The organism is [Empedobacter] haloabium (assembly GCA_008011715.2).
Taxonomy (GTDB): domain Bacteria; phylum Pseudomonadota; class Gammaproteobacteria; order Burkholderiales; family Burkholderiaceae_D; genus Rugamonas; species Rugamonas haloabia.
Genome location: CP136508.1, coordinates 4,365,143 through 4,422,813 on the forward strand (window position 1 = coordinate 4,365,143; position 57,671 = coordinate 4,422,813).

46 protein-coding genes and 1 tRNA gene (1 of these 47 cut by a window edge) are annotated in these 57,671 nt (G+C 66.9%); 19 read left to right on the forward strand and 28 right to left on the reverse strand.

Annotated features, from left to right (window positions below):
- The 7 genes from gltA to E7V67_019105 form a co-directional block, all read right to left on the reverse strand.
- On the reverse strand, window positions 1-1,099 hold the 5' portion of the coding sequence (gene gltA / locus E7V67_019075; GenBank protein ID WUR11790.1) for a citrate synthase. 206 nt of this gene lie to the left of the window's left edge; the window shows 1,099 of its 1,305 coding nt (coding positions 1-1,099); its start codon is at window positions 1,097-1,099; its stop codon lies off the left edge, out of view.
- A 40-nt stretch (window positions 1,100-1,139) separates the two neighbouring features.
- The gene (locus E7V67_019080) at window positions 1,140-1,421 is read right to left on the reverse strand and encodes a succinate dehydrogenase assembly factor 2 (GenBank protein WUR11791.1); all 282 of its coding nucleotides are present in this window, start codon (window positions 1,419-1,421) and stop codon (window positions 1,140-1,142) included.
- A 13-nt stretch (window positions 1,422-1,434) separates the two neighbouring features.
- The gene (locus tag E7V67_019085) at window positions 1,435-2,145 is read right to left on the reverse strand and encodes a succinate dehydrogenase iron-sulfur subunit (GenBank protein WUR11792.1); all 711 of its coding nucleotides are present in this window, start codon (window positions 2,143-2,145) and stop codon (window positions 1,435-1,437) included.
- Between the two features lie 18 nt (window positions 2,146-2,163).
- Window positions 2,164-3,942, reverse strand: coding sequence for a succinate dehydrogenase flavoprotein subunit (sdhA, locus tag E7V67_019090; GenBank protein WUR11793.1), 1,779 nt, complete (start codon window positions 3,940-3,942; stop codon window positions 2,164-2,166).
- A 3-nt stretch (window positions 3,943-3,945) separates the two neighbouring features.
- Window positions 3,946-4,308: a succinate dehydrogenase, hydrophobic membrane anchor protein gene (sdhD, locus tag E7V67_019095; protein ID WUR11794.1), complete on the reverse strand. Its 363-nt coding sequence runs from the start codon at window positions 4,306-4,308 to the stop codon at window positions 3,946-3,948.
- Window positions 4,309-4,311: 3 nt separating this feature from the next.
- Window positions 4,312-4,734, reverse strand: coding sequence for a succinate dehydrogenase, cytochrome b556 subunit (gene sdhC / locus E7V67_019100; protein ID WUR11795.1), 423 nt, complete (start codon window positions 4,732-4,734; stop codon window positions 4,312-4,314).
- 199 nt (window positions 4,735-4,933) lie between these two features.
- Window positions 4,934-5,815 (reverse strand): GntR family transcriptional regulator, encoded by an 882-nt coding sequence (locus E7V67_019105; protein WUR11796.1) that lies wholly within the window; start codon window positions 5,813-5,815, stop codon window positions 4,934-4,936.
- Window positions 5,816-6,163: 348 nt separating this feature from the next.
- Here E7V67_019105 and E7V67_019110 point away from each other — a divergent pair, with 348 nt between their 5' ends.
- The 5 genes from E7V67_019110 (at window position 6,164) to E7V67_019130 (ending at window position 13,149) form a co-directional block, all read left to right on the forward strand.
- Entirely contained in the window at window positions 6,164-7,153 is a 990-nt protein-coding gene (locus tag E7V67_019110; protein WUR11797.1) for a malate dehydrogenase, read from the forward strand.
- Window positions 7,154-7,251: 98 nt separating this feature from the next.
- The gene (locus E7V67_019115; GenBank protein ID WUR11798.1) at window positions 7,252-8,253 is read left to right on the forward strand and encodes a CoA ester lyase; all 1,002 of its coding nucleotides are present in this window, start codon (window positions 7,252-7,254) and stop codon (window positions 8,251-8,253) included.
- On the forward strand, window positions 8,253-8,828 hold the full coding sequence (locus E7V67_019120; GenBank protein WUR11799.1) for a hypothetical protein: 576 nt from the start codon (window positions 8,253-8,255) through the stop codon (window positions 8,826-8,828). Before E7V67_019115 ends, E7V67_019120 begins: the two co-directional genes overlap by 1 nt.
- Before the next feature lie 124 nt (window positions 8,829-8,952).
- Entirely contained in the window at window positions 8,953-11,661 is a 2,709-nt protein-coding gene (gene acnA, locus E7V67_019125; GenBank protein ID WUR11800.1) for an aconitate hydratase AcnA, read from the forward strand.
- 222 nt (window positions 11,662-11,883) lie between these two features.
- The gene (locus E7V67_019130) at window positions 11,884-13,149 is read left to right on the forward strand and encodes a DUF2863 family protein (protein WUR11801.1); all 1,266 of its coding nucleotides are present in this window, start codon (window positions 11,884-11,886) and stop codon (window positions 13,147-13,149) included.
- A 136-nt stretch (window positions 13,150-13,285) separates the two neighbouring features.
- On the opposite strand, the gene E7V67_019135 is transcribed toward E7V67_019130, so the two are convergent.
- Window positions 13,286-13,717 carry a hypothetical protein gene (locus E7V67_019135; protein WUR11802.1) on the reverse strand — a complete coding sequence of 144 codons (432 nt, stop codon included), beginning with the start codon at window positions 13,715-13,717 and terminating at the stop codon, window positions 13,286-13,288.
- 295 nt (window positions 13,718-14,012) lie between these two features.
- Here E7V67_019135 and E7V67_019140 point away from each other — a divergent pair, with 295 nt between their 5' ends.
- The gene (locus E7V67_019140; GenBank protein ID WUR11803.1) at window positions 14,013-14,474 is read left to right on the forward strand and encodes a hypothetical protein; all 462 of its coding nucleotides are present in this window, start codon (window positions 14,013-14,015) and stop codon (window positions 14,472-14,474) included.
- 58 nt (window positions 14,475-14,532) lie between these two features.
- Here E7V67_019140 and E7V67_019145 read toward each other — a convergent pair whose 3' ends face one another.
- From E7V67_019145 to E7V67_019165, 5 genes are all read right to left on the reverse strand, one after another.
- Window positions 14,533-14,997: a CYTH domain-containing protein gene (locus E7V67_019145; GenBank protein WUR11804.1), complete on the reverse strand. Its 465-nt coding sequence runs from the start codon at window positions 14,995-14,997 to the stop codon at window positions 14,533-14,535.
- A gap of 1 nt (window position 14,998) precedes the next feature.
- Window positions 14,999-16,123 carry a M14-type cytosolic carboxypeptidase gene (locus E7V67_019150; protein WUR11805.1) on the reverse strand — a complete coding sequence of 375 codons (1,125 nt, stop codon included), beginning with the start codon at window positions 16,121-16,123 and terminating at the stop codon, window positions 14,999-15,001.
- Window positions 16,124-16,242: 119 nt separating this feature from the next.
- Window positions 16,243-17,703: a catalase gene (locus E7V67_019155; GenBank protein ID WUR11806.1), complete on the reverse strand. Its 1,461-nt coding sequence runs from the start codon at window positions 17,701-17,703 to the stop codon at window positions 16,243-16,245.
- 114 nt (window positions 17,704-17,817) lie between these two features.
- A complete protein-coding gene (locus E7V67_019160; GenBank protein WUR11807.1) occupies window positions 17,818-23,061 on the reverse strand; it encodes a DUF4214 domain-containing protein in 5,244 nt (1,747 codons plus the stop codon).
- 145 nt (window positions 23,062-23,206) lie between these two features.
- Window positions 23,207-24,697 (reverse strand): succinate CoA transferase, encoded by a 1,491-nt coding sequence (locus E7V67_019165; protein ID WUR16314.1) that lies wholly within the window; start codon window positions 24,695-24,697, stop codon window positions 23,207-23,209.
- A gap of 109 nt (window positions 24,698-24,806) precedes the next feature.
- Here E7V67_019165 and E7V67_019170 point away from each other — a divergent pair, with 109 nt between their 5' ends.
- A complete protein-coding gene (locus E7V67_019170) occupies window positions 24,807-25,697 on the forward strand; it encodes a LysR substrate-binding domain-containing protein (GenBank protein ID WUR11808.1) in 891 nt (296 codons plus the stop codon).
- Between the two features lie 170 nt (window positions 25,698-25,867).
- Here the strand turns inward: E7V67_019170 and E7V67_019175 are convergent, their stop codons facing one another.
- From E7V67_019175 to E7V67_019185, 3 genes are read right to left on the reverse strand one after another with little or no spacing between them, the layout of a single operon-like run.
- Complete coding sequence (locus tag E7V67_019175) at window positions 25,868-26,608, reverse strand: metallophosphoesterase family protein (GenBank protein ID WUR11809.1); 741 nt, start codon at window positions 26,606-26,608, stop codon at window positions 25,868-25,870.
- Window positions 26,609-26,628: 20 nt separating this feature from the next.
- Window positions 26,629-27,105: a DUF6644 family protein gene (locus E7V67_019180; protein WUR11810.1), complete on the reverse strand. Its 477-nt coding sequence runs from the start codon at window positions 27,103-27,105 to the stop codon at window positions 26,629-26,631.
- On the reverse strand, window positions 27,105-27,461 hold the full coding sequence (locus E7V67_019185; GenBank protein ID WUR11811.1) for a DUF6152 family protein: 357 nt from the start codon (window positions 27,459-27,461) through the stop codon (window positions 27,105-27,107). Before E7V67_019185 ends, E7V67_019180 begins: the two co-directional genes overlap by 1 nt.
- Before the next feature lie 609 nt (window positions 27,462-28,070).
- On the opposite strand from E7V67_019185, the gene E7V67_019190 reads away from it, so the two are divergent.
- Window positions 28,071-29,735, forward strand: a complete 1,665-nt coding sequence (locus E7V67_019190; protein ID WUR11812.1) for a hybrid sensor histidine kinase/response regulator — start codon at window positions 28,071-28,073, stop codon at window positions 29,733-29,735.
- Window positions 29,725-35,406: an alkaline phosphatase D family protein gene (locus E7V67_019195; GenBank protein ID WUR11813.1), complete on the forward strand. Its 5,682-nt coding sequence runs from the start codon at window positions 29,725-29,727 to the stop codon at window positions 35,404-35,406. Before E7V67_019190 ends, E7V67_019195 begins: the two co-directional genes overlap by 11 nt.
- On the opposite strand, the gene E7V67_019200 is transcribed toward E7V67_019195, so the two are convergent.
- Window positions 35,403-36,113, reverse strand: a complete 711-nt coding sequence (locus tag E7V67_019200) for a response regulator transcription factor (GenBank protein ID WUR11814.1) — start codon at window positions 36,111-36,113, stop codon at window positions 35,403-35,405. The genes E7V67_019195 and E7V67_019200 overlap by 4 nt on opposite strands.
- A 205-nt stretch (window positions 36,114-36,318) precedes the next feature.
- On the opposite strand from E7V67_019200, the gene E7V67_019205 reads away from it, so the two are divergent.
- The 7 genes from E7V67_019205 (at window position 36,319) to E7V67_019235 (ending at window position 41,890) form a co-directional block, all read left to right on the forward strand.
- Entirely contained in the window at window positions 36,319-36,732 is a 414-nt protein-coding gene (locus E7V67_019205; GenBank protein WUR11815.1) for a hypothetical protein, read from the forward strand.
- A gap of 58 nt (window positions 36,733-36,790) precedes the next feature.
- Window positions 36,791-37,870 (forward strand): hypothetical protein, encoded by a 1,080-nt coding sequence (locus E7V67_019210; GenBank protein WUR11816.1) that lies wholly within the window; start codon window positions 36,791-36,793, stop codon window positions 37,868-37,870.
- Between the two features lie 29 nt (window positions 37,871-37,899).
- Window positions 37,900-38,898: a serine protease gene (locus E7V67_019215; GenBank protein WUR11817.1), complete on the forward strand. Its 999-nt coding sequence runs from the start codon at window positions 37,900-37,902 to the stop codon at window positions 38,896-38,898.
- A 38-nt stretch (window positions 38,899-38,936) separates the two neighbouring features.
- A complete protein-coding gene (locus tag E7V67_019220; GenBank protein WUR11818.1) occupies window positions 38,937-39,812 on the forward strand; it encodes a trypsin-like peptidase domain-containing protein in 876 nt (291 codons plus the stop codon).
- 227 nt (window positions 39,813-40,039) lie between these two features.
- Window positions 40,040-40,258: a hypothetical protein gene (locus E7V67_019225; protein ID WUR11819.1), complete on the forward strand. Its 219-nt coding sequence runs from the start codon at window positions 40,040-40,042 to the stop codon at window positions 40,256-40,258.
- 18 nt (window positions 40,259-40,276) lie between these two features.
- On the forward strand, window positions 40,277-40,738 hold the full coding sequence (locus E7V67_019230) for a hypothetical protein (protein WUR11820.1): 462 nt from the start codon (window positions 40,277-40,279) through the stop codon (window positions 40,736-40,738).
- Between the two features lie 177 nt (window positions 40,739-40,915).
- Window positions 40,916-41,890: an IS1595 family transposase gene (locus E7V67_019235; GenBank protein ID WUR11821.1), complete on the forward strand. Its 975-nt coding sequence runs from the start codon at window positions 40,916-40,918 to the stop codon at window positions 41,888-41,890.
- A gap of 107 nt (window positions 41,891-41,997) precedes the next feature.
- Here E7V67_019235 and E7V67_019240 read toward each other — a convergent pair.
- Window positions 41,998-42,074: transfer RNA gene (locus E7V67_019240), tRNA-Pro, on the reverse strand.
- 101 nt (window positions 42,075-42,175) lie between these two features.
- Between E7V67_019240 and E7V67_019245 the strand changes: the two genes are divergently transcribed.
- Window positions 42,176-43,027: a Sir2 family NAD-dependent protein deacetylase gene (locus E7V67_019245; GenBank protein WUR11822.1), complete on the forward strand. Its 852-nt coding sequence runs from the start codon at window positions 42,176-42,178 to the stop codon at window positions 43,025-43,027.
- Here the strand turns inward: E7V67_019245 and E7V67_019250 are convergent.
- Complete coding sequence (locus tag E7V67_019250; protein ID WUR11823.1) at window positions 43,018-43,725, reverse strand: fumarylacetoacetate hydrolase family protein; 708 nt, start codon at window positions 43,723-43,725, stop codon at window positions 43,018-43,020. The two genes, E7V67_019245 and E7V67_019250, sit on opposite strands and share 10 nt — an antisense overlap.
- Window positions 43,726-43,745: 20 nt before the next feature.
- Complete coding sequence (locus E7V67_019255; GenBank protein ID WUR11824.1) at window positions 43,746-44,357, reverse strand: TetR/AcrR family transcriptional regulator; 612 nt, start codon at window positions 44,355-44,357, stop codon at window positions 43,746-43,748.
- 142 nt (window positions 44,358-44,499) lie between these two features.
- Here E7V67_019255 and E7V67_019260 point away from each other — a divergent pair, with 142 nt between their 5' ends.
- Window positions 44,500-45,000, forward strand: coding sequence for a GNAT family N-acetyltransferase (locus E7V67_019260; GenBank protein ID WUR11825.1), 501 nt, complete (start codon window positions 44,500-44,502; stop codon window positions 44,998-45,000).
- Between the two features lie 77 nt (window positions 45,001-45,077).
- On the opposite strand, the gene E7V67_019265 is transcribed toward E7V67_019260, so the two are convergent.
- The 7 genes from E7V67_019265 to E7V67_019295 all read right to left on the reverse strand — a co-directional run bounded on the left by E7V67_019265 (window position 45,078) and on the right by E7V67_019295 (window position 55,949).
- The gene (locus E7V67_019265) at window positions 45,078-46,487 is read right to left on the reverse strand and encodes an efflux transporter outer membrane subunit (GenBank protein WUR11826.1); all 1,410 of its coding nucleotides are present in this window, start codon (window positions 46,485-46,487) and stop codon (window positions 45,078-45,080) included.
- 1 nt (window position 46,488) lies between these two features.
- Window positions 46,489-49,635: an efflux RND transporter permease subunit gene (locus tag E7V67_019270; GenBank protein ID WUR11827.1), complete on the reverse strand. Its 3,147-nt coding sequence runs from the start codon at window positions 49,633-49,635 to the stop codon at window positions 46,489-46,491.
- 15 nt (window positions 49,636-49,650) lie between these two features.
- The gene (locus E7V67_019275; GenBank protein WUR11828.1) at window positions 49,651-50,865 is read right to left on the reverse strand and encodes an efflux RND transporter periplasmic adaptor subunit; all 1,215 of its coding nucleotides are present in this window, start codon (window positions 50,863-50,865) and stop codon (window positions 49,651-49,653) included.
- Between the two features lie 255 nt (window positions 50,866-51,120).
- Window positions 51,121-51,879 carry a hypothetical protein gene (locus E7V67_019280; protein WUR11829.1) on the reverse strand — a complete coding sequence of 253 codons (759 nt, stop codon included), beginning with the start codon at window positions 51,877-51,879 and terminating at the stop codon, window positions 51,121-51,123.
- Between the two features lie 131 nt (window positions 51,880-52,010).
- Window positions 52,011-53,897 (reverse strand): MFS transporter, encoded by a 1,887-nt coding sequence (locus E7V67_019285; GenBank protein WUR11830.1) that lies wholly within the window; start codon window positions 53,895-53,897, stop codon window positions 52,011-52,013.
- 113 nt (window positions 53,898-54,010) lie between these two features.
- Entirely contained in the window at window positions 54,011-55,300 is a 1,290-nt protein-coding gene (locus tag E7V67_019290) for a histidine kinase (GenBank protein ID WUR11831.1), read from the reverse strand.
- 1 nt (window position 55,301) lies between these two features.
- Complete coding sequence (locus tag E7V67_019295; GenBank protein WUR11832.1) at window positions 55,302-55,949, reverse strand: response regulator transcription factor; 648 nt, start codon at window positions 55,947-55,949, stop codon at window positions 55,302-55,304.
- Window positions 55,950-56,094: 145 nt separating this feature from the next.
- On the opposite strand from E7V67_019295, the gene E7V67_019300 reads away from it, so the two are divergent.
- A complete protein-coding gene (locus E7V67_019300) occupies window positions 56,095-56,745 on the forward strand; it encodes an energy transducer TonB (GenBank protein ID WUR11833.1) in 651 nt (216 codons plus the stop codon).
- A 26-nt stretch (window positions 56,746-56,771) separates the two neighbouring features.
- On the opposite strand, the gene E7V67_019305 is transcribed toward E7V67_019300, so the two are convergent.
- Window positions 56,772-57,464: a hypothetical protein gene (locus E7V67_019305; protein WUR11834.1), complete on the reverse strand. Its 693-nt coding sequence runs from the start codon at window positions 57,462-57,464 to the stop codon at window positions 56,772-56,774.
- Window positions 57,465-57,671 lie beyond the last annotated feature (207 nt).

Consider the following 57,671-nt stretch of genomic DNA (forward strand, 5'->3'; position numbering starts at 1 on the left):
CGTTCGGGTACAGCTTGCGCGAGACGAAGTACTCGTCGTTCAGCGCGATCTTTTCCAGTTCCATCGCCAGCTTGAACAGCGGGTCGTCCTGCAGGCCCAGCTCTTCCAGCACCTCGTGGCAGGTTTCGCGCATCAGCTTCGCACGTGGGTCGAAGTTCTTGTACACGCGGTGACCGAAGCCCATCAGCTTCACGCCGGAGTTCTTGTCCTTGACCTTCTCGATGAAGGCCGGGATGTTGTCGACCGAGCCGATTTCCTTGAGCATCGTCAGTGCCGCTTCGTTGGCGCCGCCGTGGGCAGGGCCCCACAGGCAGGCGATACCGGCAGCGATACAGGCGAACGGGTTGGCGCCCGACGAACCGGCCAGGCGCACCGTCGACGTCGACGCGTTCTGCTCGTGGTCGGCGTGCAGGATCAGGATGCGGTCCAGCGCGCGCACCAGCACGTCGTTGACCTTGTACTCTTCGCATGGGTTACCGAACATCATGCGCATGAAGTTGGCGCTGTACGACAGGTCGTTGCGCGGGTACATGAACGGCTGGCCGATCGAGTACTTGTATGCCATCGCGACCAGGGTCGGCATCTTGGCGATCAGGCGGATCGCCGAGATCTCGCGCTGCTTGGCATCGTTGATGTCCAGCGAGTCGTGGTAGAACGACGCCAGCGCGCCGACGGTACCGACCAGCACCGACATCGGGTGCGCGTCGCGGCGGAAGCCACGGAAGAAGAACTGCATCTGCTCGTGCACCATCGTGTGCTTGGTGACGGTGTCGACGAAGGCGGACTTCTGCGCTTCGGTCGGCAGTTCGCCGTTCAGCAGCAGGTAGCAGGTTTCCATGAAGTCGGCGTTCACGGCCAGCTGCTCGATCGGGTAGCCGCGGTATTGCAGCTCGCCCTTGTCGCCGTCGATGTAGGTGATCGACGAATTGCACGACGCGGTGGACATGAAGCCCGGGTCGTACGTGAACTTGCCGGTGCCGCCGTACAGCTTGCGGATGTCGATGACGTCCGGGCCGACGGTACCCTTGTAGATCGGGAATTCGACCGACGGGCTGCCGTCGGAGAACGACAGAGTGGCTTTGTTTTCAGAGATATTCATGGGCTCTTCCTTCCTGGAGAGGTGCGGCATTTAAAAAAAATCAGGCGCGGCGCAGGCGGGCCAGCAGTGCATGCACGTGCGGCAGGTCGATCTCGCCTTGTGGCTCGCTGCGCGCCAGGACCAGATCCATCAGCGCATTGTCCGACAAGTCGAGGAGCCGCGTGAACGCGTCCACTTCCTCGTCAGTCAATTCCGTTTCGTGCGCATCCAGAAAACGGGTCAGTATCAGGTCGTTTTCCAGCAGGCCGCGCCGTGCCCGCCAACGCAGGCGGGCACGGTTGGCGGGGTCCGCCTGATGTTCACGGTTGGTTTCTGGTGACATCGCGGCGCTCATATCAGATGGCGCGACGGACCATCAGTTCCTTGATCTTGCCGATGGCCTTGTTCGGGTTCAGGCCTTTCGGGCAGACGTCCACGCAGTTCATGATGGAGTGGCAGCGGAACAGGCGGTACGGGTCTTCCAGGTTGTCCAGGCGCTGGTTGGTCGCTTCGTCGCGCGAGTCGGCGATGAAGCGGTACGCCTGCAACAGGCCTGCGGGACCGACGAACTTGTCCGGGTTCCACCAGAACGACGGGCACGACGTGGAGCAGCACGCGCACAGGATGCACTCGTACAGGCCGTCCAGTTCTTCGCGCTCGGCGGGGCTCTGCAGGCGCTCTTTCTCCGGCGGGATCGAGTCGTTGATCAGGAACGGCTTGATCGAGTCGTACTGCTTGAAGAACTGCGTCATGTCGACGATCAGGTCGCGAATCACCGGCAGGCCAGGCAGCGGACGCAGCACGATCGGCTCGGTCAGCTCGTTCAGGTTGGTGGTGCAGGCCAGGCCGTTCTTGCCGTTGATGTTCATCGCGTCCGAACCGCACACGCCTTCGCGGCACGAGCGGCGCAGGGCCAGCGAGTCGTCCACGTCGGACTTGATGCGCTGCAGGGCGTCCAGCAGCATCTTGTCGGTGTCCTTCAGCTCGACGGTCAGGTCCTGCATGTACGGCTTGGTATCCTTGTCCGGATCGTAGCGGTAAATCTTGAATTTGAGAGTGCGTGCCATTTTCTGTGAGGCCCTTGCTTAGAAAGTACGTGCTTTTGGCTTGAAGGTTTCGACCGTCAGCGGTTTGGTGACGACAGGCTTGTACTCCAGGCGGTTGCCTTCGGAGAACCACAGCGTGTGCTTCATCCAGTTGTCGTCGTCGCGGTTCGGGAAATCGCTGTGCGCGTGGGCGCCGCGCGATTCCTTGCGCGCCACGGCGGACGTGATCGTGGCCTTGGCCGTCTCGATCAGGTTGTCCAGCTCCAGCGCTTCCACGCGGGCGGTGTTGAAGACCTTCGACTTGTCCTTGAACGACACGTGCTTGCGGCGCTCGTCCAGCTTCATGATCTCCTGGAAGCCTTGCTTCAGCAGGTCGTCGGTACGGAACACGCCGCAGTATTTCTGCATCGTGGCGCGGATGTCGTTGGCCACGCCCTGCACCTTCTCGGAACCGGTCGAGGTTTCCAGGCGGTTCAGGCGGTCCAGCGCGAAGTCGGCGGCGTCGGCCGGCAGGTTCTTGTGCTCCTTCGGTGCCAGCTTCTGCGCGACGACGTGGTTGCCGGCCGCGCGGCCGAACACCACCAGGTCCAGCAGCGAGTTGGTGCCCAGGCGGTTGGCGCCGTGCACCGAGACGCAGGCGCACTCGCCGATCGCGTACAGGCCATTGACGATCTTCTGAGTGCCGTCGCCCGCAGGGGTCACGACCTGGCCGTGGATATTGGTCGGGATACCGCCCATCTGGTAGTGAATCGTCGGCACGACCGGGATCGGTTCCTTGGTCGCATCGACGTTGGCGAACTTGTGGCCGATCTCCAGGATCGACGGCAGGCGCTTCTCGATGGTGTCCTTGCCGATGTGGCGCAGGTCCAGCAGTACGTGGTCCTTGTTCGGACCGCAGCCGCGGCCTTCCTTGATCTCCTGGTCCATCGAACGGGACACGAAGTCGCGCGGCGCCAGGTCCTTCAGCGTCGGCGCGTAGCGCTCCATGAAGCGCTCGCCTTGCGAGTTGATCAGGATACCGCCCTCGCCGCGCACGCCTTCCGTGATCAGGACGCCCGCGCCGGACACGCCGGTCGGGTGGAACTGCCAGAATTCCATGTCCTGCAGCGGCAGGCCGGCGCGTGCCGCCATGCCCATGCCGTCGCCGGTGTTGATGAACGCGTTGGTGGAGGCGGCGAAGATGCGGCCGGCACCGCCGGTGGCGAAGATCGTCGTCTTCGCCTGCAGCATCATGACTTCGCCCGTTTCCATTTCCAGGGCGACCACGCCCAGCACGTCGCCGTCGGCGTCGCGGATCAGGTCCAGCGCCATCCACTCGACGAAGAAGTGGGTGCGGGCGCGGACATTACGCTGATACAGGGTGTGCAGCAGCGCGTGGCCGGTACGGTCGGCCGCGGCGCAGGCGCGCTGCACGGCTTTCTCGCCGAAGTTGGCGGTATGGCCGCCGAACGGACGCTGGTAGATGGTGCCGTCCGGGTTACGGTCGAACGGCATGCCGAAGTGTTCCAGCTCGTACACGACCTTCGGTGCTTCGCGGCACATGAATTCGATCGCATCCTGGTCGCCCAGGTAGTCGCCGCCCTTGACGGTGTCGAACATGTGCCAGAACCAGTTGTCTTCCGCCATATTGCCCAGCGAGGCGCCGATGCCGCCCTGCGCCGCCACGGTGTGGGAGCGGGTCGGGAACACCTTGGACAGCACGGCCACGTTCAGGCCGGCTTCCGCCAGTTGCAGGGAAGCGCGCATGCCGGAACCGCCGGCGCCAACGATCACCGCGTCGAAGCGGCGGACAGGGATTGCAGATTTGATAGCTGCCACGATTTAAACACTCCAGAGTATCTGCACCGACCAGACGGCGCAAGCCACCAGCCACATGGCGGAGGCGGTATGCAGGATGAAACGAACGGCGATGTTCTTGATGTAATCCTGGTAGATGCTGACGACGCCGATCCAGGCGTGGTAGAACAGGCCGATCAGGGTGGCCAGCGTGAACAGCTTGAACCAGGTCTGGGCGAACAGGCCGGCCCAGCCTTCATAGGTGAAGTTACTGCCGGTCAGGAAGGAGACCAGCAGCACGACGGTGTACACCACCATCACGACGGCGGTGGCGCGCTGCGCCAGGAATTCGCCCAGGCCGTAGCCGGCGCCCACCACGAGGCGCTTCGATCCGATATTGTTTTTCATTTCTTAGAATACTCCGAACAGTTTCAGGGCAACCAGGATGACGACCGCCCAGGTGATGACCAGCACGATGATCGCGCTCTTGCGGGCCGAACCCTTGTCCAGGCCGATGTGGGTGTCCATGACCAGGTGGCGGATGCCGGCGCAGAAGTGGTGCATGTAGCCCCAGACCAGGGCCAGGATGACCAGTTTCGAGAACGGGTGCGAGGCGATGCCCTGGAAGTGGGCGAAGGAGATTTCGGAACGGATGCTTTCCTGCAGCAGATACAGGATGAACGGCAGCAGCGCGAACATCAGGAAGCCGCTGACGCGGTGCATGATGGACACAATGGCGGAGAACGGCTGGCGATAGTTGACCAGCTCCGTAATATGGATGTTACGGATTTCTCGCCGTTGCTTGCGCGGTGCTTCCCTGACGGCTTCAGACATGACAAACCTCCCTTTTACTTTTGCTATTTAATGAACCGCGGTGTCGGTGTGCGGCGATGTTGCAGTGCTCTGCAATTGCCAAGACAGCGATTTTCGCCTATTTCGCAGCATCGACCAATATCTATTGTTACATATAACCAAATTTATGTTGCGCCGCCCAATTCCTGGACGCGGGTCACCGTCTTTCTACACGCTTTCGCTAGTTCAGGTCGTTCTGGTAATGGTGACGGGTGGTCAGGTACAGGCCGCGGCGCAGCTCGACCGGCTTGTCGCCGTAGGTGAACGAGACCCGCTCGGCCGACAGCAGCGGCGTGCCGGCATCGACGCCCAGCAGCGCGGCATCCTCCGCCCCGGCCACCACGGCGCGCACCTTCTCGTCGGCGCGGATCATGCGGGTGCCGAACTCGGATTCGAACAGGCCGTACATCGGCCCCTTGTACTCGGACAGGCGCTCAGCCGTCAGGCCCTTGAACAGCTGGCCCGGCAGCCATTGTTCCTCGATGATCGTGGGGATGCCGTCGAACGACTGCACCCGCTTGATATAGATGATGGCGTCGCCGGACTTCAGTTCCAGCAGCCGGGCCACGTCCGCCGGGGCGCGCAGGCGCTTGACTTCCAGGAAGCGGCTCTCGGGATAATGGGGCACGCCCTCGTCCGGGCGCAGGCGCAGGAAACGGATGTGGGCGCGCGCCTCGTGGTGGGTGGACACGAACGTGCCCTTGCCCTGGCGGCGCATGACCAGGTTGTCGGCCGCCAGCTCGTCGATCGCCTTGCGCACGGTGCCCTGGCTGACTTTATAGCGGTTGGCCAGCTCGACCTCGCTGGGGATCATCTCGCCCGGCTTCCACTCGCCGGACTGCAGGCTCTGCGTGATCAGCGCCTTGATCTGCTGGTACAGCGGCGAGAACGTGGGCGAAGCGACGGCCTGGGCGGCGCTGCCTGAGGAAGATGCCGGCGCGGGCGCGGCGGTGCCGGCAGGGGCGGCGGCCGTCGCGCCCGTGGCCGGCGCAGCCGGCGCATTTGCTGTGCTGCCTGGACTGGTCTGGTTGGGCGTGACGGGATTCATAGACCACGATTTCACCACAAAAGCCCCTCTCCGTCCAGTAATAACCCAGCAAGTTATATGTCTTATATAAGACATAAGATATGATTGACAGAAGGCAGCACGAAGCCTACACTCGCCCCCGGTGCCGGCCCTGGCGCGCCCTTTTACGGTCATTCGCACAGGACAGGCATGGCAGATGGGCATTGCGGATCGATGCTCACGCGGCAGTGGCAGTGCCGCAATTACCCCGCGAAAGCGAAGCCTCGCACAGGGCTAATTTGGTATCATTGCTGTTTTATGTATCGGGACACCGGGCCTGGCGGATGAGCGGGCACGGCGTCGGCGCAGTCAGCTTCGTTTTTTATTCCACTTTGGAGATTCACCATGGCTAAAACCCCAATGCGTGTTGCCGTCACCGGCGCCGCCGGCCAGATCGGCTATTCCCTGCTGTTCCGCATCGCCAACGGCGACATGCTGGGCAAAGACCAGCCGGTCATCCTGCAACTGCTTGAAATCCCTGACGAAAAAGCGCAAAAGGCGCTGAAGGGCGTCATGATGGAGATCGACGACTGCGCCTTCCCGCTGCTGGCCGGCATGACCGCGCACAGCGACCCGATGACCGCCTTCAAGGATGCCGACGTCGCCCTGCTGGTCGGCGCCCGTCCACGTGGCCCGGGCATGGAACGCAAGGACCTGCTGGAAGCGAACGCGCAGATCTTCACGGTGCAGGGCAAGGCGCTGGACGCCGTCGCTTCGCGCAACGTGAAAGTGCTGGTGGTCGGCAACCCGGCCAACACCAACGCCTACATCGCCATGAAATCGGCACCTTCGCTGCCGGCCAAGAACTTCACCGCGATGCTGCGCCTGGACCACAACCGCGCCCTGTCGCAGATCGCCGCCAAGACCGGCAAGGCCGTCAAGGACATCGAGAAGCTGACCGTGTGGGGCAACCACTCGCCGACGATGTACGCCGACTACCGCTTCGCCACGATCGACGGCCAGTCGGTCAAGGACATGATCAACGACCAGGAATGGAACGCCAACACCTTCCTGCCGACCGTCGGCAAGCGCGGCGCCGCCATCATCGAGGCGCGCGGCCTGTCGTCGGCCGCTTCGGCCGCCAACGCCGCCATCGACCACGTGCGCGACTGGGTGCTGGGCACCAACGGCAAGTGGACCACGATGGGCGTACCGTCCGACGGTTCCTACGGCATCCCTGAAGGCATCATGTTCGGCTTCCCGGTCACCACCGAAAACGGCGAATACAAGATCGTCCAGGGCCTGGAAGTCGACGCGTTCTCGCAAGAGCGCATCAACCTGACGCTGAAGGAACTGACCGAAGAGCGCGAAGGCGTCAAGCACCTGCTGCCGTAATCCTCTTCGTCATGGAACCCTAGCGGTTCCATCGCGTTCGCCGCGCTGCCTTGAGGGCCGCGCGGCGTTATCGTCTCCAGACCACGTATCCGACTACGATGCACCCATCCGAGGTTTTATTCCAGGGCGAACGCCAGCCGCTGCTCTTGCCAGCCTGCGACCATTACGCAGGTTCGGAAAAGCTGATGCGCAAATCGATGGCCCTGCAACAAGAGCTTGGTCCCGTGTTCGACATCACGTTCGACTGCGAGGACGGCGCCGCGGCCGGCAACGAGGAAGCGCATGCGCGCCTCGTGGCCGGGCTGCTGAACGACGCCGGCAATACCCACAAGCGCATCGGCGCGCGCGTGCACGACGTGGCCAGCCCGCATTTCGCGCGCGACGTCGAGATCATCGTCGGCCAGGCGGCCGACAACGTCGCCTACATCGTGCTGCCCAAGGCGGACAGCGTGCAGGACGTGATGCGCGCCATCGAGACCGTCAACGTGCATGCCCACAAGGCCGGCCGCCAGAACCTGCCCGTGCACGTGCTGATCGAGACGCACGGCGCGCTGCGCAGCGTGTTCGCCATCGCCGCCCTGCCCCAGGTCGAGTGCCTGTCGTTCGGCATCATGGACTTCGTCTCCAGCCACTACGGCGCCATCCCGGCCAATGCGATGCGCACGCCGAACCAGTTCGTGCACCCGCTGGTGGTGCGCGCCAAGCTGGAGATCGCGGCGGCCTGCCATGCCTACGGCAAGGTACCGTCGCACAACGTGACGACCGAGATCAAGGACTCGGCCGTGGTGGCGACGGACGCCCAGCGCGCCGCCGCCGAATTCGGCTACACCCGCATGTGGAGCATCCACCCCAGCCAGATCAAGCCGATCGTCAAGGCGTTCACGCCGCGCCTGTCCGAGGTCAACGAGGCGGCGGCGATCCTGGCCGAAGCTCAGAAGGTGCAGTGGGGCCCGATCAACCAGCACGGCCGCTTGCACGACCGCGCCAGCTACCGATACTATTGGACGGTTCTGCAGCGTGCCCGCCTCGCGGGCCTGACGCTGCCGGAACCGGCCGCGGCACTGCTGGACCCGAAACCAACCGCAACGGAAACCAAGTAATGTCCATCTCCAAACTGATCGCCGCCACGCTCGCGCTGGCCCTGGCGTCCGCCGTTCCCGCCATGTCCGCCGCCGCCGAACCCGCGAAGCCGAAGGCGGAAGCCAAGAAGAAATCGTCGAAGTCGAAGGAATCCAAGGCCAAGGCCGCCAAGGCCGCCGCGCCGAAGGAAGCCGATCCGGAAGCCGACGAACCCGATATCGCCGGCACCGCCGTCACCGACTTCCACTGTGAACTCGGCAACAAGGTCACGGTCTACCAGAACGCCACCGACGACGGCCATATCGCGCTGCGCTGGAAGAAGCGCCTGCACCGCCTGACCCGCGTGGCCACGACGACGGGCGCGCAGCGCTTCGAGAACAAGGCGTTCGGCCTGATCTGGATCGGCATCCCGGCCAAGGCGATGCTGCTCGATTCGAAGCAGAACCGCCAGCTGGCCAACGAATGCAAGAACGATGAGCAGAACATGCCGGCGCCGCTGCCGGCCCCGGCCGCCGAGGCGCCGGCCGTGCCCACGGCGACGCCAGCGACGGCGCCCGCCGCAGGCCATGGCGCGGCAGCCACGCCGCAGGGCTGACGTCCGCCGCGATATTGGCACAGATTATTAGCACTACCGTAGTTTCGCGTTTTACCCAATGACGGCAAGCGGCCACCGTGGCGACGGGCCGGCTTGCCGAAGATACCCACCTGAAGGAGAGGTCATGCCGCACAACACATTCAACACGCTCAAGGATTTCCCGATTTCGGGCAAGACAAAGGGCAAGCTGTACTCGCTGCCCGCGCTGGAACAGGCCCTGGGCGCCAAAATCTCCCGCCTGCCGGTGTCGATCCGCGTGGTGCTGGAGTCCGTGCTGCGTAACTGCGACGGCAAGAAAGTCACCGAAGAGCATGTGAAGCAGGTGGCCAACTGGGGCGCCACCGCCGAGCGTACCGACGAGATCCCGTTCGTCGTCGCCCGCGTCGTGCTGCAGGACTTCACCGGCGTGCCGCTGCTGGCCGACCTGGCCGCGATGCGCAACGTCGCCTACAAGATGGGCGCCAACCCGAAGAAGATCGAGCCACTGGTGCCGGTCGACCTGGTCGTCGACCACTCCGTGACGATCGACCACTTCCGCGAGCCGAAGGCGCTGGAACTGAACATGAAGCTGGAATTCTCGCGCAACAACGAGCGCTACCAGTTCATGAAGTGGGGCATGCAGGCCTTCGACACGTTCGGCGTCGTGCCACCGGGCTTCGGCATCGTCCACCAGGTCAACCTGGAATACCTGGCACGCGGCGTGCACAACAACGGCGGCGTGTACTACCCTGACTCGCTGGTCGGCACCGACTCGCACACCACCATGATCAACGGCATCGGCGTGGTCGGCTGGGGCGTGGGCGGTATCGAGGCGGAAGCCGGCATGCTGGGCCAGCCCGTGTACTTCCTGACCCCGGACGTGATCGGCGTCAACCTGACCGGCAAGCTGCGCGAAGGCTGCACCGCGACCGACCTGGTGCTGACCATCACCGAGATGCTGCGTAAAGAGAAGGTCGTCGGCAAGTTCGTCGAGTTCTTCGGCGAAGGCACCGAATCGCTGACCGTGACCGACCGCGCCACCATCGCCAACATGGCACCGGAATACGGCGCCACGATGGGCTTCTTCCCGGTCGACGACAAGACCATCGAGTACTTCGAAGGCACCGGCCGCACCAAGGAAGAAATCGCCGCGTTCCAGGCCTACTTCAAGGCCCAGGGCATGTACGGCATTCCGAAGGAAGGCGAGATCGACTTCACGCGCGAACTGCACCTGGACCTGGCTACCGTAACCCCGTCGCTGGCCGGCCCGAAGCGTCCGCAGGACCGTATCGAGATCGGCAACGTCAAGTCGACGTTCACCGACCTGTTCTCGAAGCCGACCACGCAGAACGGCTTCAACAAGAACCCGCTGGACCTGAACACCACCTACGAAACCAGCAACGGCGTGCAGGTGAAGAACGGCGACGTGCTGATCGCCGCCATCACCTCGTGCACCAACACGTCCAACCCGAGCGTGCTGCTGGCCGCCGGCCTGCTGGCCAAGAAGGCCGTCGAAGCCGGCCTGACCGTGGCACCGCACATCAAGACCTCGCTGGCCCCTGGCTCGCGCGTCGTGACGGAATACCTGACGGCCGCCGGCCTCTTGCCGTACCTGGAAAAGCTGGGCTTTGGCGTGACCGCCTACGGCTGCACCACCTGCATCGGCAATGCGGGCGACCTGACGCCGGAACTGAACGCGGCGATCCAGACCAACGACATCGTGGCCGCCGCCGTGCTGTCCGGTAACCGCAACTTCGAAGCGCGTATCCACCCGAACATCCGTTCGAACTTCCTGGCCTCGCCGCCGCTGGTCGTGGCCTACGCCATCGCCGGCAACGTGACGCGCGACCTGATGACCGAACCGGTCGGCAAGGGCAAGAACGGCAAGGATGTCTACCTGGGCGACATCTGGCCGACCTCGGAAGAGATCAACAAGCTGATGAAGTTCGCGATGAACTCCAAGGTCTTCAAGGAGAACTACGCGCAGGTCAAGGGCAACCCGGGCAAGCTGTGGGAAGCCGTGTCGTCGACCGAAGGCCAGGTCTACAACTGGCCTGACTCGACCTACATCGCCGAACCGCCGTTCTTCGACGGCTTCGAAATGACGCCGAAGGCCGCCGCCACCGGCATCAGCAACGCGCGCGCCCTGGGCGTGTTCGGCGACTCGATCACGACCGACCACATCTCCCCGGCCGGCTCGATCAAGGAAGACGGCCCGGCCGGTAAATGGCTGAAGGACAACGGCGTGCTGAAGGCCGACTTCAACTCGTACGGCTCGCGCCGCGGCAACCACGAGATCATGATGCGCGGCACCTTCGCCAACGTGCGGATCAAGAACAAGATGATCCCACCGAAGGCCGACGGTTCCGCAGTCGAAGGCGGCATCACGATCCACCAGCCGTCCGGCGAACAGATGTCGATCTACGACGCGGCCATGAAGTACGTGGCCGAAGGCACCCCGACCATCGTGTTCGGCGGCGAAGAGTACGGCACCGGCTCGTCGCGCGACTGGGCGGCGAAAGGTACGCAACTGCTGGGCGTGAAGGCCGTGCTGGTGCGTTCGTTCGAGCGTATCCACCGTTCCAACCTGGTCGGCATGGGCGTGCTGCCGCTGCAGTTCATCGGCAACGACAGCGTCGAATCGCTGGGCATCACCGGCAAGGAAACCTACGACCTGGTCGGCCTGGAAGGCGAGATCAAGCCGCAGCAGATCGTCACGCTGGTGATCAAGCGCGAAGACGGCAGCAAGCAGGAAGTCAAGGTCCTGCTGCGCATCGACACGCCGATCGAAGTGGACTACTACAAGCACGGCGGCATCCTGCCATTCGTGCTGCGCCAGCTGCTGGCCGCCTAAGCGCTGACGCGTGAGGTTAGGGACTGTCCCCGAACGGGGACTGTCCCTGGTTTTCACCGCTGACGTAGCGAAACTGGCGAAATAGGGACAGACCCCATTTTTCAGGCAACATTTCCTGGAAAATGGGGTCTGTCCCTATTTTTATGGGGATCACCAGATTCCGGCGAATCAACTACAATACGCTTGATAAGATTTTTACACTGACCGAGATTCTTAAGCGCTATGCGTCGCCCATCCAAAGATTCATCCAACAAATTGTCCGCCGACAGCCAGCGCCTCTCCACCCTCGCCCAGGCCGTCGGCCAATCCGCCAGCCGCCTCGAAGAGCGCAGCTGGGAACGCGCGCTCGACAGCCAGCTGCACAAGCTCTTGAAGACGGGCCACCAGGACACCGTCGACGCCGCCCTCAACAGCCTGTTTTCCGCCGACCTGGCCGCCTATGACGTGCTGATGGACAGCGTCGAGGCCGTCAGCGAGTCGGCTACGATCAGCGTCGATAGCGACGGCAGCACCGCCCAGTACGACGTGCTGCTGGTGGCCGCGCCGATCCTGGCCTGGACCCGCTATTCGATCGCGTCCGGCCCGATCCCGGCAGACGTGCTGAACACGCTGTCCGCCCACTTCTCCGCCCACCTGCTGGCCGATGGTACAAAGATGGCGATGGCGTCGAACCTGTTTTCGATCGACCAGCTGCCGCGCACCCATGCGGAGACGTATGCCAAGATGAACAAGCTGGCGCAGGCGGCCATCAAGGGCGTGGCGGTCAAAACGGACGTAAAGCCGCCGGAAACGGCGCCCTTCCTGGCCGACACGCGCTACCTGATCGCCGCCGTCGTGGCGCCGCATGGCGAAGCGCTGTTCCGCTGGCAGATGCCGGGCGCGCACCTGCACCAGGCCGATGAACGCCGCAACGCGCTGGAAGCCTGGCGCACGCAGGCCCAGCCGACGGTGGCGCGCCTGCTGCCGGGCTGCGGCATCGAGCTGCTGCTGCCGGAAGCCTATTACATGGCCTGCCGCGAGGCGGACAAGCTGATCCGCCCGGTCTCGATCCGCGCGGCCGTGCACTACCTGACGCACACGCTGGCGTGCGAGCCGTCGGAACTGCGCGCCGTCATCGCCGGCTTCGGCGAGGAAGCGGCCGAAGGCCAGATCGACGAATACCGGGTGGCCTTCACGCGCCGTTCCGACAGCGACGTGATCTATGGCGTGGTATGGCCGCTGTACGGCCAGGAAGACGAGGAAGGCACGCCGCCGGAAGGCCCGCTGGCGGGCGGCCTGGCGAACCTGCTGCAGCCGCGCACGCCGGTCGAGGAAATCGTCGAGCACCTGAACGCTGCCGGCGTTTCCGTCATCAAGAAGCTGGGCGAGCGCTACGTGGCGGAATATTGCGACGACTGCGGCGCCCCTTTGTTCGCCGATCCTTCTGGCGAGCTGGTGCATGCCGAGATGCCGGAAGACGCGCCGGCCGGGACCGAGCACTTCCACTGATGCATGAAAAAACCTCGCCGCGGCGAGGTTTTTTTGGGGTCTGTCCCTGCAAGGGACTGACCCCGAAGTTTGCTGTGTTTATGGTGCCTGACGAGCAACTTCGGGGTCAGTCCCCAAGGGGACAGACCCCAGCCGTTCAGTGCGTCATATTGCTGCGCCCCTGCGTACCATTGCTGTTGGTCGAATTGCGGCTGTTGGCCTTGGCCGAGCCCTGGCCGGAGGTATCGGCCTGCGAATTGCTGTCCTTGCCGGCGCGCTGCGCCGTGCCGCCCAAGGCCGAGTGCGACGGCTTCGAGCTGCCCGTCTCCCCTGCCGCGCCCGTGTCGCCGCTGGCACCGCCGTTCTTGCTATCGGCATTGCCCGTGACGTTCAGCGAGCGCGGGCTGTCCTTGCGCTCGGCTTCCTTGCGGGCGTTCTTGTCGCTGTTGGCCTGCGTCGGCTGCAGACCGACGCTGCCTGGCTTGTTTTTCAGCGCGTCCATCGCCGTCTGTGCCTGGCCGGCGCCGGCAATGATGGTAATCAGGAATGCTGCCGTGGCCGAAGCCGCCGTGAATGGTGAAACGCGCATGGTCATCTCCTTATGTCGACGGTTTTAATTTTTTATCTCGGCATTTCTTTCTCGCCCTGGGTACAGATTAAACACCAGTGCTTCGGTATTGCATAGGCGTACTGATCTTCGGCAAGTGGGACGAGTCCTACCACGCTTACCCTGATACAAGCTTCGTTACAAAACGGACCTACTGTAGGCGCCGTCCCACCACCTGTGGCTACGCGCGCTGATGTGGCTGACGTCAAGCTGCCGGTAAGCTTGCCGTTCGCGGTCGATCGACCGCTCAGCGTCCACCACTACAGGAGTATTCGTCATGCGTAAATCGATGATCGCAGCAGCCATCCTTGCCACCATGTCCACCTTCGCCCTGGCGCAGACCAGCGGCGCCAGCGGCGCGCCGGCCACGGTGTCGCAGGACACGTCCAGCGCCACCGACACCTCCAGCACCCAGCAGACCGGCAAGAAGCACGCCCGCAACAAGTCCAAGCAGTCCGGCACGACGAATATGTCGAACTCGGGCGCATCGGATAAAGCGGGCACCACAGGTGGCACCACGGGCACCTCGGGCGCGTCGGACATGTCGGGCACGGGCGGCTCGGCCACGACCGGCACGACCAATATGTCCAGCTCCGGCGCGTCGGACAAAGCCGGCACCACGGGCGATGCCACAGGCAAGCCTGCCTCGGGCAAGACGCGCACGGGCACGACCAATATGTCCAGCTCGGGAGCGTCCGACAAGGCCGGCACCACCGGCAGCGCCGCCGAGAAGCGTTGAGGCGATCGCCATGAAAAAAGCCCCGCTGCGGCGGGGCTTGCTGTCGTCAGGCTGGCGCTTACCAGGTCGAGAAAGGCCGGCTGATCAGGTTCGAATTGAGGTAGCGCGGATCGTCGCTGACCTCGTCGCCTAGCCAGTCCGGCTTGTCGAACGCCTGCCCCTCGGCCGGGACTTCGATCTCGGCCACGACCAGGCCCGCGTTCACGCCCAGGAACTCGTCCACTTCCCACGTGAAGCCGGCATGCTCGATACGACGGCGGTATTTCTCGATGATGGGCTGCTCGCACAGCCGGTCGAGGAATTCCTGCGCATCCGCCAGCGGCAGCGGATATTCCCACTCGCCCCGCGCGATGCCGACGGCTTTCGACTTGATCGTCATGAATGCCTCGTCGCCGTAGATGCGCACGCGCACCACACGCTCCGGGTGCGACGACAGGTAGCCCTGCCGGATCAGCACCGGCTCGCCCAGCGCCTTCCAGGCGTCGCTCTTGACGAGGAACTTGTGCTCGATTTCGACGCCCATGTCAGTCGTCCAGCGACAGCAGGATCGGTTGCAGGATGGCCGCGCCCAGCGCCGCGCTGCGCGCGCCGTTCCAGCCCACGTGCGGCACCGGCAGGTCGGCGTTGTCCTTGAACGGCATCTCCAGGGTCAGCGCCAGGCAGCCGAAGTGGTGGCCGATGTACTTCGACGCCAGGGTCAGCATGTCTTCCTTGTACTTGCTGACCGGGTAGCCGACCTGGTCCTGGAAGTCCGGGCTGGCGTTCTTGTAGCGCTCGATGAAGGCCTTCTGCGCCGCGGCCTGCGCGGGCGTAAACTTCTCCAGCATCTCGTTGCCGGCCACGAAGTTGTACGGCAGCGCTTCGTCACCGTGGATGTCGAAGAACATGTCGACGCCGGTCGCGTGGATCTTCTCCTTCACGCACAGCACTTCCGGCGAGCGGTCGGGGCTCGGCGTCATCCATTCGCGGTTCAGGTTGGCGCCAGCCGCGTTGGTGCGCAGGTTGCCGCGCACCGAGCCGTCCGGGTTCATGTTCGGCACGATATGGAACACGCAGCGCTGCAGCAGCTTGCGGGCGATCGGGTTGGCGTCGTCCAGCAGCGCGTCGATCAGGCCTTCGACGAACCATTCGGCCATCGATTCGCCCGGGTGCTGGCGCGCGATGAACCAGATCTTCTTTTCGGCCTGGGGATTACCGATCGTGACGAGGTTCATGTCGCGGCCGTCGATGGTGGAACCCAGGTCCGACACGCGCGCGATCGGGTTCTCGGCCACTTCGCCCAAGAGGCGCAGGTGGCGTTCCCACGAATACGGCTCGAAGTAGGCGTAGTAGACGCTGTCCAGGTCGGGCGTGTGGCGGATCGTCATCACCTCGCCGTCGAAGGAGGTCGGCACGCGGAACCAGTTCTCGCCGTCGTAGCTGGCCACCGCGTTGTAGTCCTCGAATCCCTTGGCATACGTGGCCTGGCCGGCATTGGTGAAGCGCAGCGCCAGCGCCTGCCCGCGCGCGCCCTGCACGCGGAAGTGGAACCACTGGTGGATGTCGGCATGCGAGTCGCTGCGCAGTTTCAGTTCGACGTTGGCGGGGTCGCTCGCGTTCACCACCTCGATGGCGCCGGAGTCGAAGTTCTGGCTGATCTTGATCGTCATTGTTCCGGGTTCCTTCAAAACACAATGCGCTATTGTCCCCGCTTTATGCCGAGAATGCAAAATCGGGAGGCTGTCCCCGATTCGGGACACCGGTGCCTGGCACCGGTGTCCCGCTGGCGTCAGTCGACGTTGCGGCCGCGGGCCTTCAGCGCGGCGCGCACGCCGGCGCCGTAGGCAGGGTCCGCCTGGTCGAAGTGGCCCAGCTGGCGGAACACGATCTCGTCCGGTACCTGCGACAGGGGGCCGGCCAGGTTGTCGAACAGCGCCTGCTTTTCGTCCGCCGGCAGCAGGCGGAACAGGTTGCCTGCCTGCGTGTAGTCGTCCTCGGCGCCGCGGCCGTCGTAGCGCGCGGCCGGGCCGTTCAGGTTCAGGGCCGGCTCGCCGTGGCCCAGTCCTTGTGGGTTGCTGCCGGCCGCTTCGACGGTAGCGTAGTTCTGCGCGGCACCGCCGTTGGCCAGCGCCATCGCGCCGTCGCGCTGCTGGTTGTGGAACGGGCAGCGCGGCGCGTTGACCGGCAGGTGCTGGTGGTTGGTGCCGACGCGGTACAGCTGGGCGTCGTGGTAGGCGAACAGGCGCGCCTGCAGCATCTTGTCCGGCGAGTAGCCCATGCCCGGCACCACGTTGGCCGGCGACAGCGCGGCCTGCTCCACTTCGGCGTGGTAGTTGAGCGGATTGCGGTTCAGTTCCAGTACACCCACCTGCTGCAGCGGGAAGTCGCCATGCGGCCACACCTTGGTCAGGTCGAACGGGTTCCAGCCGGTGCGCTGCTCCCAGGCGGCGAGCTCGCCTTCCGTGGCGGTCTGCACGTACACGGTCCAGCGCGGGTAATCGCCGCGGGCGATCGCCTCGAACAAGTCGCGCTGGGCGTAGTCGGGGTCTTCGCCCGCCAGGCGCACCGCGTCCGCCGCCGTCAGGTTCTTGATGCCCTGCTGGGTCTTGAAGTGCCATTTCACGTAGACGCGCTCGCCGGCTGCGTTGATCAGGCTGAACGTGTGGCTGCCGAAGCCGTCCATGTGGCGGTAGCCGTCCGGCGTGCCGCGGCTGGAGAACAGGGTCGTGACCTGGTGCAGGGATTCGGGCGCGCGGCTCCAGAAATCGAACATCGCGGTCGGCGACTTCAGGTTCGACTGCGCCAGGCGCTTTTGCGTGTGGATGAAGTCGGGGAACTTGATGCCGTCCTTGATGAAGAAAACGGGCGTGTTGTTGCCGACCAGGTCCCAGTTGCCCTCTTCCGTGTAGAAGCGCACCGCGAAGCCGCGCGGGTCGCGTTCCGTGTCGGCGCTGCCCTTCTCGCCACCCACGGTGGAGAAGCGCAGGAAGGTTTCCGTCTCCTTGCCGATGGCCGAGAACAGCCTGGCCTTGGTGTAGCGGGTGATGTCGTGCGTGACGGTGAACTTGCCGTAGGCGCCCGAACCCTTGGCGTGCACCACGCGCTCGGGAATGCGCTCGCGGTTGAAGTGCTGCAGCTTTTCGATCAGGTGGAAGTCCTGCAGCAGCAGCGGGCCACGGGAGCCCGCGCTGGCGGAATTCTGGTTGTCGGCGACGGGAATGCCGGACGCGGTCGTGATCTGCTGGCTCATGGGGCTTGCTCCTCTGTGATGTGAACGTAAGGCAATTCTACGGACGCAGCACAGATTAACAAAGCCAATTAATTCAATCACATTAATAGCTATTACCAATGGAAGAGGCGGACCTCATACCAGCCACAGACCGCCTGTTGCAAACTGCGCATCGTGCACGGCGTCTTGCCCTACCCAAGCGCCTACCAGCTCGGCACGGCTGTGCGTCTGCAGGTAGTCGACCCACGCCGCGCTGCCGCCAGCCGCGTTGGTCGCGAGGCCGGAATTGGCGTACAAGGCACGCACAAAGCCAGCGTCGTCCATGTCGCCATAGCGAGCCTGGAACTCGGTCGAGCCGGCGAAACCCACCGCCAGCCGGGCCACCGGCACGTCCTGCGCCGCCCAGAAGGCGAAGCCGGCCGCGTCGCCGGCGCGGTCGAGCACGGCTTGGTACAGCAGGCCGACGGTCGCCAGCTTGTCGACGCTGGCCTGGGTGAAGCGCAAGTCGACGGTGCCGTCCGCGAACTCGCCCAGCTCGATGGAGCGCAGCGTGTCCGTACCGGTGGCGGTGACGACGTGGACCAGTCCGTCGGCGCCCAGCGTGACCCTGGCGTCGGCCCGCTTGCCTTCGAACACCGCCGTGTCCATGCCATCGCCGCCGACCAGCGTATCGTTGCCGGCACCACCGGCCAGGCGGTCGTTGCCGCTGCCGGTGAGCCAGCCGTCTTCCAGCGTGACGCTGGTCGCGGCGATCGCCAGACCGCCCTTGTGCAGCGCCCGCGCCTCGTCGCTGAGCGCGAAGCCGGCCAGCACTTCGGCGCGCGTCACGAACTTGCCAGTGGCGCCCTCCAGCTGCGCGGCCCAGAAGGCCAGGCCCTCGGGGTCGCCCTTGCGGCCCAATACCTGCTCGTACATCTGGCGCACGAACGCCGCGTTGTCCAGCCGCTCCAGCCCCAACTCGCGCCACTCGGCCGACGCGGTAAAGCCGCGCGCGATCGCCGCCATGTCGCCGCCCCGCTCCAGGTGGAAGTTCAGGCCCGCCAGGTCGGGGGCGCGGCCGAACGCGGCCCGATACAGCAGCGCGATATCGACCAGCGTCGTGGCGGAGGCCTGCAGGAAGTCCAGTCCCGCGGCGGCCTTGTTCAGCTCCGCCAACGCCACGCTCTCCTGCTGGCCGGGGGCGAACGTGGCCGTCTCGTGGCGCGCCGTCAGGCTGCCCTTGCCATCGAGCGTGAAGGTCCAGGCACCGCGCTCGCTGCGCCCGCCCTGCAGCACGTCGTCGCCGCTGCCCCCTGCCAGGCGGTCGTCGCCAACGCCGCCGATGACGACATCGTTGCCGCTACCGCCATCGAGCGTATCGTTACCGCCGGCGCTGCCGATGACGTCGTCGCCGCCGCCGCCCAGCAGCACGTCGTCGCCCGCGCCGAGGTACAGGTTCTGGCGGGCATCGTCACCGACCACGTAGTTGTCGCCGGCGCCGCCGCGCAGGGTGACCTGGCCGACGACGGCGGCGAAGTCCACGTTGTCGAGCATGACGGTGGCGCCGGCCGCCAGCTGGCGCGCGTCCAGCACGATGGCGCTGGCGGCGTTGCCAGTGGCCCCGATCGTCAGCGGCAGCGCGGCGGAGGAAGCGATCGGAACCAGCGTGGCCGTCTGCACCGGCAGTCCGGCCCCCAGCCCGGCCAGGAAGGCCTTGCCGGCATCGGCCGCCGGCGTGCCGAGCCGATGCGCCAGGTCGAGCAGCGCCTGCTCGTGCGTGAGCAGCGCCGTGGGGCCGCCCAGTTGCAGGGCCGCGCCGACCGGCAGGCCGACACTCAAGCTGGCTTTCTGGCTGCCCGCCGCCGCGTCCAGCACGATATCGGCCAGGTCGCCGGCCGCGCGGCCCGCCGGCACCGGCTGCACGGTGATCGTGCGTACCGCCAGGCCCGTGGCGGGATCGGTGCCGGTCAGCGCCAGCACCGGCATGCCGTCCATCGTCGCATTCGTCGCGGTCTGCGGCGGCGTGCCGGTCTGCACGGCATAGGCGTTCGAGCGCACGCTGCCCGCGACGATCGTGCCGTCGGCGCTCATCACGCCGCCCAGGTCCAGCGTGACCGTGTTCCCGTCCGCCCAGGTGCCGGCGGCCGGCGTCAAGGTGGCGGTCCAGGTGCGGCCGTCGCCCGCACTGGTCAGCCCGGACAGCGTGCCGCGCGCCACCGTGAGGTCGGCCAGGTCCAGGCCGCGCACGCCCGCCTGGTCAAAAGCGATCGTCACCGTGGTCGTCTCGCCGGCCGCCAGCGCGCTGTCGGCCACCGTGATCGTGGCGGTCGGGCGCACGCCGACGTGGAACGTCAGCGCATTGGCGTCGGCCGCGACGGCGTTGCCGGCCAGGTCGCGCACGGTGCCGGTAATGCCGATGGTGTAGTCGCCCAGGCTCGCCGCGGTCCAGCCGCCGGCGGGCGCGTCCACCGTATAGGTCACCGTGCCACCGGCCACCGAGTAGCCCGAGACCGCCAGCGCGCCGTGCGCGCCGCGCACCGTCACGTTGCCGGTGCCGAACGTCGCTGGATCGAGACCCGCACCGCCCGCATCGGCGTAGGCGACGGCGAACGTGAAGGCGCCGCGCGGATCGAGCACATCGGCGCGCACGGGACGCGCGGCCAGCGGCGCTTCGGCATCGATGGTATAGCGCTGTTCCAGCACGGCGCCATGGTTACCGGCGACATCGCCGATGCGCACCTGCACGGTGCCGCTGCCGGCCAGGGTCTGGTCGTGCAGCGTCCAGGTACTGGCGCCGCCCGTGGCGTTGACCCAGTGCGCACCGCCGTCCAGCGACACCTCGACGAACTGGCCGGCCGCCAGCACGCCGTCCAGCGTGCCGCCCATGTTCTGGGTGGCCGTGCGCGTGACGAAGTCGTTGGCGCTGGCGCCACTGTCGGCCGCGAAGGCGATGTCCGCGGCGGCCACGGTCGGTGCCGTGGCGATCAGCTGGAACGCGTGGCTCGCGCCCTGGCTGTCCTGGCCGGCGTTGTCGGTGGCCTTGACGACGATGGTGCCGGCATCGGCCAGCGTGACGCCCTGCCAGCGCACGGCGGTGCCGTCCACCGATCCCGTGATGTCGGTCCACGTGGCGCCGTTGTCCAGCGAGCCCCACACCTTGTCGCCGGCGGCCAGCGCATGGCGCAACGTGGCCTCGATGGTCTGCGTGCGCTCCTTCGTGACGAAATCGGTCGCGCTGATGCCAGTGTCGGCACCCAGCGCCAGCGCGCTCACCTTGGGGGCCGTGCTGAAGGTAACGTCGAGGGTAGCCGTGGCGGCATCGACGGGGTTGCCCGCCACGTCGCGCACGCGCTGCGCGCCGATGCCGATCGCGTAGGCGCCCGCATCGCCGGTATCCCAGCTGCCGCCCGGCGCCTGCACCGTGTAGGTGGCGACGTTGCCGCTGACGGCGAAGCCGGTAACGGCCAGCAGGTTGCCCTGCGGGTCGCGCACGGTCACGTTGCCGGTGCCGAACGTGGCCGCGTCGATGCCGGTGGCGGCATCGCCGTACGTGACGGTGAAGGCGAACATGGCGCCGGTCGGTGCCACCAGCTCCGCGCCAACGGGCAGCGCGGCGCTGGGCGCGCCGGTGTCGACCACGTAGGCCAGCGCGGTGGCGGGACCGTGGTTGCCGGCGGTATCGCTGACGCGCACCTGCAGCGTGCCGCTGGCGGGCAGCGTCTGCCCCGCCAATGTCCATGCGCTGCTGCCACTGGTGTTCTGGGCCTGGCTCCAGTGCGCGCCGTCGTCGAGCGAGACCTCGACGATGTCGCCGGCGCCCGTGCTCGCGCTGAGCGTGCCGGAGATGATCTGCGCCGCCACGTTCGTGACGAGATCGGTGGCGCTGGCGCCGGTGTCGGCGGCCAGCGCGATGCTCGCCATGCCCTGGCTCGGCGCCAGCGTGTCGAGCGTGTAGGCGCGGATGGCGGTCACGCCCTGGTTGCCGGTCTCGTCGTCCACGCGCAGCGCGATACCGCCGCCGTCGACCAGCGTCGCGCCGGTCCAGGTCAGCGTCGTGCCGGCGACCTTGTCCGTCAGGTCGGTCCAGCTGCGACCGCCGTCGACGGAGCCCAGCAGCTTGTCGCCGGCCGCCAGGGGCGCCGACAGCTGCGCCGTGATGGTCTGCGCCGCGCGGTTGGTGATGCCGTCGCTGGCGCTGCTGCCGCTGTCGGCCGACAGCGCGATGGCGCCGGCCGTGAGCGCCGGTGGGGTATGGTCGATGCGGATCGACAGCGACTCGCTGGCCGCGCTCGACACATTGCCGCTGGCCGAGGTGACGATGGCGCGCACGTCGTAGGTTCCGCTGGCCAGGCGCGAGGTGTCGAGGTGTTCCACCCGCCAGCTGCCGTCGGCGACAGTGGCCGTGCCGTTGGCTTCGCCGGCATCGAAGGCGCCGTCGCCGTCCGTATCGACGAACACGCGCACGCTGCTGCTGCTGTCGCCCGCGCCGCTGGTGCCGGAGAACGTCATGGCGTCGGCCGCCGTGACGTTGTCGCCGGGCGCGCCGGTGTCGTCGGCCGGGTCCAGCTGCGGCGCGCCTGGCCGGTCCGGCGCCACCTTGACGGTGACGGTCTGCATCTTGCTGGCGATGCCGTCCGACACGCGGATCGTGAAGCTGTCCATGCCCGCGTAACCGGCGGCGCTCTGGTAGGTCAGGGTGCCGCCCGGTTCGATGTCGCCGTCGCCGTCGCGGATCGTGGCCGTCGCATTCGACAGGATCAGCGTGCCGTGGGCGGGCCCGCTGACCTGTGTCCACGTCAGCGTCTGGCCGCTGTCGCTGTCCGTGACGCGCAGCAGGCTGGCGAGATCGACGGCGGCACCGTTCTGCCGGGCAGCCAGCGTGAAGTCGAAGGCACTGAAGCGGGGCACGAAGGAGATATTGGACAGCACGATGTCGTCCAGGGCCGGGCTGAACGTTTCGCGCGCGTCCGTCATCGAGATCTCGACCCAGCTCACGCCTTGCAGCAAGGTGCCGCGGTCAAGGAACGACACGGCGCCCTGCGCATCGGTCGGCGCGGTGTCCATGCTGTGTCCCGTGCTGGTCGTCAGCCGGAACTGGACGCCCGCCCTGGCATTCTGGTCCCACAGGTTGAGGGAGGTCAGGTCGAACACCGTGCCGGGCTCGAGCGACAGGCGCAGCGAACTGGCAAAGTCGCTGATTCCCTTGAACAACGCGGCGCCGTGCAGTACCGCGACGTCGCCGCCCGCGTAGACGCCCTCCTGCATCACCGCCCAGCCGCCACGGTCGCCCGTCAGCTGCAGCGTGTGGCCGTCGACGGTCTGGTACACCGTGGACGACGGCGTGCTGTCGGGGTCTGGGGCGCTGATGACGCGGCTGGAGAAATCGAAGGTGCTGGACATGACGGTTCCTGAGGATGGGTTGCGTGCGACGATGCAGGCCGCGAGTGCAGCCGCGCATGACAAATTATCTACAGGCAAGATGATGCCATAAAGCCAATGTGTTGAGGTAGCTTTATGGCAAAGTTTCCAAAAGGAACCGCGGCGCTTACGGTTGCATCGACCCGGTCAGCCGGTAACGCTCATGCCAGCCCAGCGCCTCTTCCAGCAGGTGCGGCGTCTGGCCGCCGCGCAGCAGCGCGCGCTCGTGGTAGTCGCGCAGCGCGGCGCGATAGGCCGGGTGGGCGCAGCGCTCGATGATCAGCGGCGCCCGCTCGCGCGGCGCCAGGGCGCGCAGGTCCGCCAACCCCCATTCGGTGACGAGCACGTCGACGTCGTGCTCCGTGTGGTCCACATGCGCGACCATCGGCACGACGCTGGAGATGGCGCCATTCTTCGCCTCCGACTTGCTGACGAAAATCGCCAGCTCGCCGTTGCGGGCGAAGTCGCCCGAACCGCCGATGCCGTTCATCATGTGGGTGCCGCCCACATGGGTCGAGTTGACGTTGCCGTAGATGTCGAACTCCAGCGCCGTGTTCAGGCCGATGATGCCGAGCCGGCGCACGATCTCCGGATGGTTGCTGATCTCCTGCGGGCGCAGCACGATGCGGTCGCGATAGCGCTCGATATGGGCCAGGAAGCGCTCGTGCATGGGCGCGGACAGCGTGATCGACGACGCCGAGGCCAGCGCCAGCTGGCCGCCGTCGAGCAGCGCGATGGCCGAGTCCTGCAGCACCTCCGAGTACATCGTCAGATCGCGGAACGAGGAGTGCGCCAGCCCATGCAGCACGGCATTGGCGATGGTGCCGATGCCGGCCTGCAGCGGCAGCAGCCGCGGCGTCATGCGGCCGGCCGCCACCTCCCCTTCCAGGAACGCGATGACGTGGCGGGCGATGGCGTCCGTCTCGGCGTCCGGGGGCAGCACGTTGGACGGGCTGTCCGGACTGTCGGTGATGACGATCGCGGCGATGCGGGCCGGGTCCACAGGGATCGCCGTCGTGCCGATGCGCTCGCCCGGCGCGGCCAGCGGGATCGGCGCGCGCTCGGGTCGCGGCCGCGGCAGGTAGATGTCGTGCAGGCCTTCCAGCGCCAGCGGCGCGGCCAGGTTCAGCTCGACGATGACTTGTTTCGCGCTCTGCACGAAACTGGCGCTGTTCCCGACCGCCATCGTCGGCACGATGCCGCCGTCGCCGCGGATGGCCACCGCTTCGATGACGGCAATGTCGATGGCGGGCAGCGCGCCGCTGCGCAGTTGCTCGGCCGTCTCGGACAGGTGCTGGTCGATGAACCGCACCTCGCCCGTGTTGATCCTGCGGCGCAAGGTGGCGTCGGCCTGGAACGGCAGGCGCCGCGCGATCACGCCGGCATCGGCCATCAGGCCGTCGCTGTCGTTGCCCAGCGAGGCGCCGGTGATCAGGGTCAGGCCTAGGGGTTCGGAGCGCGAGCGCTCGACCAGGGCGCGCGGCAGCGCCTTGGCGTCGCCGGCACGGGTAAAGCCGCTCATGCCGACCGTCATCGCCGGGGCGAACAGGCGCGCGGCGGCGGCGGCGGGCATCACGCGCTCCAGCAGCTCGGGACGGCGGATGCGGTGGGCGTACAGTGCTTCGTTCATGCTGTGCTCCTCGAATTCTCTTCTTTGAGGGCACAGTCTACGATCAGCGGTTCATGGATAATATGACTTAAATTCTCCAACTTCATTCGGAAAGTTCATGGACGTTCGATCGCTGCGCTACTTCGTCGAAACGGCCCGCCTGTCCAGCTTCACGCAGGCGGCCGAGCAGCTGCACGTGACGCAATCGACCATCAGCAAGATGGTGCACCAGCTGGAGCAGGAGCTGGGCACCCCGCTGCTGAACCGCGATGGCCGCCGCCTGACCTTGACGGACACGGGCCGCGTCGTGTTCCAGCGCGGCCAGGAGATGCTGGCGACACTGCGCACGCTGGCCGACGAGGTGCGCGACATCCAGGCGGCCCGGCGCGGCACGCTGACGATCGGCATCCCGCCGATGATCAACCTGCTGTTCACCCCGGTGCTAAAGGCCTTCCGCGAACGCCATCCGGACATCGTGCTGGTGCTGCGCGAGGAAGCCGGCCAGCAGGTCGAAAAACAGGTGGCGGCGGGGGAACTGGAACTGGGCATGACGGTGCTGCCGGCCGACCCGGCGCTGGCGGTGCAGGCGCTGCCGGTGGCGACCAGCCCGATCTGGGCGCTGGCCGCCGCCGGCACGTTCCAGCCGCACCGCCGCACGCTCAGGCTGGCCGCGCTGCGCGACCTGCCGCTGGTGCTGCTGACGGACGAATTCGCGCTGACGCGCACCCTGCGCCGCGCCTTCGCGGCCGCCGGCTTCGAGCCGCGCGTGGTGGCGCAAAGCGGGCAATGGGACTGGCTGGTGGAGATGGCCTCGGCCGGTATCGGCATCGCGCTGCTGCCGGAGCTGTTCGTCGACCGGCTGGCGGACGAAAAGCTGCAGGCCGTGCGCATCGTCGAACCGCAACTGCCCTGGCAGGTGGCGCACGTGTGGAACGGCCGCTACCTGTCGCACGCGGCGCGGGCCTGGCTGGACGTGTGCGCGGAAGTACTGGACCGGGGTACCGGCTAGGGCCGCATCGAGCAGCCGACGGTCCAGGCCCGATCGGCGGTACGCCGATCCAGGCCGCGCATCGCGGCGGCATCGCGCTGGCAGTGCTGCGACAGCGCCCACGCGGCGCCGACGTCGAACGTGGCCTCGGGGTGCCGCCGTTGCGGACGCGCGCGATGCCGGGCGCTGGCCTAGCCCGGCATGCGTCCCGTCCGCAAGGCGTGGGCCCAGTCGGGCGCGCCGTGCCGCAGCGCCAGCGCGGCGGCACCGTCCCAATCGTAGGGCACCGCCACATGCGCGACCGTCCAGCCGCCGGCGGCTCGCTCGACCATGGCGTAACGCGCGTGCGGCGTGCCGTTTTCCATCCGGTGCGGGTAGGGATCGCCGTCCTCGTAGGCCTGCAGCCCCACGCTGCCGGGGTTGACGACCAGGCGGCCGTCCTCCAGCCGGAGCGCACGCGGCACGTGGGTGTGCCCGCACAGCAGCAGGCTGGCGGCGGCGTTCCCTGCCCGCTCCAGCGCTTCGGCATGGGTGGCGGGGCGCATCCCCGCCGGGGTCACCGTTTCGAGCCAGCCGGTCAGGTCCGACGTGGGCGTACCATGCACCAGCAGCACGTCGTCGCCCAGCCGCAGCGTGGCCGGCAAGGCGGCCAGCCAGGCGCGTTGGGCCGGCGTGATCCGTTCGTTGGCGTGGCGGTCGGCGGCGCCCATCCGCGCGGGCGCGTGCGTGAGCACCTGGCGCTCGTGGTTACCGGCCACCGTAGGCAGCTCCAGCGCCATCAGGCGCTCGGCCGTCTCGCGCGGCTGCAAGGGGCCGGACAGCAGGTCGCCCAGATCGACGATCACGTCCGCCCCACGGCGGGCGATATCGGCCAGCACGGCGTCCAGCGCCGGCAGGTTGCCGTGGATGTCGGAGATGGCGGCGATTCTCATGACTGCCAGTATACGCCGGCTCAGACGTAGGCCAGCAGGCGCCCGCAGGCGATCACGCCCAACCACAGCGCCAGCGACAGCAGCGCGTGCAGCCGCGCCGGCCAGGGCGGCGTGACGTCCGTATTCCAGCCGGCGGCGCGGCGCCAGATGCCGAGGTGGAAGGCGGCGGCGTTGACGCCGGCAGCCAGCAACAGCGCCAGCTTCAGCAGGAAGGCCGGGTTGGCGAGGAAGTCGCCTGGCTGCGTCGAGAACATCAGCAAGCCCGCCGGCACGATCACCAGCAGGCTGCCCAGCGCCCATGGCAGCAGGTGCGCCGCCAGCGCGCGCAGCGGCAACGCCCGGCCGCAGCCCAGCAGGCGCAGGTCGAACAGCGCGACCGCGCCGACCAGCACGGCGAAGCCGACAATATGGCAGGTCTCGACGATGGGATACAGCCACGGGTCGGTCCGCATGGCCCGGGCAACGGTCGTCGCGGCCAGCCAGGCCTGCCAGTCCATCAGCGCAATTCGGTGGTCTTGTCGCCCACGGTGATGCGCTCGGCACGCAGCTCGTCGAGCTTGCTGCGGTGAGGATAGCCGTACACGGTGACCTTGGCGCCGGCGGCCAGCGCCTCTTTCGCCAGCCCGCGGCCCTCCATGCGCGACGGCGGCGCCAGCACGCTGTGCCAGCGCTTGTCGGCCGACTGCAGCAGGACGTAGCCATGCGGCTGCGTGTAGCCGCTTTCGACGATGGTGCCGGCCAGGTTGAGGGGCTTGGTGGCGTCGTATTCGCTCCAGCCGTGGTGGGCCAGGGCGGCGGGGGCGCACAGCGCGGTGGCGAGCACGGTGCTGCAAAGGATGTTGGTGCGGTACATGAAGCCTCCCTGCGATGGGACTTCGAGATCGCGCGCTCGGCAGCGCGGGGACCGTGGTGTTACCTTGGTATCACGGTGTGCTGATACTACCGCTGACGCTGCCGCCAGCGCAACCCGGCGCCTGCTCAACGGGGATTGCGACGCCGTTCGCGCTGTCGGTGCAGGGCGGGCGAGCACAGCACACGCAGCGCTGTCTGGCGCGGTACGCCGGCCAGCTGCATGTATTCCAGTGCGGGGTGAACCCCGTCCGTATTCGCAATCCGAAGTGCCTCGTCCACGCGCGCCGCCGTGAAGCCGTCAGCACGCGATCTGGTCTTGCCGCGTTCCGCCATGATTCCAAACCTCTACCGCTCCAAGACAGATTACCTTATCAAAACCGCACCGTTGCGGGCGCACGGTTGCAATCGCGCGCGCGCCCGACTGCCGCCGGGCCCGGCGGCTTAGCCGATCGACCAATTGGTTTAGCCCAGCGCTTCGGGTAGAGTGAAGTTGTCGCGTACGCGCGCCTCTAGCGGGAAGTCGACGATGATGCCAGGCCCAACGACCCAATCCGATCTGACAACGCTGGAGACAGAACTGCTGCGCCTGTTTGTCAGGCAAAGCCGCAGGATGCCGGCACCGGTCTTCATCGCCGCCGTGCTGCTGTGCTGGCTGGGGCGCTCGCCGCCCGCCACGCAGGACAGCGTCCTGGCCGCCTGGCTGGCCCTGGTGGCGTTGGCGCTGCTGGCCCGCCGGCTCGTGCTGCACAGCAATGCCGTTGCCGCCCTGCCGCCCGCGCGGGGCCTGCGGGTGGCGGTGGCGTTCAGCACCCTCAACGGCTGCATCCATGCCCTGGTCCTGGTCGTGGCACCAGCGCCGACCGACGTCAACATGGCGACCCAGAGCCTGCTGCTGGTGGGGCTGTGCGCCGGTGCGGTGGCGACGACCGCCGGTTACCGGCCCGCTTTCCTCGGCTACATGCTGCCCGTTATCGGCGCGCTGATGCTGCGCTGGTCGTCCAACGACCTGGCGATCGCGGCGATCATCGGCATTTTCGGAGCCGTCCTGACGTCGCTGGCCGATGATTCCTACCGGCTGTTCCGCGACTCCTTCAATATCCGCTTGCAACAGCTGGCCCTGAACGAACGGCTGCGCGAGGCGTTGCGGCAGGCCGAATCCGCCAATCGAGCCAAGACCCGTTTCCTGGCGTCCGCGAGCCACGACCTGCGCCAGCCGCTGCACACGGTGGCGCTGTCCGCCGCGACGCTCAGCCTGCGCCCGCTCGATCCGGACACGCGCAGGATCTCCCAGCATATCGACAAGGCCCTGGAACGCCTGGCCAGCCAGCTCGACGCATTGCTCGACATCTCCAAGCTCGATGCCGGCATCGTGCCGGTGCAGCTGGAAGCGCTCGCGCTGGGGCCGTTCCTGCGCCAACTGTGGCGCGAGTTCAGTCCGATCGCGCATGAAAAAGGCCTGGTGCTGACGCTCGACCTCGATCCGGGCATGCCGGATACCGTGATGACGGACGAAGTATTGCTGGGGCGGATGGTCGGCAACGTGATCGACAACGCGGTCAAATATTCCCGGCGCGGCACCATCGCGTTGTCGCTGCACGCGCACGCCGGGCTGCTGGCGCTGGTGATCGAGGACGAAGGACCGGGCATTCCGCCCGAGGAACAAGGCCGCGTCTTCGAGGAGTTCTACCAGCTCGACAATATCGAACGCGACCGGGCCAAGGGGCTGGGCCTGGGCCTGTCCATCGTGCATCGCCTGGCCGCGCTGTTGCAAGTGCGGCTGGAGATGGCGTCCGTGCCAGGGCACGGCACCGCTTTCTACCTGCTGCTGCCCGAACACCGGGGCGACAGTCCGCGCGTGGCCCGGGTGCCGTTCCACGGCAACCCGCTGGCCGCGTTGACGGTGCTGGTGGTGGACGACAACGCGGACGTGCGCCTGAGCATGCAGGAGCTGCTGCACGAGCTCGGTGCCGCGCCAGTCCTCGCCAACGGTACGGCCGAGGCGCTGCTGGCGCTCGAGCGCGTCAAGCCGGACCTGCTGCTGGTCGACCTGCGGCTACGCGGCGGCGATACCGGCATCGCCACCGTGCACGCCGTGCGCGCGCGCCTGCCGGGGCTGCCAGCCATCCTGATCAGCGGCGACACGTCGCCGGAGCGCTTGCGCGAAGCCAGCGATGCACACATCCCGCTGCTGCACAAACCCACGCCCGTGGCCCAGCTGCAGCAGCTCGTGGCCGAACTCGTCACGTCACCATCGAAGGAACGTCATGTCCGCTAAGCCACCGCGCGCCAGCGCCTGGTTGTCCCAGGGGCTGGAGCTGTTGCACGAACGCCTGGGCGACAGCCCCAGGACCGGTATCGACTTCGAGGTCGTCATCGTCGGCAGCGGCTACGGCGGCGCGATGGCGGCCAGTACGCTGGCCGGTTACCACACTGCTGATGGCCACCCGGCCGCCGTGTGCGTGCTGGAGCGCGGCAGCGAATACCTGCCGGGTGCCTTTCCGTCGGGAATGGCCGAGCTCGCCGGCCACGTACGTTTTTCCACGGAAGGAACGGCCAGGCCGCGCGGCCGCCGCGAGGGGCTGTTCGACGTCAAGGTGGGCAGCGACGTCAGCGCGCTGGTCGCCAACGGCCTGGGCGGGGGCTCGCTGATCAACGCCGGCGTGATGGTCGAACCGCCCGCGGCGGTATCCGCCAGGCTCCAGGCGGTGGCCGGGGAACTGGACGACCATTATGCCCGTGCCCGCGCCCTGCTCGGTGCCAAGGACAATACGATACTCGACCATCATTCGGGCACGCGGCCGCGCAAGTACGCGGCCCTGGAACGCCTGGCGCCGCGCATGCCGCCACGTGCGGCCTTCGGCGCGGCCCCCATCACGGTGGCGATGCGCGCCCATCGCAATGACGCCGGCGTCGACCTGGCTGCCTGCACCCTGTGCGGCGATTGCGCCACGGGCTGCAACCACAATGCCAAGGCATCGCTCGATACCAACCTGCTGGCCGAGGCAAAGCGGCGCGGCGCCGAGCTGTACACCGGCGCAACGGTCACCCGTATCGAACGCGACGACAAGGGCGAACGCTGGCGCCTGCACGTCGCCTATACCAATGCCGGGTTGCGCCGGCGCATGCCGCAGGGCTTCGTCGTCCATGCGCGGCGGCTGATCGTGGCGGCCGGCACGTACGGCTCGACCGAATTGCTGCTGCGCTCTCGCTCGGCAAGCCTGAAATTTTCACCGAAGCTGGGCCAGGGGTTTTCCAGCAACGGCGACATGATCGCCGTGGCCTACGACCAGGCCGACGAAGCCAATGCCGTCGCCGACGAATGCACCGAGCCGGATAAACGGCAAGTTGGCCCGACCATCACGGGCATGGTGCGTATCGACGACGCGCGCGGCGACATGCTGGTCGAGGAACTGGCGGTGCCCGGGCCGCTGCGGCGCCTGTTCGAGGAAGTCGTGGCCACGTCCGCCACGTTGCACGCCCTGGGGCAGCCGGACCGCAGCGTTCATGCCGAGCACGACGAGGGGCACGACCCCTGCGCGGTGGATGCGCGCGCGCTACGCCACAGCACGCTGCTGGCCGTCATGGGCGACGACGGAGCGGGCGGCAGCATGCGCCTGGTCGGCAGAACCCGCAAGGCCGAAGGCGGGGTGAAGGTGGTCTGGCCGGCCTTGCGCCATCATCCGCTGTTCGCGCGGCAACTCGACGTTCTCGCCGGTGCTGTCGGCAAGGATACCGCGCGGTACGGCAAGATCCTGCCCTACCCGCTCTGGAAGCCACTGCCCGACAACATGGCCTACCTCCTGAACGGGCGGCGCGGTCCGCTGCTCACCGTGCATCCGCTCGGCGGCTGTGCGATGGGAAGCAGTGCCCACGACGGCGTGGTCAATCGTCACGGCCAGGTCTTTCGTGCCACCCCGGACCGGCCCGATGACGTCTACGACTCGCTGGTGGTGCTGGACGGCTCGATCGTCCCGATGGCGCTGGCGGCCAACCCGGCGCTGACCATCGCCGCGCTGGCGCTGCGCGCGGCCGAGCACCTGCGCGCAGCATGGCAACTGACCGAACGGCGTGACGCAGACCAACTCGCGCCCCGCCCGATCTTCCGCACACCGCCGGCCGCCGCGATGCCGCGGGCGACCATGGTCCAGTTCACCGAACGCCTGGCGGGCGAAGTGCTGCTGCGCGACGGCGCGAACCAGCCCCGCGCCTGCAGGGTGGAACTGACGCTGCACTTCGTCCCCCGCACACTGGCGCCGCTGATACTGCCGGGTGAAGACAAGCCCGGTTCGGTCGCGCAGCGCCGCCGGCTCGACGCCGGGCCGGGGAGCAGTCTCGTGGTATACGACCTGGAAAAATGGCGCATCTGGCGCGTGCGCCGCGAGGGCAGTACCGGAGAGGATCCCACGCCCTTGTTGCAAGCGCCGGTGACCGGCTCGCTGGAGTTCTTCCATCGCGAGAACTCGGGACGATGGCAACGCACGCTGCGCGCCCTGGGACCATGGTTGCGCAATCGCGGCATGCGCGACACATGGCAGTGGTGGTTCGACAGGGAGGCGCCGCCGCCCCAGGCAGCCGAACCGGCGCCGGCCGGCTTGCTGGACAAGCTGCTGGCGCGCGGGCGCAACGCGCTGGCGCTCGCCTCGCGCGCGGGCGAAGTGCGGCGCTTCGACTATGCATTGACCATCGGCCGTGCCGAGGCAACGGACGGTTTCGATGCCGCCGCGTTCGAGGGCCGCCCCCTCCTGGGCGCGAAACGTTTCACCTACGCGTTCGCCAGCAATCCGTGGACCCAGCTGACGCGCATGACGCTGACGCAATTCCCCCGGCTCGCGGCCGCCCGCGTGCCCCCGGCACTGGAGCTGGACACGGGATTCCTGGTACGTTCCAACCTGCCGCTGATGCGCCTGTGCGCCCAGCAGGACCAGCCCACCGCGCTGGCGGATGTGGCCGGCCTGGCCGGCTATCTGCTGCGCCTGCTGCTCGGCGTACACATGTGGAGCTTCCGCAAGCCGGACACGCCGCCGCCACGCACGCCGGACCTGCTGCCGCCTGAGCTGCCGGGCTTGCAGCGCGAGCAGGTTTGGCTGGACTTCCCTGCGCTGTCGGACGGCCGGCAGGTGCGCGCGCTGCTGACGCGTTACCGCGCCGCCGATTGGGACCCCGCCTTGCCGCCGGTCCTGATGATCCCAGGCTACAGCTCCAGCGGCACGGCGTTCGCGCATGGCGCCGTCCAGCCCAATCTTGCCGGCTACATGGCGGCGCGGCGGCGCGACGTCTGGATCCTGGACATGCGCACCAGCAGCGCCATGGCCACGGCCACGCATGCCTGGAACTTCGAGCACACGGCGCAGAACGACATCCCGGCCGCCGTGGCGCGGGTGTGCACCTTGAGCGGCCACGAGAAGATCGACATCGTCGCCCACTGCATGGGAGCGGCCATGCTTTCCATGGCGATCCTGGGCGACATCCCGCAAGCGGCGCCTTATCGCGAGGAACTGCGCGCCCTGCCGGACCGGATCGGCAAGCTCGTGCTGTCGCAGGTGGGGCCGTTGGTGGTGTTCAGCCAGGCCAATATTTTCCGGGCCTACCTCACCGGCTACGTGCGGCACCTGCTGCCGAAAGTGCGGTTCCCGTTCCGCGTGACGGGCACGCCGGGCATGATGGACGAGCTGATCGACCGCGTGCTGGCCACGCTGCCCTATCCCGACCGCGAATTTCGCCTGGAGAATCCGCCCTGGCCCTGGCAACGGGCCAACTTCGTGCGGACCCGGCACCGCATGGATGCGCTGTACGGACGCGGTTTCGAACTGCCGAACCTGGATGCCGCCGTGCTCGATCGCATCGACGACTTCTTCGGCCCATACAGCCTCGTCACGTTGAACCAGGCGATCCACCTGGCGCGCCTAAAAACCGTCACGAACCGCGCCGGGCGCAATGTCTATGTGAAGCGTGCGCGCCTGCGGCAGCGCTGGAAGTTCCCCACCCATAGCATTCACGGCGCGTGCAACGGCCTGTCCGACGTGGCCACGCTGGGCCGCATCGACGCGATCCTGCGCGAGGACGCGCAGTGCACCTACACGACCGAGGCATTCGACGACCTGGGCCACCAGGACAGCCTGATCGGCCGGACAGGCAGCCGGGTATTCGCGGCGATCGCGCGTTTCCTCGACAGCCCAGCCGGTCCGGCGCACCCGCCCGGTAACGCCAAGCTGCCCGGTATCGGGGCGGGGACGAACGCCCAGCCTCCCGCGCAATTTACCGCGCGGCTGCCGGCAACCGGCCCCATCCGGCTGCCGAGCGTGATCGGCTCCGCACGCATGCCGGTCGGGGCCGCCGCCAGCCCTACCCTGCATGAGGCCGACTTCGTGGCGCTGGTGCCGGTGGTGGCGCAGGGCCAGCGGTATGCCATGTTCAACCCGGGCGGCCTTGTCGACCCAATGCAGATCATGGTAGCGCACGTCAAACTGTATGCGTCATCCGAGGTAGAGGACGTGGACGGATGGGTCCAGGTGGCGGCGGACGAGGTACCGGCCGGCGCCGATGGCGTGCTGATGCTGATGCTGTTCGAAGAGTCCGGTGGCCTGGAGCCGCCAACCGTCGGATGGCGCACGCGCTGGGATGTAGAGCTGATGGCGAAGCTTGCCTGGTATTTGGAACAGCAAAAGAGCCTGCTGTCCGATTACGAGCGACTCGATTGGATCGAGGCGCTGACACCGCCCGTCCATGAGGCCCTGGCAGCACTGCTGGCGCAGACTCCCGCGACAGAGCTGAAGGCGGCGCTGATCACCCCGGATCAGCCGGCGGTCGCGTCGCCGCCCGCCAAGCAGGCCGCTTCCTCCAACGATGCCGATGGCGGTGCCGGCGCGCCAGTCTGCTTCGCTGTCGGCAGCTGCCAGTACCCTGCGGGCATGCTCGACCAGGTCCCGGCATTTGCGTCGTACCGGCGGCTGGCGCAGTTGCTGGACAGTACCGATACCACGGTGAAGCCGGATTTCCTGGTACTGCTGGGCGACCAGATCTATGCAGATGCCACCGCGGGCCTGTTCGACCCCAGCGCGCTGGACGACCGACACGTGCGCCCATACGAGAAGCTGCTGGGCAATGAAGACGTCCGCAAGGTGCTGCGCCTGCGCGTCGCGTGCATGCTCGACGACCATGAGATCGAGGACAACTGGGAACCGGTCACCGGCCAGCAAGGCGATGCCAATCTCGCCGCCGGCGTGGCCGCCTACCGCAAATTCCAGCGCGGTGCCGACCTGATTTCGCACCGTGGCGCGGCACGCCTGCACTCGCGAGAACCGCTCGGCTTCGCGTGCGAACATCGTGGCCTGCATTTCTACCTGGCCGATACGCGCACCGAACGCGATGCCCGGACGGTTGCCAACATCCGTACCGCCCGCATCATGAGCGACGACTCGTTCACCGCGATGACGACATGGTTGAGCGATCGCCACCGGCTGGCGCCGGCAATGCCGAAATTCCTTGCGACCCCGTCCATCGTGGCGCCAGGGCGGATCGATGCGCCGTCAGACCTTTCCGTCGCTGGCGCCGCCTGCCTGCGCTACGACGGCTGGGCCGGTTACCCCTTGTCGCTGCGGCGCCTGCTGGCATTCATCGCCGACCATGGCATCCACGGCCTGGTCCTGCTGTCGGGCGACGAACATATCTCGAGCGAGGCAACGCTGACGATCGAGGGAGAAGGGTTGCCGGCTGTCGACGTGTATGCGGTGCACAGTTCGGCCCTGTACGCGCCCTATCCGTTCGCCAACTCGCGCGAGGCCGACATGGCCGAGAGGTTCTACAGCTTCGGTTTCGATTATCCCGACGGCGGACGCCGGTACAGATGTACGGTTCGTGCCGATTACAAGCCTGGCGATGGTTTCGCGCTGCTGACCGTAAGGGACGAAGGGGGGCGCTGGACTGTGAAAGCGGACTTCGATCGCTAACCGAAGGCGGGATCGACACTCGCACTGCCGCCCTCGGCAGATGTCAGCCCGACCTTGGCAACCACCGATACCGCCTGGGTGCGATTCCGCACGCCGAGGGCCCGGAATGCGGCGGACAGGTGCGCCTTGACCGTCCCTTCGGACAGCTGCAGCTCGCGCGCGATCACCTTGTTCGCCTTGCCCTGCACGACCTTCAACAAGACTTCGCGCTGGCGGCTCGACAAACCGTCCGCCGGCGCTGGTGCGGGGACGAGGCGGGGCGCGGTGGACGCGCCACCGCGCAGCGGCCGGGCCCACCCGCCTGGCACGCCGTTCTCATGCAATACGTTGGGAGGCAGGTAGGTGCCGCCGGCGAGCACCAGCCCTACCGCCGCCAGCAACACCTGGCCCGTGGAGGACTTGGGCACATAGCCGCGCGCACCGAGACCGATGGCCGACCGCACCGCACGGGGATCGTCCTCGCTCGACAAGACCACGACCGGCACCGGCCCCGCCACTTCGCGCAACGACGTCAGCACATCCAGGCCATCGGCATCCGGCATGTACAGGTCTGCCAATACCAGGTCGGGCGCTTGCTGGCGCAGCAGCGCAAGCGCCTCGGCGACGGTGCCTGCTTCGGCAAACCGGACCTCCGGTCCGAGGTTGTCCAGCATCAGCTTCAGGCCCTCGCGAAACAGGTCATGGTCATCGACGAGCAGTATTTGCAAGTGAATCTCCCGCCCCGAGGGGCAAGCCGGCGGAATAACCGAATGGCCTAAGACGATGGCCCATGAAATTCATCATAGGACTTTTTTCCTGCTAGGACCAGTACCGCGGCTTAGCCGTTCGCCGAATAGGCACACTTCGACGCGCTGCGCATACTGGCTTTACCGCGCCAACAGCGGATTTGAACAACCTCAACAGGGAACGATCATGAAACAGCACATCACGGCAGTCGTCGTGGCCTCCGGCCTGCTCCTGGCAGGCTGCGCCACCGACGAACAAAAGCTGGTCGGCCGGTGGAAGAGCGCCGAGCCGCAGCAGTACTGGACCTTCAATGCGGACCACACCCTGGTGTTTGCCGACGCCAAGCGTGCCAAGCAGCTCAGCAGTAAATTCCTGTCGCCGAAGATGGCGGCGGCGCGTGACGAGGACCTGCGCTTTACGTGGGCTCTGAAGGCCAACCCGGACCCGAACCTGCTCGACATCATCGTCAGCTATCAGGACGAACAGGCCGTGCTCAACACGATCCAGGAATTCTCCGGCGACAAGGCCATGCGCATCGGGGTGCCGGCGCCCGGCACGTTCGAACAAGCTGACACCATCGTCAACTTTACCCGGCCTTGATTGCGGCGGCCCGGGCGCGACCCGCGTGCCGGGCCATTCATCCATAAAGGAGTCCACCGTGAAGATCCGTTATGCCGTAACAATCTGCTCCGCCGCCATGTTGTCCGGCTGCGCGACGGCGCCCAATTTCACCAAGGCACTCGAGGGCCCGGTCGCGGCCGCGAACGCCGCCAAGCTGGTGGTGCAGCAAGCCGACCTCGACATCGACAAGGCACGCGCCATGGGTTTGGTGGGCGACTACAACAAATCCGCTGCGGACCTGGTCTGCAAGCCGCTCGAATCGACCGTCGGCACGCTGCGCTCGCTGAGCGCCTTCGGCGAGGCCGTCGAGCTGGTCAAGGACGTCGCGGAAAAACCTGAGGACGACAGCTATGCGAGCTATCTGCAGCAATTCCGCAAGAACAAGAAGAGTATCGCGGACGCGGCCGGCCGCAACGACATCGATCTCGCTATGGAAAAATCCAGGAAAGAGGACGAGGCGGCCACGAAGGCAATGGAGCGCTGCGCCACACTGTATGCGTCCGACGTGCGCCCGGCCAATCGCCTGGACCCTGCCTATGGCACGCCGGAAAGCTTCAAGTCCTTGGGCGCGCTGAGCAGCCTGGTCAAGGGCATCCTGGCGGCCATCGAAAGCGGCCAGCGCGCGGAAGCGGTGCGGAAGACCGCTGTCGCGCTGATACCCGGGCTGAAATTGGCGCAGCAACAGCTCAGTGCCGCACCCCAGCCGAAACAGCCGCATGTAGCGTACTCCTTCGATAGCGTCGACACCGAGGCACGACTCATGGGCGAGACCCGGCTGGGCGCCACGATCAACCTACGCCGCTGGTTCGTCGCTCGCCAGATCGAACACTCGCTCGCGAAGGCCCGCCAGTGCAAGGGCGAAACCGCCTGCCTGGGCGATCCGCTGATGCGCATCACGCTCGACAACCTGGCCAGCGACATCCACACCTACCGTGAGCTGGCCACGATCGACACAGTGCAAATCCTCAGCGACATGAAAGCCGGTATCGACAAGGCCGAACAAGCCGGCCGCTCGCCAGGCAACTGGGCGCAAGTGCTGGATGCGCTGGTGAATATCTACGACGCCCTGGGCGGCTTGAGTTCCCGATACCACGACTGGCAAGCCAGCCGCCAGTAGTTCTGATGCTTCATGACAGAGAGGCCATCATGGATGAGAACGATACAACCCAGCTGCTGCGTGCCATCCTTACCCACCTGGGCCAGCCGGGAGCGGCCATGGCGCACGGGCCAGGACATGGCGCGGAGCCCGCACAAGCCGCGGCGGAGCTGAAGGCGCGCTTGTCGCCTGAACAATGGACCGCCGCCGGGCGCCTGCTGGACGGTCATGCGCTGGAGCTCGACATGCCCCAGCGCTTGCTCTCGGCGGTGCGCGCGGTGGGCCGGCCGGCGGTGCTGGTGCGCCATGGCGACTTCGAAGTCGGCCCGCCCTGGCAGCATCTGATGGCGCAGCCGCTGCACGATACGCTGACCGAAGCCCTGCTGGCCGTCGGACTGATCGAAATTCCCGGCGACCTGAATTATCCCCTCGCGGGTACCGGCTTTCTCGTCGGCGAGCAGCTGGTGATGACCAACCGCCACGTGGCCGAATTGTTCGCCGAGGCCCTGGGCACACCAGCCATGCGCTTGCGGGACGGCATGGCGCCCGTCATCAACTTCCGCCGTGAAGTCAGCGATCCGCCTGGCGATCCCGGCGCCCCGTTCGCGGTCGCGGCCGTCCATTGGGTTCATCCGCGCTGGGATCTGGCATTGCTGCGGCTGGAGGAACAGCCGCCCGTCACGCCGTTGCGACTGGCCCGCCACCAGGTGGCGGCAGGCGACGAAATTGTCGTGCTGGGCTACCCCGGCGCCGACAACCCCGGCTCCCTGGTGGAGCAGCAGCTCTACCAGAACATCTATGACGTCAAGCGCTTGTTGCCGGGCCAGCTGCACCCGACAGTCCAGATTGCAGGCCTGCCCGGGCCGGTCCTGCGGCACGACAGCTCGACGCTGGGCGGCAGTTCGGGCTCGCCCCTGCTCGAGGTCGAGACCGGCCTCGTGGTCGGGCTGCACTACCGTGGCGGCGACCCGTTCAACTATGCCATCCCCACCAGCGCGCTCGCCGCGGATCCGCTGATGGCGCAATTCAACGAGATGTTCACGGGCTGACCGCGCCCGCACGAACGAAGCAGACGAAAGGAACGCACATGCCAACTTACTCATGCGGACAAGAATCGGGCGCGCCAACCGCCGCGCCCAGCCTACTCGAACACGCCATCATCTCGGTATGCGAACCAGGGCCCTTCGCGGAACGGTCCATCGCCGGGATGGAGCGCGCAGGTCCCGACCTGGCCGGCGCAAGGCACATCTCTTCCCGCCTCGACGCCACCGCGCATGCCGGCGCCACGATCATGGACGTTTGCGGCGCCGACGACCGCGTGCCCGTTCCCGACGCCACCAAGTATCCGTTCTCGGCGATCTGTTTCCTGGAGATGACGTTCTGGGATGGCACGGCCGAACAATCGTACATCGGCACCGGCTTCCTGTTCAGCGGCACGGCCGTGTACACCGCCGGGCACTGCATCCATGACAAGACGTTCGGGCTGGCGCGGCGCATCCGCGTCTACCCGGGCCGCAACGGCGCGGCAATGCCATTCGGGGTATTGACGTCCTCGTCGTTCTACGTGCCGCCGGAATGGGTGGCCAGCCATACGCCGGATTTCGACTATGGCGCCATCCTGCTGCCCAGCCCTGGCTTCTCGCATACCAAGTTCTTCGGCATGGAGTCACGGCCGGCCAACTACCTGGCCAACGAGCCGGTACGGACGGCGGGCTATCCGGGCGATATGCCATACGCCACGCCATACATGGTGGAAGGCACGGTCGCCAGCGTGACCGCGAACCGGTTCGCCTACATGATCGACACCATGGGCGGACAGAGCGGCAGTCCGGTGTTCACCAAGAATATGTATGGCTTCGGCAACCATTTCACGCTTGGCATCCATTGCTACGGTGGCTGTCCGAACAGTGCCACCCGGGTCATTCCCCAAGTGCTGGAACGGCTGCCGACCAAGGCTGCCTAGCACGCCGGGCCCGTGCCGTTGACCGCCGCAGCAGCCAGCCCGCATGCCCGGCTACGACAGCCGCTCCATCAGGGCGCCAAAGCGATCGACCTGGCTGACGATGCGCGGACTGGGGGAGCTGTTGGCGGCGGCGCGGTATTGCTCTTCCACAAGGGCCGCCAACGCGATCCTACGTAGAAAATGTGTATAGTATACGGGTTTCTTACACATCCTTCGGAGGCTAGATCATGGCGACCAAAACCAAAGTGCGCCTCAATGCCGACCTGTCGCCGGACGTTGCGGCGGCACTCAAGGAACTGGCCAGGGCCCAGAACGTCTCGTTGACGGAAGCGTTGAGTCGCGCCATCAGCACGGAATCCACCCTCGTGCGCCGTCGCGCGGCAGGTGGAAAAGTGGTAATCGATGATGGAAGTGGTAAATTATCTGAAGTGATTTTTGCTCGATAAGTAAGCTTGGGGGGGAACATGACTCAAGATGTCAAAGACGACGCAGCGCCCGTTCCCCCTGCCGATACAGCTGTCACTACCGAGCAGGAAGCGCCTGCGGCCGCTGGCAGCCGGACCGCGGCAGCCGGGCAGGCCGCTGCTGACAACGAGCTCGACGATGGCGAAATCGAAGAAGTGCTGGACGCCACCGTCGGTGTCGGCACGGCGGCGCCGGCGCTGCGCCAGCCCGAGGTAAAAGGCGACTACGACCCGGGAAGATATCAGGACGCGACGCGATCGTACATTGCCTACTGGCTGCTCGGATTGCTGACGATTCTCGTCATCGGCGGGTTTTCCCTGCTGTTTGTCGTACCCGGCGGTGCCACATTCGATAACCTGAAGAGCATCCTGGAACTGGTATTCGGTCCCATCATCGCCCTCGTTTCCGCCGCCACCGGCTTCTACTTCGGCGCGCAGCAGCCGGGTCCCGAGAAGAAATAAGATCAGCGCACGCGACGGAAATCACGGCCCGGCATGCCGGCAACCGGTCCGCTTCCGGCGGTGCCGGTCGACGCAGCCAGAAAAACAAGGCGCTGTTCGCGTTAAGTAGCGGAACTTCCGTCCCGCCGGCCTGTCTGATCTCCTGTTGAGATATCTCATGCGGATCGGAGGCCGGCAATGGGGACGACGGATTTCCAGGCGGTATTGCAGGCGCTGCGCCAGCGCCAGCTGACGTTTGACGAGGTGGCCGCATTACAAGCCCTGCTGGCAACAGCGATGCAGGGCGATCAGTGCTTCTCATTGATCGAGGCCGCCGCCGGCAGGCCTTCCTGTCCCCGTTGCACGTGTCGTCGTTGCCACCGCAGCGGCGCGGCCAACGGCCTCCAACGCTATCGCTGCACCGCGTGCGGACGCACATTCAACGCCCTGACCGGCACGCCGCTGGCACGGCTCCGGTTGCGCGACAGATGGCTCGGCTACTTGACCTGCCTTCTGGAATCGACCACGGTGCGTGCCGCGGCCAAGCGCGTCGAGGTCGCGCCATCGACCAGTTTCCGATGGCGCCACCGTTTCATTGCCGGGGTGCGGCGGGAACGTCGTCCGAAACTGTCCAATATCGTCGAGGCGGACGAGACCTATCTACTCGAATCGCAGAAGGGCTCGCGCCACCTGACCCGGCCGGCCCGCAAGCGCGGCGGCAAGGCGCACCGGCGCGGTTTGAGCAAAGAGTTCGATTGCATTCTCGTCGCGCGTGACCGCAGCCGTGTCACGCATGACTTCGTCACCGGGCACGGGCCGGTCAGTGCTGCGCAGTTGCGGGCGCATCTGCTGCCGGTGCTGGCACCGGACATCTTGTTGATCAGCGACGCGGCGAAGGCTTATCAGGCGTTTGCACGCGAGGCGGGCCTCACGCACGAGGTCGTCAACGTGCGTGCCGGCATCAGGGCGCGCGGTGCCATCCATATCCAGAACGTGAACGGCTGGCACAGCCGCTTCAAGGGCTGGCTGCACCGCTTCCACGGCGTTGCCAGCCGCTACCTGGCCAACTACACCGGTTGGTGCCGGGTACTCGATGCCGCCTCGCCAGCGACCCCGTCGGACTGGCTGCGCATTGGCGTGGCGCCGGGCAAGTACAGTCCAGGCTGCCAGTGACGCCAATGTGCTGAAAAAGTTCCGTGACGAGGAGCAACCACCAGCTAACGCGAACAGCGCCAAAAACAAAAAGGCCAATCCGAGGATTGGCCTTTTCGTCGATTCTATGGTCGGGGCGAGAGGATTCGAACCTCCGACCCCCTGCACCCCATGCAGGTACGCTACCAGGCTGCGCTACGCCCCGACGAGTTGCGGATTATAGCAGAGGGGTTTGAGTTTTTGCTATGGTCTTTTGCACGACGGCAGGCACTGCCGCGAGCTGCGAGGCAGCGCTAGAATCGCGGCATGACGACCGACAACCCTCTGGACCCCGCCCTGCTCGACCGCGCCGCAGAACTGCTTGCCCAGGCCGACGGCCTGGTCGTCGCGGCCGGTGCCGGCATGGGTGTCGATTCCGGCCTGCCCGACTTTCGCGGCGATGCCGGGTTCTGGCGTGCCTACCCCGCCCTGGGCCGCGCGCGCATGAGCTTTACCAGCGTGGCCTCGCCCGCGACGTTCGAACGCGACCCGGCCCTGGCCTGGGGCTTCTACGGTCACCGGCTGGCGCTGTACCGTGCCACGGTGCCGCATGCGGGCTTCGCCCTGCTGCGGGCGTGGAGCGAGCGGATGGCGCATGGCTGCCACGTCTTCACCAGCAATGTCGACGGCCAGTTTCAGACAGCGGGCTTCGACGAGCAGCGCGTCCACGAATGTCACGGCTCGATCCATCACCTGCAATGCCTGGGGCCGTGCACGCAGGCCATCTGGCCGGCCGACGATTTCGTGCCGGACGTCGATACCGATGCCTGCCGGCTGCGCAACGCGGCGCCGACCTGCCCGCATTGCGGCGGCCTGGCGCGCCCGAACATCCTGATGTTCGGCGATTGGGGCTGGGTCGAGGAGCGCAGCGCGCGCCAGGCGGCGCGACTGCAGGCCTGGCTGGCGCGGGTGCGGCGGCCGCTCGTGATCGAGCTCGGCGCCGGGACGGCCGTGCCATCGGTGCGCTATTTCAGCCAGCAGGTCGTACAGGCCGGCGGACGGCTGGTGCGGCTCAATCCGCGCGAATGGCAGGTGGCAGGAGCACGCGACGTGGGGCTGGCGGCAGGCGCCCTGGCGGGACTGCGGGCGCTTGCCACCCGCATGGAAGATCAGACGTAGCGCACCGCCAGCTCCGTCAAGCCGTCCACGTGCCCCTGCAGCAGCTGGCCGCGCTGCACGGCGCCCACGCCTTCGGGCGTTCCCGTGAAAATCAGGTCGCCCGGCTGCAGCGTGAACAGGGTGGACAGGTTGGCGATCGTCTCGGCGATCGACCAGATCATGTCGTCGATGCGGCCTTCCTGCTTCGTCACGCCATCCACTCGCAGCTGGATCGCCGCCTGGCCGATGCCGGCAACCTGGGCGGCCGGATGCAGCACGCCGACCGGCGCCGAATGGTCGAAGGCCTTGCCGATCTCCCAGGGCCGGCCGGCGTCCTTCATCTGCCCCTGCAGGTCGCGCCGGGTCATGTCGAAGCCGACCGCGTAGCCATAGATGTGGCCCGGCGCGTCCGCGACGGCGATATTGGCACCGCCCTTGCCGATGGCGACCACCAGCTCGCACTCGTGATGAAAATTGCTGGTGCGCGACGGGAACGGCAGCTCGGCCGTGGTGCCGGCCGCCACCGCGACGACGCCGTCGGCGTCGCCCGGTTTGCTGAAGAAGAACGGCGGCTCGCGGTTCGGGTCGGAACCCATCTCGCGTGCATGCCCGGCGTAGTTGCGGCCGACGCAGTAGACGCGGCGGACGGGGAAACGCTCGTCGGTGCCGGCGACGAACAGCGCGGCGGGCAGGTAGGGCGGGAAGACGTATCGGGTCATGATGCTCCGGCAGGTGGTGGTCAGGTAAACAGCAACGCGCGCATGGCCACGTGGATCGAGGCGATCAGCGCGTCGTTGTCGATATGCGGGTTGTGCTGCGCACGCGCGCTCAAGCCCTGGAACACCGTGATGATAGCGTCCATCCGGCCATCGAGCAGGGCATCGTCCGCCGCCAGGCCATGGCGCTCGCGGCCGGCCTTGAGCAGCGGGCGGAAGATGGCGCGGGTGCGCCGGTCGGCATCGTGCACGACGGCGGCAATGGTGGGATTGCGCGACGCCTCCGCCGTGATCTCCAGCGGCAGCTTCCAGACCTCGCGATCCAGGTGCTCCAGCACGCTTTTCGGCACGTCGTCCAGCAGCGCCTGCAGCACGTCGCCGCGCGATTCCAGGTCGCGCAGCAGCGCCGACACGCGCTCGACGTTTTCCTCGACGAAGGCCGCGATGATGGCGTCCTTGCCGTCGAAGTAGTTGTAAATGTGGCCGGCACTCATGCCCGCGGCCTTGGAGATCTCCGCCATGCTGGCCCCGTGGAAGCCGCTGCGGCCGAAGCATGCGGCGGCGGCGTCCAGCACCTGGCGGCGCCGGCTGCGGGCACGCTCGGGGTCGGAATGGCGCTTTTCTGAAGTGGTCATACTGTGTGGTCCCGATTCTCTCGGCCGTAACTGTGGGCACGCTGTCCCGGTTTGTCAAACGGACGGCACCCGCCTGTCCGGCTGATGCTATTATTTCTACCGCAGTCCCGCTTTCGCCAACGTCGTCTTTTCAGGAAAGTACATGGCTACCCGGACCTCCCCTTCCCGTACCATCGAAATGCGGCCGGTGGAACACGCCGACCAGCGGTTCTTGGAACAGCTGTACGCCAGCACGCGCAGTACGGACCAGCGCATGGACGGGTGCGACGCCCGCACCGAGGCCTTGCTGGTGGCACTGCAGTTCCGGGCACGCCAGGCGCAGCTGCGCGCCGTGTACCCGTATGGCGACATCGCCGTCATCTTCGAGCGCGACCGCCCCATCGGCAGCCTGTACGTCAATTACGGCGCCGACGAGATCCGCATCCTCGACATCAGCCTGCTGCCCGAATACCGCAACCGCGGCATCGGCCAGGGCCTGCTGCGCAGCCTGCAGGCCCAGGGCGTGCGGATGCGCGTGCCGGTCCGCCTCGACCTGCTGCTGAGCAGCCCGGCCTACCGGCTGTTCCAGCGCTGCGGCTTCGTGCTGCGCGGCGCCAACGGGCTGCACAACAGCCTGGAGTGGTCGCCACCGCTGCTGACTTGAGAGACCCCTGGTGTCAGGCACCTATCTTGGGGCCGGAAGGCCCCAAGATAGGTGCCTGACACCGGTGTTTGCAGCGTCTACTGCCACCCGCCCCCAAGCACCTTGTACAAGGTGACCTGGTTGGTCGCCTTGGCCAGCCGCGCCGTGATCAGGCCCTGCTGCGCCGCGTACAGGTTGCGCTGCGACGTCAGCGAGGTCTGGTACGAATCGGCCCCCTTCTGGTAACGCGCCTCGTAGATCCGGTAGCTCTTGGCCGACGCCTCGGCCAGCGCCGCCTGCGAGGCCACGCGCTCGTCGAGGGTGCCGCGCTGGGCCAGTGCGTCCGCCACTTCGCGGAACGCCGACTGGATCGCCTTGTCGTACTGCGCCAGTGCGATGTCGCGCTCGGCCTTGGCGATGTCCAGGTTGGCCTGGTTGGCGCCGGCAGTAAAGATCGGCAAGGTCACCTGCGGAACGAAGCTCCACGCGCCCGAACCGGCCTTGAACAGGCCGGACAGCGCGGTGCTGGCGCTGCCCGCCGTCGCCGTCAGCGAAATACGTGGGAAGAACGCGGCGCGGGCGGCGCCGATATTGGCGTTCGCGGCCTGCAGCGTGCGCTCGGCGGACAGCACGTCCGGCCGGCGCTGCAGCACGTCCGACGGCACGCCGGCCGGCAGGTCGGCCAGTTGCGTCGCGGCCGTCAGCGCGCCTTGCGGCAGCAGCTCGGGCGGCACCGGCGCACCGGCCAGCAGCGCCAGCGCGTTGCGGTCGGCGGCCACCTGCGCCGTGTAGATGGCCATGTCGTTGCGGGCCGACTCCACGCTCTGCTGCGCCTCGTACATGTCCAGGCCCGAGGTGGCGCCGGCCGCGAAGCGCCGGCGGCTCAGCTCATGACTGATCTGCTGGTTCTTCAGCGTGTCCTGCGCCAGGCGCAGGCGCTCCTGGTCCGCCGCCAGCGTCAGCCAGGCGTTGGCCACTTCGGCCACGAGGCTGATCTGCTGCGCGCGGCGCGCTTCCTGGGTGCCCAGGTACTGCTGCAGCCCCGCCTCGGACAGGTTCTTCACGCGCCCGAACAGGTCCAGCTCGAACGCCGAGATGCCCAGGTTGGCGCTGTACTGCCGGGTGATATAGCCATCGCCGTTCGGACTCAGGTTGTCCGGCACGCGCTGCGCCGTCTGCCCCACCGCCGCGCTCACCTGCGGCAGCCGGGCCGCGCTCGTCACGCCGTACTGGGCGCGGGCGCGCTCGATGTTCAGCACCGAGACGCGCAGGTCGCGGTTGTTGTCCAGCGCCAGCTGCACCAGCTGGCGCAGCTTGTCGTCGCTGATGAATTCGCGCCAGCCGATGTCCGGCGCGGCGCGCGTTTCGCCCGGCCGCGCGGCCGGCTGGTAGGCGTCGCCCTGCGGCCACGCCGGCGTCACGGCGAGCTGCGGGCGCTCGTAGACAGGCGCCAGGCTGCAGCCGGCCAGCAATGCGGCAACGGCCGCCGTAATCAATGACTTGTTCATATCAGTGTGCTTCCTTCACGATTGCATCCGCGCCCGGCGCCGGCTTGGCGCGGCTGGCGAACCAGCTGCGCACCAGCACGAAGAACACGGGCACGAAGAAGATGCCGAGGAACGTCGCCGTCAGCATCCCGCCCAGCACGCCCACGCCGATGGCGTTCTGGCTGCCGGAACCGGCGCCGCTCGCCACGGCCAGCGGCAGCACGCCCAGGCCGAACGCGATCGACGTCATCAGGATCGGACGCAGGCGCAGCTTGACCGCCTCCAGCGTCGCCTCGCGCAGGTCGCGGCCCGCGTCCTGCAGGTCCTTGGCGAATTCGACGATCAGGATCGCGTTCTTCGCCGACAGGCCGACCACCGTCAACAGGCCCACCTGGAAGTAGACGTCGTTCGACAGGTGCAGGCCCCAGGTGGCCAGCACGGTACCGATGACGCCCAGCGGCACCACCAGCAGCACGGAGAACGGCACCGACCAGCTTTCATACAGCGCGGCCAGGCACAGGAACACGATCAGGATCGAAATCGCGTACAGCGACGTGGTCTGCGAGCCCGATTCGCGCTCCTCCACCGACAGGCCGGTCCACTCATAGCCGATCCCCGGCGGCAGCTGGGCCAGCATCTTCTCCACTTCGGCCATCGCCACGCCGGACGACACCCCCGGCGCCGGGCTGCCTTGCACGTTGACGGACGAGAGGCCGTTGTAGCGCTCCAGGCGCGGCGACGCATAGCTCCACTCGCCATGGGCGAAGGCGGAGAACGGCACCATGTCGCCCGAGGCGTTGCGCACGAACCACTTGTTCAGGTCTTCCGGCACCATGCGCGCATCGGCCTGGCCCTGCATGAACACCTTCTTCACGCGGCCGCGGTCGATGAAGTCGTTGACGTAGGCCGAGCCCCAGCCCACCGACAGCACCTTGTTCACGTCCGCCACGCTCAGGCCGAGGGCCGTGGCCTTCTGCTGGTCGACGGTGATCTTGTACTGCGGCGTATCTTCCTGGCCGTTCGGACGCACGCCCACCAGCGCCTTGTTCTGCGACGCCATGCCGAGCAGCTGGTTACGCGCCGCCATCAGCGCCTCGTGGCCCACGCCGCCCTGGTCCTGCAGCTGCAGGTCGAAGCCGGACGCGTTACCCAGTTCCAGCACGGCCGGCGGCGCGAATGCGAACACCATGGCGTCGCGCAGCTGCGAGAACGCGCCCATGGCACGGCCGACGATCGCGTCGACGCGGTTTTCCGCGCCATGGCGCTCGGACCAGTCCTTCAGCTTGACGAAGGCGATACCCGTGTTCTGGCCGTTGCCGCCGAACGAGAAGCCAGCCACCGCGAACATCGAGGCCACGTTGCCCTTCTCGTTCTGCAGGAAGTGCTGCTCGACCTTCTCGATGGTCTTCAGCGTGCGCTCCTGCGTGGCGCCGGTCGGCAACTGGATCTGCGAGAACAGCACACCCTGGTCTTCCTGCGGCAGGAAGGAGGTCGGCAGGCGCATGAACACCAGCGCCAGCACGGCCAGCAGTACGGCGTAGACGACCATCGAACGGCCGCTGCGGCGGATCATGTTGCCGACCCAGCCCTGGTATTTGTTGGTACCCGCTTCGAAGTTGCGGTTGAACCAGCCGAAGAAACCGCGGTTGGACAGATGATGGCCTTTCTCGACCGGCTTCAGGAACGTGGCGCACAGCGCCGGCGTGAAGATCATCGCCACCAGCACGGACAGCACCATGGCCGAGACGATCGTGATCGAGAACTGGCGGTAGATCACGCCGGTGGAGCCGCCGAAGAAGGCCATCGGCACGAACACGGCGGACAGCACCAGCGCGATGCCGACCAGGGCGCCGGAGATCTGGCCCATCGATTTCTTCGTCGCTTCCTTCGGCGACAGGCCCTCCTCCGTCATCACGCGCTCGACGTTTTCCACCACGACGATCGCATCGTCGACCAGCAGGCCGATCGCCAGCACCATCGCGAACATCGTCAGCGTGTTGATGGAATAACCCAGCGCGGACAGGATCGCGAAGGTACCCAGCAGCACGACCGGCACGGCCATCGTCGGAATCAAGGTAGCGCGGAAGTTCTGCAGGAACAGGTACATGACGAGGAACACCAGCACGATGGCCTCGGCCAGCGTCTTGACCACTTCCTCGATGGAGAGCTTGACGAACGGCGTCGTGTCGAACGCCACGACCGCCTTCATCCCTTGCGGGAACAGCTTGCTCATCTCGTCGATGCGCTGCTTGACCGCTTCGGCGGTGTCGAGCGCGTTGGCGCCGGTGGCCAGCTTGATGGCGATACCGGCGGCGGGCTTGCCGTTGAAGCGGGCTACCGTGTTGTAGTTCTCGCGGCCCAGTTCCATCTTGGCCACGTCGCGCAAATGCACGGTGGCGCCGTTCTCCATCGTCTTCAGCAGGATCGCGCCGAACTGCTCGGCGGTCTGCAGGCGGCTTTGCGCCGTCACGGTGGCGTTCAGCTGCTGGCCGGGAATGGCGGGGGCGCCGCCCAGCTCACCGGCGGACACCTCGGCGTTCTGCGCCTGCACGGCCGCGGTCACGTCCGCCGGCGTCAACTGGAAACTCTGCAGCTTGGTCGGGTCGAGCCAGATGCGCATCGCGTACTGGGAACCGAACAGCGTGACGTCGCCCACGCCCTGCACGCGCGACAGCGGATCGACCACGTTGGCCGCCACGTAGTCGCCCAGGTCGGCGTTGTTCATCTTGCCGTCTTCCGACACGAAGCCCAGCACCATCAGGAAGTTCTTGGTGGCTTTCGAGACCACCAGGCCCTGTTGCGTGACGGCGGTGGGCAGCAGCGGCGTGGCCAGCTGCAGCTTGTTCTGCACCTGCACCTGGGCGATGTCCGGGTTGGTGCCGCTCTTGAAGGTCAGCGTGATGCTGATGCCGCCGGTGGAGTCGGACGACGACGCCATGTAGCGCAGGCCGTCGATGCCCTTCATCTTCTGCTCGATGACCTGGGTTACCGCGTCCTCGACGGTCTTGGCCGAGGCACCCGGATACGAGCCGCTGATCGAGATCGACGGCGGTGCGATGCTGGGGTACTGCGCGATCGGCAGTCCCATGATCGCGAGTACCCCCGCGAGCATGATGACGATCGCGACCACCCATGCGAAGATGGGCCGGTCAATGAAAAATCTTGCCATGAGTTGTGCTCCTGCTTAGTGTGCCGCTTGGGCCGCTGGGGCCGCGGGCTTGGCGGAAGCGGTGGTGGCCGTCGCCGGCGCCACCGTCGCCGGGGCGCCCGGCTTGACCTTCTGCACGCCCTCGATGATCACGCGATCGCCCGCGGCGAGACCCGCCGTGACGAGCCACTTGTCGCCCAGCGTGCCGGCGGTTTGCAGCACGCGCTGCTCGACCAGGCCCTGGCCGTTCAGCACCAGCGCCGTCGCCTCGCCTTTCGGATTGCGCGTCACGCCCTGCTGCGGCACGGCGATGGCTTTTTCGTCGATGCCGTTTTCCACCACGGCGCGCACGAACATGCCCGGCAGCAGGTCCTGCTTCGGGTTCGGGAACAGTGCACGCAAGGTCACGTTGCCGGTGGCCGGATCGACGCTGGCGTCGGCGAACTGCAGCTTGCCTGGCTGGGCGTAGGTGCTGCCGTCGGCCAGTTTCAAGGTCACCCTGGCCTGCTCGCCGGCCTTCTTCACGCCGCCGGACTCCAGCTGGCGCTTCAGGCGCATCAGCTCTTCGCTCGACTGCGTCACGTCCACGTAGATCGGATCAAGTTGCTGCACGGTCGTCATGGCCGAGGCCTGGCCGGCCGTCACCAGCGCGCCCGGCGTCACGGCGGAGCGGCCGATGCGGCCCGAGATCGGGGCCGACACCTTGGTGTATTCCAGGTTGATGCGGGCCGTCTCCAGCGCGGCCTGGGCCGATTCCACGTCCGCCTTCGCCTGCGCGTTGGCGGCCACCGCGTCCTCGTAATCCTGGCGGCTGACGCCTTCGATCTCGACCAGTTCCTTGTAGCGCGCCACTTTCGGGCCGGAGGTCAGGAGGTTGGCTTTCGCGCGCGCCAGCGTGGCCTTGGCCTGGTTGTAGGTGGCCTGGTAGGTGGCCGGGTCGATCTGGTACAGCGGCGTGCCGGCCTTGACGTCGGCGCCTTCCGTAAACAGGCGCTTCTGCACGATGCCGCCCACTTGTGGACGCACCTCGGCCACCTGGTAAGCGGACGTGCGGCCCGGCAGCTCCGTCACGACGGGCAGCGCCTGCGGCGTCACCGTATAGACGCCGACCTGCGGTGGCGGCATCTTGCCGCCGGCACCGGGCCCGGCCGCCTGCTTGTTTGAGTCGCAGCCGGCGGTCAGCGCCGCCGCGCATGCGAGGAAAAGGATGCCGGCCGACCGCAGCGGCGGGCTGTAGAGCGTGTTCTTCATACGGTCACTTTCGTTCGAGAAGGGTCGTGCAGGTAGAATGAACGATCATTCTAATACAAATCAGAAACTTCTGCAGCTAGTGACCGTGCGGTCATTAAGATGGCCCGATGGAAATATTGCTGAGCTAGAAGCGTGCGGAGCACAAACAAGACCCGACGGTGACAGGCACCTGTTACCGGGCGTTCGATGGCGCATCGGATAACAAAAAGCCTCCCGGGCCAGGGGCGCGGGAGGCTCGATTGTCCGGACGGGAAATCAGCTCGTCGTCACGGGTACGAAGGACGTCGTCACACTCTGCAGGTAGACGCTGGACAGGTCGTTATAGGCCGAGTCAATGCCCAGGTAGACCCAGATCTTGCCCTCGGCGTCCGCCTTGACGGTCGGGCCGGCGACGTTGCGGTACAGTTTCGGCGTGTATTGCTGCGGCAGGCTGCAGCCGCGGCCGTTGCCGATGTCGCCCAGCACCACGGACGTCGCGCCGGCCGTGCCGTTGTTGCCCTTGTCCAGGCTGAACTTGACGTTGCTCCCCTCGGTCACGGCTTTGGGTTCGGCCGGCGCGGCACCGGCCACGGCCCAGACGGATTCACCCGGCGTGGCACCGGCGCCCAGGCAACCCGTCGGTGCGATGGTGAGCAGGTTGACGGTGAACGTCACCGTATAGCTGGTGTTGGCGGTAAAGCCCGTCAGCTGCTTCTTCAGGTAGACGAAGGTATCGCTGCTGTTGTTGCGGGCGCTGACGTACAGCGCCTTGCTGCCGGCCGGATAGCCGAGGCCCAGCTGGTCGGTGACGCGTTGCTCCACCACCACGCCGCTCGGCGCGGTGGCCGTCGTGTAGTCGCTCGATTCCGGCGTCCAGCCGTCGGTATCGCGCGTGAAGTCGGTGGTGAACTGGCGCGCGTAGGCAGTAGGGGTCGCACCTGTCGGCGTGCCGGCAGGATCGTCGTCGTCGCCGCCGCAGGCGGCCAGCAGGGCGAGGATGGCGGCGGAGAGTGCGGATTTCCAGTATCGGTTCATCGTGGCTCGTCTTTCATGTCGTGGCGCGGCGCGCGCGATGGCAAAACGCCATGCTAGCGAATTGCGGATCGCCCGGGCACCTGGTTGTGATCATTTTGTTGAGAATTTGCTATGCGCCGATATTGTAACCGTCACTTCCAGCTGCCGCGTAGCGCCGCGACTTCCCGTTGCAGCAGCTCCGGCGTCACGTGGGCCGGCGCCACCGGCGTGCCGACCGCCAGCGCGAGGCGGGAACGCAGGCCCTTGCGGAAGGCGCGCTCCAGCAGGTTGTCGTTGCTGCGGCTGAGCAGGTGGCCCCACAGGCCGCGCAGCGCCATCGGGATCACCGGCACGTGCGAGCGTTCGACGATCTTGGCGATGCCGCCCTTGAATTCGTTGATTTCGCCTGTCGTCGTGAGCCGCCCTTCCGGGAAGATGCACACCAGCTCCCCCTCGTGCAGCGCCTGGGCGATGTCGACGTAGGCCTTCTCCAGCAGCCACGGGTCTTCCTTGGCCGGCGCGATGGGAATCGCCTTGGCGGTGCGGAAAATCCAGCCCAAGAGCGGCGTCCTGAAGATGCGGTGGTCCATCACGAAGCGGATCGGGCGCGGGCTGGCCGCCATGATGACGACGGCGTCCACGTAGCTGACGTGGTTGCACACCAGGATTGCGGCGCCCTGCTCCGGGATGCGCCCTTTCTCGATGACCTTCACCTTGTGCACCGTGTGGATCAGCAGCCAGGCCAGGAAGCGCATCAGGAACTCCGGCACCAGCGAGAAGATGTACATGGCCACCACTGCGTTCAGCACGGCGGTCGCGAGGAACAGCTCCGGAATCGTCAGGCCCTGGCCCAGCAGCACGATCGCCACGCCGGCCGCGGCGACCATGAACAGCGCGTTCAGGATGTTCATGCCGGCGATCGTGCGCGACAGGTGGCGCGGATCGCAGCGCAGCTGGATCAGCGCGAACAGGGGCACGATGAAGAAGCCGCCGAAGATGCCGATCATGACGACGTCGAACACGATGCGCCAGCTGCCCTGCTGCGCCAGCATGCCGAACGCGTCGACCGTGGCCGTGTTCGTATACCCCTGGCTGGCGAAATACAGGTCGATGCCGAACAGCGACAGGCCGATCGAGCCGAACGGCACCAGCCCGATCTCCACCTTGTGGCCGGACAGCCGTTCGCACAGCAGCGAGCCGACGCCGATCCCCAGCGAGAACACCGTCAGCAGCAGGACGAACACGCTGTGGTCGCCGTGCAGGTAGGTCATCGCGTAGACCGGGAACTGGGCCAGCACCATGGCGCCGTAGAACCAGAACCAGGAATTGCCCAGCATGGACAGGAACACGGTGCGGTTGCCGGCCGAGTGACGCAGGTTGCGCACCGTCTCGGCCAGCGGATTCCAGGCGATCTTCAGGTCCGGCGCGGGTGCGGGCGTGACGGGAATGCGGTAGCTGGCCAGCAGGCCCAGCACGGCGAAGCCCACCGTGGCGGCGGCCACGAATGCGATGCCCAGGCCCTGGTGCATCACGATCACGTCGCCGAACACCTGGCCCAGCAGGATGCCGACGAAGGTGCCCATTTCGACGACGCCATTGCCACCGGTGAGCTCTTCCGGCCGCAGCTGCTGCGGCAGATAGGCATACTTGACGGGACCGAACAGCGTGGAGTGCGTACCCATCGCGAAGATGGCGAAGATCAGCAGCCACAGGGTATGCGTCATCCAGCCCACGGCCGCGAGGCCCATGATGGCGATCTCCAGCCACTTGACGAACCTGACCAGCGCCGATTTCTCGAACTTCTCCGCGACCTGGCCGGCCGTCGCCGAGAACAGCACGTACGGCAGGATGAACAGGCCGGGAATCAGGTTCGTCACCAGCGATGGCGACAAGGTCGTCCAGCTGGCCGCGTCGAAGGTCAGCACGACGATCAGCGCCGTCTTGAACAGGTTGTCGTTGAAGGCGCCCAGGAACTGGGTCCAGAAGAAGGGTGCGAAACGGCGCTGCGTCAACAGCGAAAACTGGCTCGCCTGGCTCATGTGAGTACGGTCAAGGTTGAGGGAAACGACAACATACAGGACAACCGGCGCACGAACAATGCTGTAGCGCACGGTATCGCTTTGCGCTACCGGCAGTGCGCCGGCGCGCGCGGCTAAAGCGGCAATGCGATGGCGATGCGCGTGCCGCCGGCCACCGGGTCGCTTGCAAGCGCGAAGCTGCCGTCGAGCGCCTGCACGCGCTCGCGCATGCCGGCGATGCCGATGCCCTCCCGCCGCGCAGCGGCGTCGAAGCCCGTGCCGTCGTCCTCGATCTCGATGTGCAGCATACCGCCGCGCCGCGCCATGCGCACGTGGGCGTGGCGCGCGCGCGCGTGCTTGACCACGTTCGACAACGCTTCCTGCGTCACCCGGTAGGCGGTGATCGCCACCTCGGGCGCGATGCCGTCGAGGTCTTCGTCCGCCTGGCAGGCAAAGCGGCAATCGGGATGGCTGTCCTCGTATTGGCGCACCATTTCCTCGACGGCGCCGCGCAGGCCCAGCATGTCCAGCACTTCTGGCCGCAGCCGGCGCACCAGCGCGCGGCCACTGTTATACAGGCCCAGCGCCAGCCGCGCGATCGTCTGTGCGCGCGTACCGATGTCCTGCGCCAGCGTGGGCGGTTGCACGTCGCGCGCCAGCGCCGCGATGCGCTGCGCCTCCAGCCGGGCGGCCACCAGCACGGCATTGAGCTCGTCGTGGATCTCCAGCGCGATACTCTGGCGCTCGGCCTCCACGGCGGTGTTCACGCGGCGCAGCAGCTGGCGCTTTTCCGCGTCCGCTGCGCGCAATGCCGCCAGCGACGCCTGCAGCGACGTGTCGAAGCCCTGCGACAGCCGGAACGCCAGCGCGCCGCACAGCAGCAGTCCCGCGCACGCCACCAGCAGCTCCACCTGAAAGCGGTGCGCCTGCCTTGCCAGCAGCGCCTGGGGCGCCATGCGCACCTGCAGGTACCCCACCGTTTCGATCGTCATGCCCTGCTGGCCGGCGGGCGCCGCCGGCGTGGCGATCCAGATCACACGCTTGACGACAGGCGCCTCGTAGTAGCGTCGTTCGGGCGCGCCGACGGCGCGCCCCGAGAGGCGCAGCAGCGGACGCCGGCGCGCGTCGAACAGCGCCACCTGCCATATCGCCGCGTCGGATTGCAGCACGTCGCGAATGGTGCGCTGCAGGCCTTCGTAGCGCCCCGAGACGATGGCGTACTCGCTGCTGTCGGCCAGCACGCGCGCCAGTACCTGGCCGCGCTCGGCCAGCTCGGCGCGCGCTTCCTGCTGGCGCGATTGGTAGCTGTACCAGAGGAACGCCAGGCACATGGCGACGACCGGCGCGATGGTGATGACGAGCAGCCGCGTGCGCGTGCTCCAGCGCCGCCACGGCCGCCAGCCGCCCGAGGTCGCGCGCGCCACGTCAGGGCTGGATCAGGCCATGGCGCACGGCCAGGCGCGTGATGTCGGCCGCGCGGTGCACGCCGAGCCTGTCCTTGATGGTCTGGCTGGCATTGCTGATCGTCTTGCTGGACACGTCCAGCCGCTCGGCGATCTCCGCATTCGTTAGCCCTTCGGCCATCAGCGCGAAGATCGCCAGCGAGCGCTCGTCCAGCAGCGCCTGCGGCGACTCGTCACCTCGTACCGACAGGCTGGCCAGCCGCTCCGCGATCGCCGGCATGAAGTACAACTCACCCTGGTGGGCGCGGCGCACGGCGGTGACCAGTTCCTCCGGGTCGCAATCCTTGGTCATGAAGGCGCGCCCGCCGATGCGGTAGCACTCCTTGACCAGGCTGTCCTGGTCGAACTGGGTCAGGAACACGATGCGCGCCTCCGGGTAGTCGGCCAGCAGGCGGCGGGCCACGTCCATCCCCGTCAGTTGCGCACCGAAGCGGATGTCGAGGATCAGCACATCGGGGCGCTGCGCCGCGTATGTCGCGATGGCCTCCTCCGGGCTGCGTGCCTGCGCCACCACTTCGATATCCGGTCCCGCCAGCGACATGGCGAAGCCCCCCATCACGATCGGATGATCGTCCGCCAGCATGACGCGAATGCGCTCCGGCTTATTCATTTCCACCTCCTGGCAAATATCGATTCCCGACGGCGGCAGGATACCATGGCAGCTCCGGGCAAAGAAATCCCTTCCGTTATTGCTAGATCATGGAATAGTATACTTCCACTGCCTGGCAATACAGGCTTCCATCAGGAGAGCAAAAATGGACTTCAACCCGGCCCAACCAAAGAGAAACCCGACCGGCATCGCTGTCGTCGTCCTGTTGCACCTGGGCGCCGCCCTGGTCGCGCTGCAGCACAACACGATCACGTTGAACCGGATCGTGCCGCCTGGCGTCATCGACGTGCTGGTCCCGCCACCGGTGGAACCGCCGCCGCTGCCCGAGCCGGTGCCGCTGCCCACGCCATCGAGCCCGCCGCCGATCGCGGTGCCGCCCATCCAGGACTTCACGCCGCAGCAGCCGCCGCCGCAACTGACAACGGGCATCGCTACCGATACGCCGCCGACCGTTACGCCAGCCGTCGGCGCGGCAGTGGGCCCGGCCGTGGAGGTACCGGCCCGCGCGGCGCCCGTGCGGGTGGCGCCGGTCGTCGACGCGCGCGCCTGCAAGCGGCCGGACTATCCGCGCAACGCACTGCGCAACGGCGAGACGGGCACCGTCACGCTGGCGCTGCTGATCGGCACGGACGGCAAGGTGGTGCAATCGAGAGTGGAAGGATCGAGCGGCTCGCGCGAACTGGATCGCGCGGCGCAGGCGGGCTTGTCGCTGTGCCGCTTCCAGCCAGGCACGGTGGACGGGGTGGCTTACGAGTCATGGACCCGCATGCAGTACGTCTGGAACCTGGACGACTGACGCGCATCGGGCCGGGACCGGCCGGACTATGGGTCGGTCCGCAACCAGCGCTCCAGTTCAGCATCGCCCGGCGTCTCGGCAAACAACCGCTCCAGCGGCCAGCCCCGCTTATCGAGCAGGTAGGCGACCTTCAGGTGATAGCCCCGATACAGGCCGCTCTTGCCGCGGTCCAGCTCCGGCGCGCCGGCGATGAAGGCGGCCCGGTTGGCGATGTAGTTGAAGTCGCCGGCCTTGCCCACATAGTCGGCGAACCCCTCCAGCAGCCACTCGGGATAGCGCAGCATCACCGTGCGGCCGAAACGGCGCGAGACGTCGCTGTGCGTCAGCTCATGGGCGATGAAGTAGGACAGCGGCCGCTGCGCCGCGTCGGCGATCGGCCCCGGCCCGGGCGGCACGATGCGGTTCGCTTCGATATCGGCCGCACGGATGACGACGTGGCGGGTCAGCCAGACGTCCGCCACGCCGCCGAAACGGGTGCTGAAGTGCATGCCGTACAACCACATGCGCCAGGGCTCGTTACAGATGAATATCCGCGCCGGCGTGGCGCGGTCATACAGCGGCGACGTGCGCCAGCGCCGCGTGACGTCGTCCAGCACCGGCTCGATCGCGCGCGGAATCGGCCGGTCCGACCAGAGCTCGTAGTTCTGGTAGGCGATGCGGTAGGCGAACGCCGGCTGGGGAAACACGATCGCAAGAACGCACAGCAGTGCGAGGATCATGGCCGCGACCACGGCGGCCGATAACAATCGTACTGCTCTTCGCATCGTCTTCCTGTTCGATACCGGTGAATGCTAATCTGGTGAAATTATCCTTGCCGGCTTATCGAAGCCTTAATGCCAGATGCGCCCCTCCCTGTTCCTCGCCGCCTTCGCACTCGCGGCCGTGCCGCCCTGTGCCCTGTGGGCCATTGGTACGTCGCTGATCGA

What these genes read in the sequence shown, in the direction of transcription:
- E7V67_019080 (WUR11791.1), bottom strand. Translation starts at nt 1,421, where the DNA reads ATGTCACCAGAAACCAACCGTGAACATCAGGCGGACCCCGCCAACCGT.
- E7V67_019085 (WUR11792.1), bottom strand. Translation starts at nt 2,145, where the DNA reads ATGGCACGCACTCTCAAATTCAAGATTTACCGCTACGATCCGGACAAG.
- sdhD (WUR11794.1), bottom strand. Translation starts at nt 4,308, where the DNA reads ATGAAAAACAATATCGGATCGAAGCGCCTCGTGGTGGGCGCCGGCTAC.
- sdhC (WUR11795.1), bottom strand. Translation starts at nt 4,734, where the DNA reads ATGTCTGAAGCCGTCAGGGAAGCACCGCGCAAGCAACGGCGAGAAATC.
- E7V67_019110 (WUR11797.1), top strand. Translation starts at nt 6,164, where the DNA reads ATGGCTAAAACCCCAATGCGTGTTGCCGTCACCGGCGCCGCCGGCCAG.
- E7V67_019115 (WUR11798.1), top strand. Translation starts at nt 7,252, where the DNA reads ATGCACCCATCCGAGGTTTTATTCCAGGGCGAACGCCAGCCGCTGCTC.
- E7V67_019120 (WUR11799.1), top strand. Translation starts at nt 8,253, where the DNA reads ATGTCCATCTCCAAACTGATCGCCGCCACGCTCGCGCTGGCCCTGGCG.
- acnA (WUR11800.1), top strand. Translation starts at nt 8,953, where the DNA reads ATGCCGCACAACACATTCAACACGCTCAAGGATTTCCCGATTTCGGGC.
- E7V67_019130 (WUR11801.1), top strand. Translation starts at nt 11,884, where the DNA reads ATGCGTCGCCCATCCAAAGATTCATCCAACAAATTGTCCGCCGACAGC.
- E7V67_019135 (WUR11802.1), bottom strand. Translation starts at nt 13,717, where the DNA reads ATGCGCGTTTCACCATTCACGGCGGCTTCGGCCACGGCAGCATTCCTG.
- E7V67_019140 (WUR11803.1), top strand. Translation starts at nt 14,013, where the DNA reads ATGCGTAAATCGATGATCGCAGCAGCCATCCTTGCCACCATGTCCACC.
- E7V67_019145 (WUR11804.1), bottom strand. Translation starts at nt 14,997, where the DNA reads ATGGGCGTCGAAATCGAGCACAAGTTCCTCGTCAAGAGCGACGCCTGG.
- E7V67_019150 (WUR11805.1), bottom strand. Translation starts at nt 16,123, where the DNA reads ATGACGATCAAGATCAGCCAGAACTTCGACTCCGGCGCCATCGAGGTG.
- E7V67_019155 (WUR11806.1), bottom strand. Translation starts at nt 17,703, where the DNA reads ATGAGCCAGCAGATCACGACCGCGTCCGGCATTCCCGTCGCCGACAAC.
- E7V67_019160 (WUR11807.1), bottom strand. Translation starts at nt 23,061, where the DNA reads ATGTCCAGCACCTTCGATTTCTCCAGCCGCGTCATCAGCGCCCCAGAC.
- E7V67_019170 (WUR11808.1), top strand. Translation starts at nt 24,807, where the DNA reads ATGGACGTTCGATCGCTGCGCTACTTCGTCGAAACGGCCCGCCTGTCC.
- E7V67_019175 (WUR11809.1), bottom strand. Translation starts at nt 26,608, where the DNA reads ATGAGAATCGCCGCCATCTCCGACATCCACGGCAACCTGCCGGCGCTG.
- E7V67_019180 (WUR11810.1), bottom strand. Translation starts at nt 27,105, where the DNA reads ATGGACTGGCAGGCCTGGCTGGCCGCGACGACCGTTGCCCGGGCCATG.
- E7V67_019185 (WUR11811.1), bottom strand. Translation starts at nt 27,461, where the DNA reads ATGTACCGCACCAACATCCTTTGCAGCACCGTGCTCGCCACCGCGCTG.
- E7V67_019190 (WUR11812.1), top strand. Translation starts at nt 28,071, where the DNA reads ATGCCGGCACCGGTCTTCATCGCCGCCGTGCTGCTGTGCTGGCTGGGG.
- E7V67_019195 (WUR11813.1), top strand. Translation starts at nt 29,725, where the DNA reads ATGTCCGCTAAGCCACCGCGCGCCAGCGCCTGGTTGTCCCAGGGGCTG.
- E7V67_019205 (WUR11815.1), top strand. Translation starts at nt 36,319, where the DNA reads ATGAAACAGCACATCACGGCAGTCGTCGTGGCCTCCGGCCTGCTCCTG.
- E7V67_019215 (WUR11817.1), top strand. Translation starts at nt 37,900, where the DNA reads ATGGATGAGAACGATACAACCCAGCTGCTGCGTGCCATCCTTACCCAC.
- E7V67_019220 (WUR11818.1), top strand. Translation starts at nt 38,937, where the DNA reads ATGCCAACTTACTCATGCGGACAAGAATCGGGCGCGCCAACCGCCGCG.
- E7V67_019225 (WUR11819.1), top strand. Translation starts at nt 40,040, where the DNA reads ATGGCGACCAAAACCAAAGTGCGCCTCAATGCCGACCTGTCGCCGGAC.
- E7V67_019230 (WUR11820.1), top strand. Translation starts at nt 40,277, where the DNA reads ATGACTCAAGATGTCAAAGACGACGCAGCGCCCGTTCCCCCTGCCGAT.
- E7V67_019235 (WUR11821.1), top strand. Translation starts at nt 40,916, where the DNA reads ATGGGGACGACGGATTTCCAGGCGGTATTGCAGGCGCTGCGCCAGCGC.
- E7V67_019245 (WUR11822.1), top strand. Translation starts at nt 42,176, where the DNA reads ATGACGACCGACAACCCTCTGGACCCCGCCCTGCTCGACCGCGCCGCA.
- E7V67_019250 (WUR11823.1), bottom strand. Translation starts at nt 43,725, where the DNA reads ATGACCCGATACGTCTTCCCGCCCTACCTGCCCGCCGCGCTGTTCGTC.
- E7V67_019255 (WUR11824.1), bottom strand. Translation starts at nt 44,357, where the DNA reads ATGACCACTTCAGAAAAGCGCCATTCCGACCCCGAGCGTGCCCGCAGC.
- E7V67_019260 (WUR11825.1), top strand. Translation starts at nt 44,500, where the DNA reads ATGGCTACCCGGACCTCCCCTTCCCGTACCATCGAAATGCGGCCGGTG.
- E7V67_019265 (WUR11826.1), bottom strand. Translation starts at nt 46,487, where the DNA reads ATGAACAAGTCATTGATTACGGCGGCCGTTGCCGCATTGCTGGCCGGC.
- E7V67_019270 (WUR11827.1), bottom strand. Translation starts at nt 49,635, where the DNA reads ATGGCAAGATTTTTCATTGACCGGCCCATCTTCGCATGGGTGGTCGCG.
- E7V67_019275 (WUR11828.1), bottom strand. Translation starts at nt 50,865, where the DNA reads ATGAAGAACACGCTCTACAGCCCGCCGCTGCGGTCGGCCGGCATCCTT.
- E7V67_019280 (WUR11829.1), bottom strand. Translation starts at nt 51,879, where the DNA reads ATGAACCGATACTGGAAATCCGCACTCTCCGCCGCCATCCTCGCCCTG.
- E7V67_019285 (WUR11830.1), bottom strand. Translation starts at nt 53,897, where the DNA reads ATGAGCCAGGCGAGCCAGTTTTCGCTGTTGACGCAGCGCCGTTTCGCA.
- E7V67_019295 (WUR11832.1), bottom strand. Translation starts at nt 55,949, where the DNA reads ATGAATAAGCCGGAGCGCATTCGCGTCATGCTGGCGGACGATCATCCG.
- E7V67_019300 (WUR11833.1), top strand. Translation starts at nt 56,095, where the DNA reads ATGGACTTCAACCCGGCCCAACCAAAGAGAAACCCGACCGGCATCGCT.
- E7V67_019305 (WUR11834.1), bottom strand. Translation starts at nt 57,464, where the DNA reads ATGATCCTCGCACTGCTGTGCGTTCTTGCGATCGTGTTTCCCCAGCCG.